Below are 57671 nucleotides of genomic sequence, written 5' to 3'. Positions count from 1 at the left end.
CTGAGCAATATTAGAGCCAATCCCACTGCTATACTGCTAGTGACTCCCCTAGCAATTGATTGCGGGACTGCCTTCTCTGATACCCAGATGCGGCAGGCTTTACACGATCGCTATTGTGGAACTTTCATCGTTTCGTCGCGTCGTGGCTACTCACTCGATATAAAAATTAAAAGATTAGTTGAAAATCTGCGGCGGAATGTGAGAAGATAGTCATTTGTGTTAATTCTCTTCAGGCTTCACTGTTTGTAAGATTATGGCTAAGAGTAAAGGTGCCCGCATTATTATCACACTAGAGTGTACTGAGTGCCGGACAAATTCAGATAAGCGTTCTGCTGGTGTTTCACGTTATACCAGTACCAAGAATCGCCGCAACACCACTAACAGGCTAGAACTGAAAAAGTTCTGCACCCACTGCAACAAACATACCGTTCACAAGGAAATTAAGTAAAAAAGATGAGTTATTTCCGTCGTCGCCTTTCTCCGATCAAGCCAGGAGAACCAATCGATTATAAAGATGTTGATTTATTGCGTAAGTTTGTCACCGAGCGGGGAAAGATACTGCCACGTCGGATTACCGGGCTGACATCTCAGCAGCAACGAGAGTTAACATTAGCAATTAAGCGATCGCGGATTGTGGCATTGTTGCCATTTATCAATGCGGAAGGCTAAAAAGAGTGATGAGTTAGAAGTTATGAGTTATGAGTTATCAATTAACTCTTCACTCCTCACTCCTCACTCCTAACTATTTAAACTGTTCACCAAATTAGAGTGCGAGAGTTGTGGAGAAGGGGACGCTAGTTGAATTTAGGGTTCAAGGCGATCGCCGTCTGGGCATCGTAGAACGTCCAGACGGAAAAACCCGCTGGTTTGTGGTAGACGAACGTGGTCAATCCCACAGCCTCGCGCCTAGACAAATAACCTATACAGTTACTGGACAAACTTACAAGCCTTCTGAGATTGCCAGTTTTTTGGAGCAGATCAAGCCTTATTTAGACCCATCTAGTTTAGAAGTGGCTTGGGAATTACTGGTTGAAGATGGGGAAACAGTTACTCCAGACCAAATGGCGAATCTGCTATTTTCGGAATCAACCGCACCTCCTTGTTATGCCGCCTATTGCTTGTTATCAGACGACAAACTTTATTTCAAGCAAAAAGGTGACGCTTACGAGCCGAGAACTGCTGCTCAAGTGGCAGAACGCAAGCACCAACTGGAAGTAGAGGCACTAAAAGCTAAAGGACAGCAGGAATTTTTAACTCGTGTAGAGCAGGCGCTCAAAGGTGAAGCAGTAGAGTGGCAACGCCACGATCGCCAGCGCTTAGAAGGACTAGAAAAATATGCAGCGCTAATCGCTGACACCGTGCGGACGGGGGTTAATTATGACTCCTTGGCTCGTGCTTATCCGCCCAGCGCTTCAGTATTAGAAACTATGACCATGCTGGGACGACCGACAACACCCCAAGGAGCCTTTCAACTACTAGTAGATTTGGGTTGCTGGAGTCCTTATGAAAACTTGTTCCTGCGTCGTTCTTCAATTCCAATTCAATTTCCTCATAAGGTATTAGAAGTGGCGCAACAGCGTTTGGATTTCCCGCCGATTGACTCAGATACAAACCGCCTTGATCTGACTCACCTGAAGGTTTACACCATTGATGATGAAACTACCACAGAGATCGACGATGGTCTAAGTTGGGAAGTACTGCCTGATGGACGGGAACGCTTGTGGGTGCATATCGCCGATCCTACTAGATGGTTAGTACCGGAAGATGAATTAGATTTGGAAGCCAGAAAGCGCGGTAGTACAGTCTATTTACCGACGGGAATGATTCCCATGTTTCCAGAAGTGTTGGCAACTGGGCCAATGAGTCTGATCCAGGGAAAGGTTTGTTGCGCCCTCAGTTTCGGGATTATTTTAGGTACAAGTGGGGTAGTAGAAGATTACAGCATTCATACCAGCTTGATTAAGCCGACTTATCGCCTCACCTACGAAGATGTAGATGAAATGCTGCAATTACGGGTACAGGCAGAACCGGAAATTGCGGCGATCGCAATTTGGGCACAGCGGCGCAAAGCTTGGCGTTACGCCCAAGGGGCAATTAGCATTACTATGCCCGAAGCGGCGATCAAAGTCAAAGGTGAGGAGATCCACATTGATATTTTGGACGATTCCCCATCGCGGCAACTGGTAGCAGAAATGATGATTGTTGCCGGTGAAGTTGCGGCTCGTTATGGTAAAACTCATAACATACCTTTGCCCTTTCGCGGTCAACCGCAACCAGAATTACCTCCAGATGAAGAATTGCTTTTACTTCCAGCCGGATTCGTTCGCGCTTGCGCCATGCGTCGCTGTATGCCCAAGAGTGAAATGAGCATTACGCCTTTGCGTCATGCTGGATTGGGCTTGGATACTTACACCCAAGCAACCTCTCCCATCCGCCGCTACAGTGACTTACTCACCCATTTCCAACTGAAAGCCCATTTGCGGGGTGAAGTTCTGCCATTTTCCGCAGATCAACTTAAAGAAGTGATGATGACTGTCACCAGCATCACCCAAGAGGTGACGATGGTAGAACGACAAACTAATAGATATTATGCACTAGAGTATTTACGCCGTCATCCAGAGGAAACTTGGGATGTGACAGTGTTGATGTGGCTGCGAGAAGACAGCAACTTAGCCCTAATTTTGTTAGAAGATTTGGGCTTGCAGTTGCCAATGGTTTTCAAACGTTCTGTGAACTTAGGCGAACAGATAGTGGTGAAAGTTAGCCACGCCGATCCACAAAAAGATATGATCCAGTTCCAAGAAATAATTTATCAAGAAGCCCAAACAGCGGCAAATTAACTAATTTGTCATTTGTCATTTGTCATTTGTCATTTGTCATTCGTCATTCGTAATACTTGGTACAGGCTAGTATTATCAATTACGAATTATTTTAACTTTGCTCCAACTCCTTTCGGTTAACATGGTTAACATATAGAGTAAATGGAATGAGGTAATAATTGTGAATGTATCTTTGACCCCAGAACTAGAGCAGTTGGTTAAGGATAAAGTTAATAGTGGTCGATATCACTCAGTGAGTGAGGTGATGGGTGAAGCATTGAGATTGCTAGATGAACGCGATCGCGTTCAAGAAAAACGTTTAGCAGAATTGAAAGCTAAAATCCAAGAAGGTCTTGAAGCTTCAGAGCGTGGTGAAGTAGTTGATGGTGAAGAGGTATTTGCAGAAATTGAAGAAGATATCCGACGTGCTGAAGCTCAAATGCAACAAGCAGAGGCTGCTAAATAATGAGTCGGTACGTTTTAACAATACCAGCCAAGCAAGACCTCAAACAGATTAATCGCTATATTATCCGCTACAATCCTGATGCGGCTCGAAGACTCAACGAAAAAATTAAACAGCAGTGTAAACTTTTGGCTGATTTTCCTAATATGGGGCAAAGTTTCGATAATTTTGCCCGCAGGTTACGGAGTTTTCCAGTAGAAGATTATTTAATATTTTATCGTCCCATTGATGGCGGTGTGGAAGTTGTACGTATTGTCAGTGGTTATCGGGATTTAGAGACAGTTTTCTTAAGTGAAGATATTCCTTAATATTGTATTTGATGTCAGCGATCGCTATCTCTAGCCAATATGTCAGGAAATAATCACAAAGTAATTATTTTTGATACCACCATGCGTGATGGAGAATTGACGCCCGGTGTAAAAATGAATTTACAACAAAAAATTACTATCTCCCAATTGCTTGAAGAAATGAGAGTAGATATTATTGAAGTTGCTTATCCAGGAAGTTCTCAAAAAGATTTTGATGAAGTCTTTAGTATTTCTAAAATAATTAAAAATTCTATTATTTGTGGGCTAGCTAGTTCCAATTCAAATGAAATAATCACTCTTGCTGAAGCAATTAAACCAGCAATCAGAGGCAGAATTCACACTTTTACTCCGGTAAATCTGAAAAATCAGTCTAAATTAAGCAAAGAAGAAGTATTAGCAACAATCAAAGAGAGTGTTTCTCTCGCACGCAATTACTGTGATGATGTAGAATGGAGCGCTTTTGATGCTCCTAGAAGTGAGCCAGATTTTTTGTGTAAATCTATTGAAACTGCAATCAAGAGTGGTGCTACTACTGTTAGTATTCCTGATAGCTTAGGTTTAGCATCACCAGAAGAGTTTTCGCAACTTCTGCAAATGGTTTTTAATCGAGTAGCAAATATTGATCAAGTTGTCGTTTCAGTACACTGTCATGATGATTTGGGTATGGCGGTAGATAATTCACTCATTGCTTTAAGTTGTGGCGTCAGGCAAATTGAATGTGCAATTAATGGTTTGGGTGCGAGGAAAGGTAACGCAGATTTCAATAAAGTTGTGATAGAAATTTTAAAACAGGGGAATTATCAACTTGAGATTAACACTTCGCTAATGAGTAAAGCAGCAGAGTTAATTTTTCAAATCACTGGGATTGGAAAGGCAAAATAGTTAATATAAGTAAATAGAGACTTGCACAAGTGTGAGAATTGATGAAAAAATTGATCCGCGAGAGTCGAATCAGGTATTCTCATTTTGCAAGAAACGCACGAGGAAATTAGTGAAAGTTTTAGTTGTCGGTAATGGGGGGCGCGAACACGCTCTAGCATGGAAACTGTTGCAATCTAAGCAAATTGAGCAAGTTATCTGTGTACCAGGGAATGGGGGCACGGCAAGTATGGAACGTTGCCAGAACTTGCCCTTAGCAGTAGATGATTTTGAGGGAATCAGCCGATATGCTCTAGAACATGGCATAACTCTGGTAATAGTTGGGCCAGAAGTTCCCCTATCTAAGGGAATCACAGATTACCTCCAAAACAAAGGATTGATGGTATTTGGTCCAGTCAGAGCCGGAGCGCAAATTGAGGCGAGTAAAGCTTGGGCAAAAGCCCTGATGCAAGAAGCAGGGATTTCGACGGCACGGGCTGCGGTATTTACGGAGGTTGCGGCAGCAAAATTTTACGTCAAATCTCAGGGAGCGCCAATTGTTGTTAAAGCTGATGGCTTGGCGGCTGGTAAGGGTGTAACGGTAGCTGAAACAGTTGCACAGGCAGAAAGTGCCATTGATGCAATTTTTCAAGGACAATTTGGCAGTGCTGGTAAATTTGTCGTCATTGAAGAATGTTTGATTGGGCAAGAGGTGTCAATTTTAGCATTGACCGATGGGTTAACAATTAGACCCTTATTGCCAGCTCAAGACCATAAGCGGATTGGTGACGGCGATACAGGGGAAAATACTGGCGGCATGGGAGCATACAGCCCAGCACCCATCGCTACACCAGAGTTAATGGCACGCATTCAAACAGAAGTATTAGAAAAAGCGATCGCCACCTTAAGAGCAAAAGGCATTGATTACCGAGGCGTGCTGTATGCTGGGTTAATGATTGCACCCAATGGCGACTTGAAGGTTTTGGAATTTAACTGTCGCTTTGGTGATCCCGAAACCCAAGTGATTTTGCCACTGTTAGAAACACCCCTAGAAGAGTTGATTTTAGCCTGTGTACAGCAGCGATTAAGTGAATTGCCGCCCATTGCTTGGAAAGAGGGAGCATCTGCTACTGTCGTTGCCGCTTCTGGTGGTTATCCAGGAGAATATGAAAAAGGTCAGGTAATTACTGGCATTGGCGAGGCAGAGACAACAGGAGCAACTGTATTTCATGCAGGTACGAAATTGAACCAGCAACAAGAAATAGTCACAGATGGTGGTCGAGTGTTAAATGTGACGGGAACCGGAGAAAATTTTGAGCAAGCGATCGCCCAAGCCTACGCAGGGATCAAATATATTCAGTTTGAAGGGATATACTACCGGAGAGATATTGGGCATAGAATGGCAAGTACGAAGCAGGGGGAGCAAACCCCATAAGCGATAGTTAAATATTTATCGGAATACACTACAGGATATGCAGAAGATGTATGAAAATCTCGAAAATTGCTGTGTTTTCTGTGTTGATATAACGTTTTTTAGCGAGTTAATTTAATATTCAAGGCATCAAATCCAAATGCAGTCTGAATGTTAGCTTGAAGGCTGGCACTGGTTTTCATGACAGATGTGAGGCTGACTTATACTTAAGCTATGCCCAAGTTAGATATTATCCATAACGCGGTAAAAAACGCACTCATCAAAGACGGCTGGGCGATTACAGACGACCCCTACGTAATTCAGTATCGAAGAACAACCTTATACGCCGATCTCGGTGCTGAACGTCCCATTGCGGCTGAACGAGATGGGCAAAAACTTGTTGTTGAAGTGAAAAGCTTTGTTGGCGCATCAAAGATACAAGATTTGAAAGAAGCTCTCGGTCAGTATGACATCTACCGTTATCTTTTAGAGGAAACAGCACCAGAGCGTAAACTTTACCTTGCTATTGGTGCGATCGCTTATAAAAGTTTTTTCAACCAGGATGTTATTCAACTTATCCTCCAAAAACATCAACTTCCACTCATTGTTGTCGATACAGAAACAGAGGAAATCACACAATGGATAAATTAACTGAGTATCCCAAGATAATTAAGCGTATCCTGACAGAGTATGTAGAACTATGTAACCGTCGTCCTAACCGAGACATCGAAACATTTTTGATTATGGATGAGCCAAAGGGTCACTATATTTGGATGAACCTTGGTTGGCAAAATGGCGAACGCATTACTGGTATGACCGTCTACGTTCGGATTCGAGATGGCAAATTCTGGATTGAGGAAGATTGGACTGAAGATGGTATCGCCAATGACCTAGTTCGTGCAGGTGTTGCCAAGGAAGATATAGTATTAGCATTCCATGAGCCGAAGATGTGGCAGTACACAGATTTTGCAGTAGCATTGTAGCGATCGCACTCTCTTACAATCTGGAATCGCGAAGCTTTTTGTGCAAGGTAATATAAAGTCAGTTTTCCAGTAGCATAAGATATGACTCCGGCATCCAATAGACAAACAGCCATTATTCGTACAGAACGTGGATTGACGATCGCAGGTACACGCCTCACGCTCTATGATGTCATGGATTTTCTCAAAGCTCAGTTATTTCTGCCAATTTCCCCATTCCTCCCTCATCCCTAACATATTTGTCAAATTAACTGTTAATTTTTTAGTTGTTGGGTTTTATAACAAAGACTACTAACAACTTTATTTAAGATGCTAACTCTGTTCAAAACAATTCGAGATGCGATCGCAAGTTGGTGGTCGGAGTTCACCCTCCAGACTAAACTGCTGGCTGTGGCCACAATGGTAGTTTCGTTAGTGATGAGTGGTTTGACCTTCTGGGCTGTGAATACAATTCAGCAGGATGCGCGGATGAATGACACCCGCTTTGGTCGTGATTTAGGGCTGTTGCTTGCTGCTAACGTTGCCCCCTTGGTCGCTGACAATAATCTGACTGAGGTTGCCCAATTTTCCCAACGTTTCTATAGCAGCACCTCTAGTGTGCGTTATATGCTCTACGCCGATGAAACCGGGGAAATCTTTTTTGGCATTCCTTTTTGGGAAGCTGAGGTAAAAAACTCCCTTACCATTAAACGGCGGATACAACTGCCAGAAGATTACCCTGGTGATGGGGAAAAGCCGATGGTGCGGCAACACACGACCCCAGATGGGACAGTCACCGATGTATTTATTCCCCTGATCGTCAATCAAAAATACTTAGGTGTATTAGCGATCGGGATCAACCCCAATCAGACCGCTGTCATTTCCACCAATTTTACCCGCGATGTCACCATTGCCGTTTTTATCACAATTTGGGTAATGGTGATTTTGGCAGGAGTGATTAACGCCTTGACCATCACCAAGCCGATTAAAGAACTACTAGTTGGGGTAAAGCAAATTGCTACCGGGAATTTTAAGCAGCGCATTAATTTACCTTTAGGTGGCGAACTAGGGGAATTAATTTTAAGCTTTAATGAGATGGCAGAGCGATTAGAGCGCTATGAAGAACAGAACATTGAAGAACTGACCGCAGAAAAAGCCAAACTAGAAACCCTAGTTTCCACGATCGCAGATGGTGCCGTGTTGATTGATAACAACATGCAGGTGATTTTAGTCAACCCCACAGCAGAGCGAATTTTTGGCTGGGAAGCCGCTAATGTAGTAGGTTGCAATGTCTTACATCACTTGCCAGCATCAGTACAAATCGAAATCACCCGTCCCTTGTACGAAATGGCAGCAGGCGAATGCGAAAGCGCCGAATTCCGAATTTTTATTAAACAACCCACCCCACGGACGATCCGCATTCTCTTGACTACAGTACTCAACCTGCAAAGGGAAAGTATTAAAGGTATTGCGATTACTATTCAAGATATAACCCGTGAGGTCGAACTAAACGATGCAAAAAGTCAATTTATCAGCAACGTTTCTCACGAACTGCGAACGCCTCTATTTAACATCAAAACCTATATTGAAACCCTGCACGACTACGGCGAAGATTTAGCTTTACAAGAACGCCAAGAGTTTCTGCAAACAGTCAACCATGAAACCGATCGCCTCACCCGCCTAGTTAACGATGTTTTGGATTTGTCAAAACTCGAATCTGGTCGCAACTACAGCTTTGATGGCGTAGATTTAGCCCAAGCGATCGAGCAAACCCTGCGTACTTACCAACTCAATGCAAAAGATAAAGGTGTTGAACTTGTTCAGGAAGTTGCTCCTAATTTGCCGTTGGTATTAGGTAATTACGATCTGTTAGTACAAGTGTTTGGCAACCTAATTGGTAATGCCCTTAAATTCACCAAAGTCGGTGGTAAAGTAGCAATCCGCGCCTACCAACTAGATTTCAAACCCAGTCATACCGAATCTGCACCAGTGCGGGTTGAAATTTCCGATACTGGAATTGGCATCGCCACAGAAGATCAACACTCAATTTTTGAACGCTTCTTCCGCGTAGAAAACCGAGTTCACACCCTAGAAGGCACGGGTTTAGGTTTATCGATTGTCAGAAATATCATCGACAGACATCGTAGTAAAGTCCATTTAGTGAGTGAAGTCGGCATTGGCACTACTTTTTGGTTCGACTTAGCCACCTTTGATGAAAAAGCGCTACCGATACAAGTTGAACCTATTGCAGAAGCATCCAAAATCACCACAGTTTGAAGGTTAGGGATTGGGCATCTCTCGTTTTGATGCCTTTTTTAATAAAGTTACGATAAAAAGTATGAGAATTGTCACAAGATAGAGGAATTATATGATAAAAAACTGTTAAAGGTAATATAGGCTAATCAGCCCTTTTCTAAAAAAGTGACTTTGTGTGACTAAAATGACCCTATCTTATAGATTGAAAAATTTCTGGGGTTTGCTGCGAGGTAAAAATAAGATATCTGCAACTCAACAAAGGTTGCAGGACAGTACCGTAAGCTCAAGAGAGGTTGATGATATTGAGGGTACTGTTCAACTTAAAAATGGTCAAGCAGTTCAAGTAAGGTTAGACGACTTGAAACAGTTTATAGAGGACAACCGCAGCCAAATAGCAGTCCAGAAGATTCCTAACATGGGAAAGCGGAGAAGTTAATTCTTTAATAGAACTTGTAAGTTACTTACACCTTGCTTGCAAGCTCAAATTAATTCTTCAGCAGAATATCCTTACTTTAATTTGTGGAATTATTTCTATATACTTTTCCCTATCAAGTTCTTCATCTGTTTCGGCAATGTAAACAGTGCAGCTTGCAAAAGTTCTAAAGTCAGTATTTTTGTCGTCCAATGGCGATGAAATATACTCTTGTTCTTTGCCAAGAGTGACATAAACAGGAAATATATCTTTGCGTACTATATAACCATAAACATACCCATAGGATTCTGCGTTGTCAAATTCGGCTTTTATAGTTCTTACTGTCAACATTATTTTATCCTGGCAATTATTCCTCTAAAATCCATTACGTTAGTCTCATAATGCTCCTCTAGCAAGCTTTAAGCGGCTGTAAAGTAGATAGATATGCAAACTTGTGGAGGGTAATCGAAACCCTCAGCACTAAGTTCAAGAGACTTGTCTAGCATCAAGCGCCGCCTATGAGTTCACCAAGCGCTAATACTAATACCTTACCGCTTTAGCTAAATTTTTTCTGATTCCAGTTCAGCTATTAGTTCTTCAGCATCTTTGCCGCCAAGATCGCGCAATTCTTTATGTATAATGCTGACTTTGCGCTCTATTCTGCTGACTTCGCGGCGAAGTACCAACAATTCCTTAATCTTCGACATGATTTCTCCAGGCATTAATAGATTATTTTCTGAAGATGCTGATGGAGCGGTAGCTTTTTGCTGAGTTGCTTCGGATTTCATAAAAATGTTTGCATTGCTATCGTCTAAGTTGTCCTTAAAATGATTTTCTGACATCAGTTTACCTGGAGATGTTAACTTGATATCGGCAGGAATAGCACCAGTATTTGAAGAGCCAAGTTGAGATACATTGTCATAATCGTAATGCCCATTTTGTGAGTGAATTAATGCGCCGTTTGAAGTTTGGTCACTGTCTTCTAATAAAAATTGAATTAATTCAGCATTAATTCCAGCAACAGGGAAATAAGCGTAACCACTTCTACCTTGGGTTTTGGTATTGGATACTTGCCTGCAAAGCCAGCCTGACTCTACAAGATATTTCAGGTGCTTATTGACTGTCGTATTATCGAAGCCAAGTATATGAGCAATCTCGGCTGACCTGATTCCAACATCTGGAATCAACTTCAAAATAGATTGAACAGTGGGTGACAACTCTAAAGCTAAATGTCTCAAATGAAAGAAAAATAAATCTCTCTCTTCTGTAACATCGTTATTTAGATTAGTATCTGACAAAACCGATTCCAGTAAATTTTCTGCAACAGAATTAGGAAGCTTAAAACTTTTTGTCCTTTTGTACTCTATGGCAGCATTAATTGTATCGGATGAAAAATCATGTGCAAAATCGTACAAACGCCTTGGTTTTACTGCTCCTAATCCTGCACTAACTTCTCTGTAATTTGCGTATTTGAGACTGGAAAGCTCTCTCAATTCCTTTGTGACAGTTGACCTAGAGCGATGTATTATTTCGGCAATTGCTCTGGCACTGCTCTCGCCTTTGATTGCCAAACACTCCAAAATCTCCAGTTTTTGGTTTGTCAGTTTTGCTAGCTCAATGATTTTAGGCGCTCTTTCAAGCTTTTGACGATGTAATTCAGTTAGGGCAGTCCATTGACTTTGCAAGACAGACTCTTCTAGACTTAATGACATAAGTCTAGACATAAGCTCACCTCCTTAAGGGTAAGTTTTTAGACTCCCCCTCTGAGTAGAGCAAGTGTGGTAGGTCGCCAAACTTTACATCACTCGCCTACTTAGAGTGGAACTTTGTTTTTTGCAGAACAGACCCTCCTATTTTTAGGTAGGGTCTGTTCTAATATCTCAAAATAACATGGACGAATCCAAAATAGATCCCCAAAGATCGCCAAAATTTCTAAAAAAGCAAGATTAAGTTTTATTTATTGCCGCACAATCTTGTTACTGATGACTAATCCCCCAGATAACAGGGAATTGTTTTAAACTCATCTAAGTTACTAGACTGAAGAACAAACATACCAATAATAAACTTAATAGCAACAGCAAAGCCTGATTGCGTTTTACCCAACTTTTCACAGTTACTGCAAAACTGTTAGTGTAACGCTGCTGTTCCAACTCTAACTTTGTCTGTTCAATATTTTGGTAGAGGGTACAGTCTTTGGCGTAGGGACGTTGAGGAAAATTGCAAGTATCATCAGCGTGATAGGTGCAGGTGTCGCACAGATACCCATCCCCAGCAGCGCGGTGCAATGGAATACCGGGATGACCGTAAGCTTTAAGTGTCGTCCGGCAATAGGGACAACTAATAGCTTGACTATCAACAAGTTGATGGCAGTGGGGACAAGATACAGTAGCCAAAACCTTTAGCGCAAATAGGTAAACACTTTGATTCTAGCCATTTACATGGATAATGGGGAAATACATACGTAGCCTGTTAATTTTAAATATGGCTAGCTTTCAAAATTGGTTACTTTATCAGCAGAAATACTAATTTTCTGATGGTATTTTATATTTTTTAAGTGATTTATATCACTCAAAATAATTAAGGCTATGCCATAATCTAGCAAATATCAGGTTTTTTCCCAAGTCCAATAATTATTTAGAGGTAGAAAAATATTGCCTTTTAATCCTGAGCTGTGCCGTAACGAAAGCGAAGTTGAAAGCAAACTCATAGTGCAATATTTGCTACCACAGCTAGGTTATACTCCTGACACCTGGCATCAAGAAGTTGCCGTTGGTAGCATCCGCTTAGATTTTTTGGCATTTGCTGCACAAGTGATTCCCTTCGTCTTAGATGCCAACTCACCGCTGAGTGTTGTCATGGAGGCAAAGCATCCCAAACAAAATTTAAATCATCATGTCCTCCGACTCAGGCATTATTTAACCAGCTTGAATGTCAGGTATGGATTGTTGACTAATGGCAAAGAGATTAGAATTTATCAAAAATTACAATATGATATTCAATTAGTATTTCAATGTACTGGTAAAGAAGTTGAGATACAGTTAGATAAAATTAAAAGTTTAATTGCTAGAGAGAGCCTTAAAGAAGGACAGTTAGTAGATAAGCCAGAAGTCCAAATAACTCAACAAAATTTAAATTTTAAAATAAAGAGGCAACATTCAATGAAAACGATTGCAATCTACCACAACAAAGGTGGCGTTGGTAAGACTACTGTTGCAGTCAATCTTGCAGCAGCATTCAGTAAAAAAGGTAAAAGGGTACTGTTAATTGATATAGATTCCCAGGCAAATACTACTTTTGCTACAGGATTAATCAAATTTCAATTTGAGGAAGATGATAATTTAAGAGAGCGAAACGTATACCATTTATTAGAATCAGGAGATTTTAACTTTATTCCAGAAGTAGTGCGTACATCTGATTATTTCAACAATCCAGAAATTGATGTTATTCCTTCACATATTACATTAATTGAACATCAGGATAAACTGAATAAAATATTAGCTAGTAGGAGCAGGTTAGTAACAAAACTAAAAAGGGTAGAAAATAACTATGATATTGTGATTATTGATACTCCTCCCTCTAGAGATTTGTATGCTGAAGTTGCACTGATTGCTAGTGATTACCTGATAATTCCATCCGATTTGAAACCATTTGCTAATCAAGGTTTACCAACGGTCAAAAATTTTCTTAATCAAATTAATGAATCTAGAGAAATGATGGGTAAACCGCCTATTAGTATAATGGGCGTTCTTGCTTCTAAAATCTCAACAAATGCTAAATTTTTACAATACAATTTTCCAAAACAGAGAGAAGTAATTTTAGAGCGCTATCAACTGCCACTTATGGAAGCTGTAATTTATGATAGAACAGCGTTATCAGAATGTATGAATCAGACTATTCCAGTTGGAGATTTAGAATATCCTGACCCTAAGTCTATTATGAAATTTGCCGAGTTAAAAACTTCGGCTCAAATTTCTGCTGAAGAATTTAATGTATTAGCAGATGAAGTTGTCAGAAAAATGGGGGTTTATTAATGATTAATTTTTCTTTGGTAGATGTCAAAAGTATTGCTTCTAATGAACCTCGTTCAAATTTTGCAGAAGCTGATTTAGAAAATCTTGCAGATATAATTATAGAAACTGGAGGAATTGTTAGACCATTAGTTGTGAAAGTGACAGGAGTAGAGAACTATACGGTAGTTGATGGACATTTTGAATATTATGCTGCTGTTAGGGCAAGAGAAAAAAATCCTCGACAAGGTGAAATGATTAATGCTTGTGTCATTACCCCAAAATTAGAGGATTTAGTAGTAAAGCAAGTTGTATCTCTTAAAGAAATTGATTCTTCTACTAGACCAGTAATACCACAGCCTGAAACAACAAAGTTAGAACCACGTCTAGCAAATTTAGAATTACGTCTTGAGAAGCAATTTAATGAGTTTAAGTCAGAATTTTTACAAGAAAGACAGAGAATAGATAGTCAGTTCAAGCAACTTGAAAATCTGATTCCCCAAAAGAGCAAACAGAGTAATCCACTTAGTTTATTGAATACTTTAGATAAAAACGAGTTATCTATAAAGTTGCAACGCTCTAGGATTCCTGGTGCGGAAAAACTTGCAAAGGGCATATTTGATGCTCGAAGTAAGAAATCAAAGCAACAATTTGAAGATTACCGCGATGTAGTAAAATCTGTGAAAAACTTGGGTGATAAAACAATTTTGACTATTATTGATGAGTGGTCAAGAAGTTAGTAGTTATTTAAATAAGTTATTCGCGGTGTAGAAACTTGCATAGCTCTTCTGTGCGTCTTTGTGTAAGCCATGAACCACCAAGATAATTGTAGATTGGGTTGAACGAAGTGAAAACCAATAATTAACGCTCAATGTTGGGTTTTGTTCCTTAGAGGTTGTTTGAAAAGTATTTTATTGTGATTTTAGGCACTTTTAGATCCCCCCTAACCCCAGGGCAAACGCATGTATGACTCGTTCCTAAGCCAATACATAACTTAGGGTGAAAACGCCAAGGAACAGAACCTTGAAAACCTCATAACTAAACCTGGGATAGAGGTGAAAGTCCTCTCCTACAAGGGTAGTAGTAAATCCCAACCTGCCCACAGTGACCGAACTCGGAATTTCGGAGACTGAAGCTCTTAACTGGGCGCAATCAGAGCCAAAGCAGATCAAGAGACTTATGTGTATACCGTAGCCGACGGGCGAGAGGGACAAGTTTGAACTTTAGTTCAAGTCAGGGGTGCGATTCGTCGAACTGACGTTGAGTAAATGGGGTATTAATAAATTATTCTGTCATAAATAATATGCATAAAATAGCAATATTTTTTACTTCCTTTAGTTATATCTAAATTTATTTAATCTATTTTTTTACAAAAAGTTATTCTCAAATTTGCAAACAAAACCATGACTTTAGTCATAGTTCAAGCGTACACAAGATAAAGAATAATTGTTAAATTTAATAAAGATTCGCAGTAATTGCACAGTTAAAAAGTTCGATTTATATCGGGCCTTGCGACTGAATTTCGTTCGTTACTCTTTCAGCAACATCGTTTTTTTATGTGTAGATTAATTGGCTACCTTGGTAACCCCATCCGATTAGATGAGTTGCTGTATAAACAAGAGCATTCGCTCTACAAACAAAGTTACAGTCCTTTGGAATTAAAATCAGGAGCAGTTTGTGCAGACGGGGTGGGTATAGGCTGGTATGACGAAGCGGGTAAACCCTTTATTTACCGAAATACGATTCCGATGTGGAACGATCCGAATCTGGAAGAGTTGAGCAACTATGTACAATCTACTTGTACTGTCGGCTATGCGCGATTAGCTGGGATAGGTGAATCACTCGACATTAGCAACTGTCAGCCATTTCGCAGTGGAAAACTTTTGTTTGTACATAATGGCGAAATCTCAAATTTTCAACAGACTCTCTATAGACCAATCCGTGAAAGCCTCTCTGATTCCACATACGGCCTGATTAAAGGCATGACTGACTCTGAACATATCTTCGCCTTGTTAGTGGAAATGTGGCAGTCGTCTCCAGACAACACTCTGTTATCAGCCTTACGTGCCACGGTTCAAAAATTGACTGAGTTGGCATCAAAATATGACACCAGCTTTAGTGCTAATATAATTGTCACCGATGGTCAAGAAATTGCAGCAATTCGCTACGCTTATCGCATACAAGCTCCTACTCTTTATTGGTCTTGTAATGCACTCAAGTACCCAGACGAAATTATTGTTGCCTCTGAGCGTTTATCTAACCAAAATTGGACTGCTTTTGGTGAGCAAAATATATTATTTTTTCAAGCTCATTCATTACAGCCAACAATTAGTCTGTTGGATAAATTTGCTTAATTGGGGTTTATATTAGGTTCGGTTAAACAGTTATAATATTTGTAGGTTGGGTTGAGGAATGTAGGAAGATCCCACAGGGGAACCCAACATTTGATCCATGTTCATGTTGGGTTTCACTGCCGTTCAACCTAACCTACATTGAAGTTATTTTTTAGGCTTAACCAAACAGTATTGGGTAGTATCTTGAGATCAGGGAAAAAAGTTAATTACTAATCGCTGATTTTCTTTGTATGGCTAAGTTGAATTAGCAGCCAAGCTGCTCCAGAGGATATCAATAACAACGGTGTCAACCAATCACCACAATGCACATATAAAGTCTGCGTTTGTCGTCGATAAATTGTTTCAGCATGAGTTTCGTAAGTATTATATCCAGATAATTGTAGGTTGGGTTGAACGAAGTAAAACCCAACAATTAACGCTCAACGTTGGGTTTCGTTCCTTAAGCCAACTACATAGCTTTTCTAGATTATGTGAAAAGTAAGTTGTACAATACAGCAGCTTGCGGGTAAATGAGGTACAAATATCAATAATAAAATTCTTGTGGTGCGGGCATCTTGCCCGCTACATGTGTACTTAACTTAGATGAAATATGCTGTATGTCAATTTCTAACCCTGCATCTGTCGAAGTATATTAAACGCCTTACCTCGCAACCCAACTGGTAACAACGATAAACCTAAACCAGTCCAAGCTTTAGCAGTCGAAAAAGACTGTCCCGCTAAAACTAACTCTCTGCCTTTTTGCGTTTCACCCTTTTCAATCAAACGCAAACCTAATAATAATTGCGTTTCAGTTAAACGATTTTTTCTGACTTTCTCTAATTTATCAGACTCAAACTTATAACTTTCTAAATACTGGATTTTATCAAATAAATAAGGAATGGCTCGATTAATACCTTGCTGCTCTGCATGGGAGCGATATTCCATCAATAATTCTGGTAAGTAATAGCCCTTTTTCCCTGCCAAAGCCAGACGTACAAATAAATCATTATCCTCACAATTTTGGAGATTTGGCTGCATATATCCTAATTCTTGCAAAGTTTTACGGCGAAATAATGTCGCCCCCACTTGAAAGCTTTGCCGAATAAATACGACTTCCAACAAATTATTTACCACACCTGCAGGTAAATTCTTCCTACCCCAGCGATGAGAATTTTCTTGAGTTTTTACCTCATCCCGGACATTGTTAATATCAATTATCCAATGGTCTGTACCAACAAAATCAATGCTAGAGTCATGAGTAAGAATAGCTGCGGTACTTGCAAGAAAATCGGGTGTTAGTCGGTCGTCATCATCAAATTTAATAAAATATTCACCGCTAGCACCATCAAAGCCAGAGCGCATATTATTACTTTTACCAATATTTTGCTGATGACGGATATATTTAATCCGGTTGTCTGTGTACTGTGACATCAACTCAGGTGTACCATCGCTAGAACCGTCATCACAAATAATTAGCTCAAAGTCTTGCTCAGACTGATTGAGTACACTGTCAATTGCGAAAGGCAGTAAATTAACTCGATTAAAAGTGGGAATGGAAATACTAACTTTAGGCATTTTGGCAAGATGAGAGTAGACATTGCTCACTAACTAAACGCATAATGAGCAAGGCTGGGCAAAAACTAAGTGTAGGAAATAGTTTGATTAATTTTATTCCAAAGTTTTTTGATAAATCGATTGCTTTTAGTCGCTATGGTGGGTGGCTTTAATTGCTTCGGTTTTTGCTCTGGTTGCTTCAGAAAGCGATAGTGTAAAAATTCATTTTTGTAACGAATATCAACATCTTCACCTTTACACAAGCGGGCAAATCCAATAGGAGAATAGCCCATATAGTGAAGGCGATGAATTGGTTTTAATCCCTGTTGGTTGTAAAGAATATTATCAATGTTCACAAATGGATTTGCATTAGCACAGTTACCAGTTCTATCTTCACCATTGGGACTGAGTGTAAAGTTAAATAGTGGTCGCGCAATTCTAAAAGTCATGTAACTAAATAAATCTGCGTCACACCACCAAGCGATTTCGTTAATCAATTCGACTTCCTTATCTTCTATCAATCGCTTTTTGAGTATTTTTAATTCTTCAACCCCTAAAATACCCTTTTTTGAACCAAAAAAACTAGAACAGTGGATTTCTCGTCTAATTTCAGATTCAGGCAAAGACATTTTTTCTTCTAACTTTGGTAAGTCGAAAGCTGCAACTGAAGTTTGTTTTGTGTGTTCCCAGTCATCAAATACAAAGTCGTATTGATCTAGTTTTTCTAAAACCTTATCCAGCTTATTCATTGCCAAACTATCAGCATCATAAAATACAAATTTTTCAAACTCACCGTCAAAAGCAGACATTTTTCTGATTAAATTATTTTTTTTGTTCCATTCGATAGAATTTTTATTTTTTCGGTTATTTCTTGGATAAGCGTTCCAAACTTGAATAGCAAAATCCTCCCATTTTTTGATCGAGCTTTTATTGTCAAACAGGGTGACATTCGGTCGAGAATGTATTTCCTGCTTAACTCGTTTTAAGCGGTCATCATAGGGAATAATACAAATAGGAATATCTGGACTAACATTCACCTCAATGCTGTTTAGCAAAGCTACTAGTTGGTCAAATACCACGTCATTAGCAAGTGTGTAAATTCCAAAATTATCCATTGTAATAAATTACTTTGATTTTTGATTTACTGAGTAAAACCAATTCTCTGTGAAGTTGCATGCACATCATTTCGACCCCTCCCAACCTTCCCGAACTCGCGGAAAGTGCCGCAGTTAGTGAGGTTATTTCTACACATCTTTATACAGAATTGGTCTAACGCGAATAATACGATCGCTATTTTTTGACCTATTATTCTCAAATTTTTGAGTAATTGTCCTTTGTCATTTCAAATTCGCAATTTGCAATTAATAACACCCCACGCATGAATGTGGGGGCTTGAAATATAGATGCTGCGCGTTTTTGTTTCTCCATGATTAAAATCAGGGGCTTGAAACCCGAATGAATTAATTTTCAATTACGTCCGCAATTGCGAATTGCGAACTGCGAATTGCGAATTGTTTCGGTCATTGCTTATACAAAAAGGTACTTATTTGCAGTTGCAGATGTGACTTTTATAATTGACATATCCCATTCCCGATTTTTCATTGTCCCTAGAGCTTGCTTCTAAGAGTTGTCTATGATACTTTGCTAACTAGTCTTAAATACAGTAACTCCATCAAGCTACCGTACTTTATTGAACACTATCGTTGATATAGCCGAAGGAGTGGAGAGTTAAGAGTACTTAAGTACTTTACCAAATATATGATAACTGGAAAAGCCAATCTTGCCGATTCAAAAGTAGATACCTGACGTAAACCTGAATTTTTCAAATCATCCAGAGCATTTCCGATCGACCAAGCACCTGCTGCGATCGCACTCCACAAAATCGCCAACTTAGTTTCCTGAACTTGGTAGCGAGGATATAGCAAAGTGCTGTTAGCGGAAGCGGGGCGTTTAGCCCGTGCTGAGTAGAAACTCAGTATTATCAAAGGTTTCAGCAACCAACATAGTCCTAACCTATGCTTCGACTGCTATAACACCCTACAATGAATATACGTATGCAAACTATTTACAACCGTAAAGTCAAAGGTGGAGGCTAAACGTTGGCACAATTCCAAGCAGAACCTCTGGCTTTATCAAGCTCTCAAAAAAATTGGGTCTTACTCGGTGTCGGACTTGGGGTGTTCATGTCTACCCTGGATGTGGGCATCATTAATGTTGCTTTGCCCACATTGGTGCAAGCCTTTAACACTAGTTTTCCGATCACCCAATGGGCTGTATTAAGTTACCAGTTGGTCAGTTCCGGTTTAGTTTTGGGAGCAACGCGCTTGGGGGATATGTGGGGTAAGAAGTCCTTATATCAGGGGGGACTTATTCTGTTCACTTTCAGTTCGCTGTTGTGTGGTTTTGCACCTACTATCGAGTGGTTGATCGCCTTTCGGGCACTTCAAGGACTAGGTGCCGTGTTCATTTCTGGGCTGAGTTTAGCAATTATCACAGAAGTTTTTCCCTCTTCCGAACGAGGTCGGGCTGTTGGCGTCATCGGTAGTGTAGTGTCACTAGGAATTGCTTTTGGCCCTTCCGCTGGCGGGTTGCTCTTAAGCTGGTCAGGCTGGCATAGTATATTTTTCATCAATGTACCCTTGGGGATTATCGCTAGTTTCTTAATAGCTCGCGTAGTGCCACCTTCTGCACGTATTGAGGGCAAACAGAAATTTGACTTTTTGGGAGCCATATTGGCTTTATTGACTCTGGGTAGTTTTGGTTTAGGTATGACGCTAGGGCAAAGCCAGGGCTTTAGCAGTACTAATGCATTAATATTATTAGCGATCGCCGCCGTGAGTTTCACTACTTTTTTGGCAGTTGAAGCGATTCTAAAGCAGCCACTACTAGAGCTAAAGCTGTTTCGCAATCTTCAGTTGAGTATGGGTTTGCTAAGTGGCTGGCTAGCATTCATTGTTATTGGCGGTTCACTACTCATCGTCCCTTTCTTTCTAGAGAGGGTCAAGCATTATCCGACAGTAAAAGTCGGGCTGTTACTAGCCGTACCAGCTGTACTTAGTGGGTTAATTGCCCCCCTAGCTGGAATACTTTCAGACCGCTTTGGCGCTCGACTAATCAGTTCAATTGGGCTGGGGTTGATGATTGGCGGCTGTCTGGGGATTAGCACCTTTGATGCTCAAATTACTGAGTTAGGCTATGTATCGCGCTATTTTATTTACGGCATTGGTCTGGGTTTATTCCAATCGCCCAACAACAGCACTGTTATGGGATCGGTACCGAGAGAGCGTCTAGGGATTGCTTCTGGGCTTTTGTCTTTGTCACGTACATCAGGAAACACCGTAGGAGTTTCTCTAATTGGGGCAGTATTTGGAGCCTTAATCGCTAGTATGTCTGCGGGTGCAGATGTCTCTGTTGCCCCTCCTGATGCGATCGTTGCAGGGTTTCAAGGAACTTTTCGTTTTGCAGCCCTAATACTATGTGGGGCAGCTATTGCATCCGTTTTGAGGATTGGTAAGAGGCTGGGGGCAGGTTAGCTGGTTTTAGAGATGTACTGATTTTTGAAAATCACGCCACCGCAAATTCTGTATATTGTCTAACATCCTCTGGATGAAAAGCTAAAACAATTTTATCTTTGGGAATTCCTGCAGCTACAAGTTCATTGGCAATGCCATATTCAGTCCCATCACGCTGAATCCAGATTTTACTATCAATATAGCAAAGTGCTGTTAGCGGAAGCGGGGCGTTTAGCCTGTGCTGTTAGCGGTAGCGGGGCGTTTAGCCCGTGCTGAGTAGAAACTCAGTATTATCAAAGGTTTCAGCAACCAACATAGTCCTAACCTATGCTTCGACTGCTATAATTTCAATATGAATAATACAACCATAAACCCGTTCTTCCCCTTGCCATCCCAAAGTCATCACTATGTAATTAGTAGCTGTGCGGTCAATGATGAGTTTTGTTTCTAATTGACCATAGGCATAGGGAATTTTGACATATTCAGTCAAAATGTCTTCGATATTTTTTTGATATTTTTCTAAGGTATCCATTGCACAATTACCTCTTGTTTTTGGTCAAATATTAATAGACGCAGACGATTTTTTTCAATAAAATCTTGCTTATGGGTTCAGAAAAAATTTCAGTGTAAGTTCGCTGAGGAATGGCAAGATACAAAATGCGATCGCTTGTGCCAGTTGCGTAAGTCCTGTTACAAATACCTACTCGCTTCAGGAAAAGATTTTTAGATCAGGCGATCGTCTGGATAACGCTTGAATTAAGCCGCGCCGATAAACGGCGTCGGCTTGAATGAATTGTTAAGCTACTACGTTAACAGAAAGATTAATCCTCAATATTTAAAATCCAATTTTGTAATTTTCGTTTTAATATAGGATTTCTACATAGCCTTCCGTTCCATTAACCCGAATTCTCTGTCCGTCATTGATCAGTTTGATAGCATTATCCACTCCGACAACTGCTGGTAAGCCATATTCACGTGCGATAACTGCTCCATGGGTCATCAGTCCACCAACTTCGGTGACTAAGCCTTTTATGGATATAAACAATGGTGTCCAACTAGGGTCAGTAAAGGAGGTGACTAATATATCTCCATCTTCTAGATCAGCATCTTCCATGTTTAAGATGACACGTGCTCGTCCCTCTATAACTCCGGAAGAAACAGGTAGACCTATAATAGCTTCGGCTGGGAGATTTTCTCGTTTGTACCGACCTGCAATGATTTCACCATCAGACGCGATCACACGTGGGGGAGTTAGTTTTTCATATAATTTGTACTCGTCTTTTCGTTTACTGATGATCTGGTAATCCAGTTTATTTGTGCGTACGACTTCGCGAAATTCTTCAAAAGTGAGATAGTATATATCTTCTTTTTCATGAATAACGTTGGCTTGTACGAGTTGTTCGGCTTCTTTCAGTAAAGCCTGCTTATAAACGAAGTAGCGATTAATCATGCCGTATTTTGGATATTCACGATAACCGATGAAATTCCGGTAATGACCGATCATTTGTTTTGTTTCTTTGGCCTTTTGTTCACCATCCGGTAATTGCTTCAATCGTTCTAATAACTCTTGTTCTTTTTTCAAAGCCGACTGTAGCCCTTGCTCAAATCTCTGTTTGCTGGTATTAGGCTCAAAGTTCTTGATGTTGCTGAGAATCATGGGGACAAGTGTAGCTGGTTTTTCGCTCCAACGAGTTCTCGTAATATCGATTTCTCCGACACATCGCATTCCGTATTTGTTGAGATAAGCATAGATAGCGTCCTGGGCTTTCTGTCCACCATCAAACTTAACCAGTTCATCCAAAAAGTTATTCTCTTTTATATGTTGTAAATACTCAATTACTTCCGGATAAGGGCGAATCACATCTGCGACATCCAACAGCGCCAGACCCATGGACGAAGTAATATTGTTTGGTACAGATTGAGAAAGCGTGTCTGCTACGTTTTTTTCACCTAACCACTCGTTCATTTTTTCATTGATCCATGATGAAGCATTCATAGCAGTCATAAACACACGCGAACTTTGTGGGTCAAATAAAATCTTCTTCAATTGCTGGATATCTTCCAGAATGAAATCAATCAGATCCGCTCCCGATTTCGTTCGGATAGTTTGTTTTAACTCTTCTATCGACGTTTGATTACTCTTAATCAAATCAGAAACGATTGTCGGATCGTTTTCGATTTGCGCTTGAGAATCCGCAGGTGGCACACTATTATTCCTGTTACTGGGACTTTGTTCTTTTTTATCATTTGGTAACGATTTTATGAAATCTCCCCGCTCTATTGTGGTCATGAGCGCGTCTTTTATGAGCGGATCGTGTTGTCCTATGACATTTAATAATATTTCTCTGCTGACAGGCGAAGCCAGTTGTTGTGTGACATCAACAAACAACCTGCCACCAGCTTTATACATGGGTCGAGCAGCTGTTAACTGGAATAAAGACAATCCCAATGGTTTCATGGGGTCGGTCATCATTTGTTGATGACCAACAGATAGATAAACGTGATTTTCCCGATCATTTGCTTCAGGGATCGGGTATAAAGTAGTGATTGGCCGACTCTGGACAATATAAAATGTGTCATCAACCAAACACCATTCGATGTCCTGGGGGTGGCCGAAATGTTCTTCGATCTTCCTACCTATGCGCTCAAGTTCCAAAATCTGCTCATCCGTCAGCGCTTGCCTATTCTGCCGCTCAGGCTCAATCTCCTGTGATTTCGTACCGCCATCTTTTAAGGCATAAATAGCCAGCTTCTTGGTGGATATCTTCTTATCGATAACCTTGCCGTTCCGCACTTTATAGATATCAGCATTCACCAGACCGGAAACCAAGGCCTCACCAAGACCGAAGCTGGCATCAATGGATAACACCTTCCGATTAGAAGTGACGGGATCGGCAGTAAACAAAATTCCTGCCACCTGCGGGAAGATCATCTTCTGAACAACCACAGACAGGTGGACTTGACGGTGGTCGAAGCCGTTTTGCAGGCGGTAAATTACTGCCCTCTCAGTAAATAGCGATGCCCAGCACTTGCTGATGTGCTGATAGATTGTCTCCTTTGCGATAATGTTCAAATATGTATCCTGCTGGCCTGCAAAGGAGGCTGTCGGTAAATCCTCCGCTGTTGCGCTCGATCGTACTGCATAGGCATTTTTTTCTCCCAACCTGGAGAGAAGGCGGGCGATCTCTTGATTAATGTCTTCAGGGATGGCTATCCCTTCAATGACCCTGCGAATTTCACCGCTAAGTTCACCGATTTTATGCCGGTCTTCCACCTTTAAAAGCGATAACTGATCGAGTAATTTGTTAATCGACGACGTTTTCCCAATGATTCTTTTAAAGGCTTCAGTAGAAATACAAAAGCCATCTGGTACGTGTATTCCTTCAATCTTGGAAAGTTCCCCCAGGTTCGCGCCTTTACCCCCAACAACCGTGAGTTTTGTTTTATCAACATCTTGAAGACAAAGCACAAATGAACTCATCAGTTTCCCTCCTTTGGCAATTCATACTACGGTTGCAATCAGCGGCGGCAAACAGCCTCTGCATCACAACCAGGATCTTCAACAGTCCGCTGCATTGCAATTGTTAGGCGGCTCCACTCACACCGCCTTTGTGTACTTCATAGCGCAACTCAGCCATGCCAGCACCCATCTGATGAACAGACACTAGGCGCAGAACTGGGCTTAACACTCTGCGAGGGAATAGCGGCTTACCCTTGCCAAGGGTGGCCGAGCCAACCTGGATAATAAGCTCATCCAGTAAACCAGCATCGTAGAACTGACCAGCCAGATCTCCGCCTCCAACTATCCAGATGTTTTTGGTACTAGCAGCAGCTCGCATTTGGGCGTGGGCGTGGTGCACATCTCCATTGACGAATCGGATGTTCGCACCTTCGATTATTGTCAGCTTGCGACTAGAGAATATCCAGGCTGGCTGAGTGTATGGCCACACAAAGCCAGTCTCAGTGGCAACCTTTTTTGCGTTGCGTACCATCCACTCGTAAGTTGCTGATCCCATTGCCAACGCACCCACATCTAAAATGAACTCTGGATAGCTGGAGTCATTCAGGTCACCAAGCGGAAACAGCCAATCTAGTGAGTCATTCTCAGTAGCAATGAAGCCATCAAGACTTGTCGCTGTGAAGTACTGAGTTTTCATTTTTGTATGCAACTCCTAAATATGACTTCAAGCGCCTAACGGTGTCCATCACCCACCGCAGATCACCTTTGCATCATAACCGATCAACTCTCGGCGGTCGGTGTGCATGGGCGTTGTTGTGCGGTGATCGCTCACTAGCTGCCGCTACTGCGGTGCGATCGCGGTTGCAGGATGCCAATCTGCTCGGTTCAAGCAATAAACAAAACAGTCATCGTCGCCAAACCTTCGTGGTTCAACAAATTGGAAGCCAAGACGTTCATAGAAGCGGTGAGCGCGAGTATTGCTGGCAAGTGGATCGATGAGGACAGTCGTCACACGCGGCTCGGCAAAACATCGAGCTAGGGCAAGCTGCATCATTCTTGTGCCGTAGCCTTTGCCCAAATCTGTTTGTTCCCCAATCCAGATATCAATGGCACGAAGATCCGGTGCAACATCGCCCCAATAGTGACTTTCCTCTCGTGCCGGATCTATGATCTGGATAAAACCAATAGGACGACCTTCGATTTCAGCAATCAATTGCTCTCTCCAGTCAGGATTGCGACTCAGTTCTACCTCCCAGTTCCAATCATCGTTAGGATCTGCGGCAATGACATGAGGTTGCTGCTCCCAGTGTTGCAGCAACTTCAAGTCAGCAGGGGTGGCAGGGCGTAGATTAATCATCACTAGACCTCTTGCAAAAGTCCGCTAAACCCCACCCCCAGCCCCTCCCCGCCTGCGGGGAGGGGAGACTATGACGTAAGTCAAAGGTGGGGTGGGGTTCTTATTTTGGATTTATGCAAGAAGTCTACTACACAAGCCTCGTCCGCTTACAATCGCGCATAAATGGTTGCCATACCTTGCGGTTCATTGATGTATTTACCACTATGTAAGGGGCTGTATGTCTCGTTGTAAAGACACAGGCTCTGAGGATTTTTGGCAATAAACTGCATCATCTGTCGATGAGGTTCACCCCGGAAGAATTCTTTCAGGCTGTTTTCAGCAAACCCAATAACTCACCATGATAACTTCATTAAGACCACAGATGCCTGCTTTGACTTGCATACAACCTTTAGCTTTAGCGGTGACGTTCTTGATCCACAAAAGCTGTTTCCACATCCAGAAAAAGCCAGGGAGATCGCGAGCCACAAAACCATTGACAAAAACGACTGCTTCTGGGCTTTCTGGAAGATTGATTCGGTAAACAGAATAACTCATACATCAATACTCTTAACCGTTACAAGTAGGCACAAGCTAGATGGACAAAACAAATTAACTATGGGGTTATACTCAGCACTCAGCACTCATAACTGGGCACTACTGAAGCTATCCTTCCACTTTTGCATGTCGTGACGTTATGATCGCATTCACTGCAACGAGCAACACCAGCCAGAACCCCGTATCAATATCCAGTAGAATGCAAAAACAGGAAACTATTAATAGTCCCCAACCTACAAATGCTGGTAATGGTAGATTCAACTGATTTTCAATCCAATGGCACAGAAAACCATAAAGAATCATCAAGAATCCTGGCACAAGCAACCAGTAGTATCCCCAGATACGAAGCTGATTCGATTTGGCAGCATCAACCACACCAAGACTAATTATTTCCTGCCAAATTCCACTAAATCCCAGTGCTCCTGGTATTCCTAATGCGATCGCACTGTGCAATAATCCAATCATAATCAGAGCAAGACCGTTGATTTTGTTCATTTTGGTTCTCCTGTGTTTTCAGTAACCCACTGGACGAGTTGAATGACGACACCATTCGGATCTGTCACCTGAAAGAATCTCTCTCCCCAAGGCTCAGTCTCGATCGCAGTTGTAATCGGTACACCTTCTGTTTGGATTCGCGTGTATTCTCGATCGATGTCATCGACCACAAAGACAATCAGCAGACCGTCCGCTCGATGTCCTTGCATGTGGATAGGTTTGAAGCTTGCCAGTCCAGTTTGAAGAAAGATTAGATTGAAACCAGCATCTGGTCTGGAGAGACAGATAAAGCCCTCGGCTGACATTTCTTCATAGAAGCCAAAATGTTGCTTGATGAACATTGCTGATGCCATCACATCATCAACGTTGAGTGAAAGCGCTGAAGCTGTAATTTGCATTTCTATTTCGGTAACTCTACTTGGGTAGTTTATGTCAGCATGACATACTCCCTAGACCCAAGAATTGTAAAAAAATGACCTCAATGGGGCAACTCCACATGGCAGGGATGGAAGCCTCGTCGTGAATATTCCGTTGGTGTGCAATCCGCGAATGCCCGAAACTCGTGAATCAAGTGTGCTTGGTCGAAATAGCCACAGGTAAAAACAATATCCATCCAGTTAACTTGGTTTTTAAGAGCCAGCAGATTCAGGACTTGCTGAAACCGCTGAATGCGACAAAACAGCTTTGGCGTTAACCCGACTTGATCCCGAAAGAGTTGGTTGAAATGGCGGGTACTAAATCCGATTTGATCGGTTACAGATCGAACGGTTGGCAGCGTGGATCGCTGAAACTGCTGCACTGCAAAATCGACAGCAGGATGGGGAGCAGGCTTAAGCAGCATCTGCATCAAAAACCGTTCTAATACAGAAAATCGGTTTTTCAAGGACGTTTTTAACAAGCGTTCGCGCAATTGGGCGGCATGACCTTGCCACAGTTCATCCAATGAAATATTTTCATTATGGAGTTCACCAGCAGGTAGTCTAAAGAATGCAGTCCCTCCGCCGGGTCTAAAATGTACACCCATCACAGATATTTTGCGATCGACTTGGGCAATAAAATTTTCAGAATGTGTGCCGCAAAGCATTGTGCCATTGGTGCTACCGTGTTGAACTCGACTCTGGCGATCGAGTAAAAAATAAGAAAATGCTCCCCGATGTTGCCCACCCCCGTTATATTCTTTGGCTGTTTCGCGATCGCGGCAAGCTGCTAGAAAAATATGTTTTGCGCGTGGGAAAGTCCAACCAGTGGTATTTTTTGCTAGACTGCGCTCAGTTGATAGTTGCTCGACATCTTTATTGAAAAATATAAAACTGTTTAATGGGCGCTTTCTTCTATCAATAGGAGCGAGACGTACTAATGTGTCCGTAATCCTAATTTTTGACGATACACTGCAAATATATGTTTACTGGCTAGACTACAACGATAGGCGATCGCTTTCCGAATGATTGTCAAAATAATTCGTAATTGATAATATTTCGGCTCCCTTGTCTTCGAGACGCTACGCGTAGCTTGCTTCCCGAAGGGTACGACTCCGCTCAGGGCAAGTCGCTCAATACAAGTTCGTAATTCGTAGTTGTTAACACCCCTACACCTGAAGAGAAGGGGCTTGGTCAAACCCTAGCTGCAATCACAGCGGTACTGTATTTTCTGCACCTATCCTTGATCTTAATGGTATTTGTGCGCCCTGAAGCAGTCGGAGCAGATTTTTACCCAGTATTAATGCTTCCTGTTGACGAGATAAGCCGAGCAAGCGAATCTTATGTAACTCTAGACCAGGATGTAACCAGGGGCCATCTGAACCAAAAAGAACTTTGTGGACGCCACCACGCTTAACAGCTTGCACTATATAATCAAACCGCCGAACACCTGATGTATCGGTGTAAACATTAGGAAATCGAGCGATTTGGTCGATGACTCGCACATGAGCGCGCCAGTCATCTGCAAAACTGCCAAGGTGAGGCAGAATAAAGTTTACATCGGGGTATTGTGGGGCTAGCAGTTCAATGATATCTGTTTTGCCAGCCACATCATAGAGGAGGGGAAGCCGAAAGCGACGGGCAACTTCACACACTTCACGGGTAGCAGGGGCTTCATGTCCGTGAACTTTGATACCACAAAATCCCCACTGGTTGACTGCCTTTTCAATCATTGCGTGAATGTACCCGCGATCGCGCCGAGGATGAATGAAAGCAAAACCAATGAAGCGATCGGGATACCTCGCCACAATTCGAGCGGTGTTGGCGTTTGCCTGCTCATAGTTACTGTGAAAGGGAGAAAAGATAACGGTTTTATCAATTCCTGCGGCGCGTGCCCGTTTTAAGTAAAGTTCAACAGGTGCGTCGGTGTCCCAAGGGCCTGTGAGTAAGTCACCTTTTCCAGCATGGCAGTGGCAGTCGATGAGCATGTTTTCTACTCCATTAGGAAGGCGATCGCTCTAGAGAAATTCATCAGTCAACCGTTCTTTAGCAAGTGTGATCGCCCGCTCTCACCGCAACTTTTCAATCACAATTAAAGCAGGCGACAGTTCCAAATGGTTCAAGTAGGGCGAATCGAGAGCGATCGCAATTTTCATAGATTGATTCATCGTGCCGAGCACCTCTTGCAGCAAGTTTTCAATTAGCGGGCAAAGTAATTATTGTCATGGACGGGATTATCTTGTAAAAATCTTTGTAAATCATGAATCTGCTGAGGCTGTGATAGTAAACTGTCGTAATTCCACCACCTCCCATCTCTGTCCTTTAAGATCGTAATAAAGTGCGGCTTATTGCTCAAAGGAAGAATGACCCTTTTGATGTTGTTGCTGTTTAAAATTTGCTCTTGATTTAGCTGTTGTATACCACGCACATTTCGTAGGAGTTGGTTAACGAGTTGTGGAGGGTTTCCTCCATCCAGAACCATATTTTTGGCATCTTCTTCATTTATTCCTAGTCCTAGTCCTTGATAAAATTTGGTTCCCTGCTTAATAAAATTCTTCCTCTTGCTGAATTCAGGGTGGAAATGGCGTAACGCATAGAAAGCGCACAGATCCCTATCCTCCGGTGTGCACTGCTGATGAAATTTCGTCCTTGGTAAGGATGGCTGACTCTGCTGGGCTACTTTGCTCGGTATGCTGCCACGTGTACGAACCTCAGACTTAGTACTGCGATCATGAAGGCGACTAAGGCTGCTACTCAAGCGCTGTTTGAGTTGTTGGGGTCGCTGCACGGATGGTGCAGGTGCAGTTGGACGAGGAGCCATTCCGATTGGGCGTGGACGAGGAGGCATTCCTATGGGACGTGCACGACCTAGTTTCAAAGCCGCTCGCCGTAATGCTGGTGCTGCCCTACGGAGTGTCGATGCGGCTCTTCTAGCGGCGGGTGCCGCCCTGCGGGCTGCCAATGCGGCTCTTCTGGCGGCGGGTGCTGCCTTGCGGAGTGTCGATGCGGCTCTTCTGGCGGCAGGAGCCGCCCTGCGGGCTGCCAATGCAGCTCTTCTGGCGGCAGGTGCTGCCCTACGGAGTGTCGATGCGGCTTTTCTGACGGCGGGTGATGCCTTGCGGACTGTCGATGCGGCTCTTCTGACGGCAGGTGCTGCCTTGCGGACTGTCGATGCGGCTCTTCTGGCGGCGGGTGCTGCTCTACGGAGTGTCGATGCAGCTTTTCTGACGGCGGGTGCTGCCTTGCGGACTGTCGATGCCGCTTTTTTAGCGGCGGGTGCTGCCCTACGGAGTGTCGATGCGGCTTTTCTGGCGGCGGGTGCTGCTCTACGGAGTGTCGATGCGGCTTTTCTGGCGGCGGGTGCTGCCTTGCGAACTGCCGATGCCGCTTTTTTAGCGGCAGGAGCAATTTTTCTAGCAGCAGATACAGCTCGACCTAAACTTCCCAAAAAGTGTTCATCTTCGTACTCGTTCTCATATTCATACTCATCCTCGTATTCGTACTCGAATTCTTGAATGGGAAGCGATCGCACAAACATAATTGCACTTTGCTGGCGATCAATGGGTTGAGTCACAATCTTATACTTTCTGGTCTTGCCGATCGCTGTGAAAACTTGAGTATTCTGATTAGCGCTTGAACGAGTCGCATTGGTGACGACTTGAGCGATCGCTCGAACAACAGCAGCTTCACGGCTTCCATTCAGATTGTTCTGAACTAGATGGTGTAATCCCGTTTGTTGCAGATTTGACGCTATCTTTGCCAGTCCAGAACGAGTCAATCGCAAGGTGTAACCATCCCGTGTCTCTCCTTGCCAAACGACAGGAGCAGACTTTGGAGTTGTTGTAGCAAACATATTAGCTATCCCTTCAATGAAACGCAGCGGTTACTCATCAAATTATTCGACCTTGGGTTTAACTGAAATCACCCGTTGCGTGTGCCCCTGGAAACCAATTCCAATGCTTTCGGCACTCGTGAGCCATTCTTCCGCAACCTCAGCAACCTCTCGCAGCAAGGCTTCAAACTCAGCCCGTGAGGTATTGAGGACGTGCTTCTGAGCTAACCAACGAATGATCTCACGTCCATTCACTGCCATCCGATGCCGCTGAGAGGCATCAATATGTTGAGTGAAGTAGCGAATCATCACTTCTTCTATAACATCCCAGGCATTATCCGCCCCAAACAGTCGTTTGATATCTTCTGAACCCAGAATTCTAAACGCTTCATCCAAAAGCTGTAAGGCTTCAACTCGCATCACATTCACATGACCGTAAGATGCCCATTTCAAGTTATAGCGCAGGTCTAGTCCGGCTCGTCTCACGGTGGCAATGCTGCCGAAACTCGGATCGAAGGCGCGCTCGCGGATCACATCTGAAATTCGTTTGTCCCGCCACAGTTCGGCAACATTGTTAACAAACTGAACAAACAACCCATGAAATTTGTTATTTGGTTGGGCACTGGGCGCTGGTGGGATTGTGGTATAGCCAAAGACGCGACGGTATGCCTGTAAACGCTCTTTCTGCGTGTAACGTAATACACTCCGGCGATCAAAGCGATATAACCCATAAGCACCGTCCCCTGTGGAAAGCCGGACTGCACCCGCCTGAAACAACTCCTGAAGTTTCCGCATGACGCGAAACACACCCATGCGCTCATGTTGATAGAGATAGTAAAGGTCAGCAACTGCTAGAATCCGCTCGGAAGCAACTTGTTCATCATAATCCTCTACTTTGTCTGGCAGGCGAGTGCTATCGACCTTCGCTGCTGCATCTTTGCCGATACCAATTAATTCTGCTAACCCCCCATCAGGAGGCAGTGGCGTTTTCAGGTCTGCGGCTTCTACCTGAGCAAGCATGTCCTCAAGCTCGTCGCTCAGAGCTTCTGCAAGCTGAGGGTTTTGAATCAGTTGCGGCCCGAGTTGATCGGCGAGCTTTTCTCGCAACGCCGCCATGCGATCTTGTAAACTTTGATTTTCTCCTGTCGTTGACATGATAAATCTCCTAATCCGACTGAGTAGGCAACAGAGTGGTTAATGATTGAGAATGCGGGTCGAACGGTCTGGATTAGATTGTTCTTCGCATTGGGATGGTGGGAGAATTGCTAGGGGGTAATCGATCCAGCGCATCAGGCTCATAGCTGGTAGAAGGTGGAATGATTTGCTTTGCGAGTTCTCTGACTTGATTAAGCTGCAACGCCAAATCTCTGAGGGCGCGCAATACCCCTTCTCGTCGGAATCCATTGTTGGCAACTGGAACAAATGACGCAGCTTGGACTAAGATCATCAAGCGTTCAGCCGTGCCTGCGATCGCCTCTGCAATGCCAAGTTTACCACCTGCTTTCGCCAGTGCTGGCCCTTCTTCTGCACCAAACCGCCATGCCCAATTCAGCAAGTCTTCTACAGATAGCGGTGGGACTAATTTTGCTAAATCTCGTTTCAGGAAGCCTGTACCATCTGGAAGCGGAAATGCAACATCTGCGGGCAATACAATTGGAGGCTTGACTTTCAAAAAGTCGATAATCACCGCTTGTCTCTCGGCAGGGCCTAAGAAGACCAATTCCATAATCCGGTAGACTTCTTGAACAGATTCAGACACAACCGACAATCCGCGGGAGAGCAAGATCAGTTGTGGGCCAACAAACGCTCCGCCTTCTGCATCTTGCACATAATCAATCCAACTACCGCGTAAGGCAACGAGATAATCGCGAATGATCAAGAAATTGCCGTAGTTTTGCTCTTCTTCTACGGTGTTAACGTGTTCAGGTCTGAGTCCGAAAACATCAGCCATTGTTTTAAGTTGTCCCGCAATGTGTTCGGAAGGTGCATCTTCTTCGGCACTACCTAGCAAAATTTGGAACAAATTATCAACCCGCTGAATTCGAGGGCCGCCCGTTGTTCCCATTTCATTCACTAGCTCAAACATTTCAGTTCGGATAATCCCTCGCATCGCTTCTGCATTTTGTTGATCGGCGGCTGGATTTAAAGGATAAATTTTATTCAATAGCGGCAGTGCATCATTGAGTGCTGCTTTGGCACGATGATAGAGACTGGCTTGGGCACCACTGACTGTTCCCCCCAAATCATTCTGCACGCCCACATAAGCACGAGGCGTCCATTCGTATTCAGTCCGCCCATCTATCTGTTTAGGCATAAAAGTTTGATTCAGACTATTTACAAATGCTTTGGGATCGTCTTTCAGGTTACGCCCTAGCACTTCAGATAAAGCACCATTAATAATCTGCTCTAGCGAACAGCCTCGACCATCTGCTGGAATCGGTGAAGGAGAAGACGAACAGGTATTAACAATTTGATTTGCCGTTGGCAGGATATCGTAAACCGTGATTGGGCTTTCTTGAAACGCCTGCCTGGGGCGCTCTTGGCTCTCTTCAGTCTCAAGCAGTTCTAGTCTGACATTTTCAATTCTGTAGCCGCTAACGCTCTCATCTTCATTGAGAATTACAAAAGGTTCAAGGAACACAGGCTGATTGACATCAGTCGGGAGTGTAACATCATTACGGGGTTCAGAAGTGCCAAGCAACTCCCGACTCTGAAACACTTTGAAGAACAAATCCGGTGTCCAATCGAGATCCAGAAAATCTGCTTCCGTGAACTGCATTTCAAAGATGCCTGCGGAGTCCGTTTTGGCAGAATTAATGCGATCGTCAAAGCGATCGTCATTATCCCAAGCTTCAATCCGAAAGCCTGCAACGATTATGTCTGCTTGAGCTTGTCGAATTTGTCCTTGCAGTACTCTTAGCTCAGTTTCTAATTTATTCCGCACATCTGGGTTCTGCTTAGATTTAATGCGGGTTTCCAGTTCCTTGATCCGACCTCTGAGAGTGAAAATTTCTGTTCTCAGTTCATTCTCTTGGATCGCTCGAAGCTGTCCACGCATCCGATAGGTGTTCATCTTATCTCCTTCCTAATGCCTTGTAGAAGTTTTTGGTAATAACAGCGGGTTCTGCAAGCCGTTGATCGAGTGCCCAACGCGATGCAGGAATTAAAAATCGTTCTGGAACAATGCCTGGATCGGTGCCAGTTGCTAAACGTTCTCCAGCTTCTTGAATCATCTGCTGATATTGCGGTTTGAAGATAATCACCTCTGAGAGTGCCTTACCGCCTAACTGTTTGTATGGCATAAAGCAAATCGTATCCACCACCAATTGATGGGCTTTGGGAAAGGTGTCTAAAATCTCTCTAGGAATAGCACCAGCACGAGGTTTAGGATAAATTCGTTCCCAGATGGAGCGGTAGTGTTGAGCTTCTTGAGGAAACCCCATTCGGCGAAGCAGTTCAGTGTTAATGAAGATCCGTAGGTAAGGGGTAGGATGCGGTGCGTTCGGGCGAAAATGCTGCGTTGTTTCGGGCGCTAGTGATGCAATATCCATCAGTGATGGCACGATCAGAGGCCCGCCTAACAATAAACCTGACATATCTGCGAGCGTTTCACTATGCCAACGTTTCCAAGTTGCTGCAACTTTAGGACTCATGCCAGCCTTGAGTAGTCGTTGTTCGATCGCATGAGGAATCACCTGGCGGAGATTTAAATCAGTCTGCAAGTTATGGGAAACTTCGTGCAAAATTGCTCCCAATGTCCACGGATTCACCAAGCGATGATAGGGAAGCTGAATCAAGGGGAATGGGTTGATTTGCTGTCCTAATTTTGCCAGCGGAATGCCGCGCCGAGTCGTTGAAGGGGAAAAGCCAGTTCTCATGAATGAAAACGGTGCAGGCGATGGAATAGATTGCGGAATATCCAAGCCCATGTAGATATCTTGATAGCAATCGAGCGCAATGCGATCGCATCCTAAAAGCCAGTCCCCAAATTGGCTTTGTCGTTGTCCAAATAGCTCAAAGTAGAAGTCCCAAATTGTCTCGATCGCTCTCACCCAAGCTAGGGCAAGGTCTTTAGTCTGCATCAGTTGTTGCAGGTGGCGTGTATCCATTTGACGTTTGGCAATATCCGCACTGATCTCGACTTGCCGGGATAGCTCTGCAAGTTGCAGTCGCAGTGAATGCATCAGTTGATTCACGGCGTCAATATGTGCGTCCGAAGGACTGGCTGGATCTTTGCCAAACTCATCATGTTGGAAGGAACGCAATGCATCAGCGTGTCGAGTCACATTCAGTGCCTGAACTCTCAACCAAGATTTGAGAGCATCCGGTTGGGGTTGACCAGGTTTGCTCTGCGTCTTGGGTCGCGTCTTCGGTTGAAAGGGTTGACCTCGTGTTGTTGATTTCGCAGTTGTGCGAGTGCTGGAGCGATCGACAGTATCAAACTCTAAGCTGTTCAGCGTTTTCGAGAATCCATTCATATCTGATCATCCTGATTGCAACGCTTATACCAATTCTCTAAAATCCGGCAATAGATGCAAATCACGAAAGTCCTGCTAGATACAAGTTTCTTAATTGCGAATTGGTATTACTCAGCCAAACTAACTGTGAACCGCTTGGCGCTGACCATTCATTTTTACTTGATGATGTTGCGCTCGATGGGATTTCTTCATCACCTGAGCAACTTGGTGCTGGTTATCTAGAACCTTGGCGGTATTTTTGGCTAGGACTCTGAGGGCTGTCGTCTGCGAGAGAGGTTTTCCCTCTTGGGCGTGATCCGTTAATGTTTTCATTGTTCCTTGCAAAATATAAGGAACAGTTCGGATCAGTGGACGTGCTTTTGGACTTTTATGGAGTACTTTAGCGAGCAACGCAACTCCCTGAATCAATGACGGAGAAATCGCATTAATCACTTGTGAAGATGATTTGGGAAATAAGCGTGCTGATACTGGCACTAATGCCCCTAAAAACGCCTCGGCTTCCGCTTCAGTCTCACTTTCAGCCGCTTGGTAGGCGAAGTTTTCCATCATGACTTCAGACTCGGACATGGGAGCCGAGATAAACTCATACTCAGCTTCCGCTTCAGATTCGCTCTCGCGTTGTAGCTCTCCACTGCCCAAGCGACCGATCAGTTTAGCGATGTAGGGATCGATCTCGTAGGCGCGTTCTGCCTCAAATTCAGCCTCAAACTCACGTTGGCGTTTTCTGTGGCGATCGCTAGAGTTCGGAGCGTGACGAACTGCCCGTTTAGCCGCTTTTTTAGCAACCTTTTTAGCAATTCCCCGCGCCGCCAAGCGACCCAACCCTTGAAGCGCAAATCTGGCAGCTAGTCCGATGAGTGGGAAAAATTGCTCAGTTTCGTACTCGCTCTCAAATTCACATTCAGATTCGCGATCATGCCCTATTTCTAGCTCATTTGCATATTCATACTCAAATTCACCTTGAGAATTCGGATAAGACATTTTCCCTCCTTGCAAGTTGATAGATTCAAGAAGGCTCTAAAGGAAGTCAGGCGAGTGATTCAACCGATCGAGCCTTAGAGTTATATGTTTCTCAAACGGTCGATCAATAAGCGGGTTGTCTTCTACGCCGTGATGCGCCTCTTGGTGAGGGATAACGTCCCTTCGATTGCGACAAAGCCCTAGCCGCTTTCATCGGATTGCCAAGCTCCTTCCTGATGGCATGAGCCATTACACGAGCCGCGATCGCTGGAGTGAGCGTTTCGCCACGCGCTACTTTGCTTTCTAACAACTTGTGAACTTGAGCCAAAATGCTGGGGAGTACTTTCACTAAATGACGGGTATTAGAAGATTTTCGCAAAGTGCGAGTGAATGCAGCAGAGCCTTTAACCAAATGTGGAGAAATACGCCGCATAGGAGCAGATGTAATCGGCACTGTGGCGGCAGTAGCTGCGCCTGCAAGCGCTCCGGCTTCGGCTTCGTTTTGCACTTGGCTTGCCATTGATGCTAAAGCTTTTGCAAGGGCTGCGATTTGCGGCACAGTTTCGTATTCGTTCTCAAACTCATTCTCAAATTCGCCTTCGTACTCGTTCTCAAACTCATTCTCAAATTCGCTCTCATATTCATATTCAAATTGACCACCTGTAATTGCAGCACCTGCTACGCGTGCCGCTACGGGTGCAACTCTCTTGACAATGGGAGCTAATTTGCGAGCCAATGCTCGGAGCTTACCTAGAAAAGCTTCTTGTTCGTATTCGTACTCTCCTTCGCCCTCAAATTCACCTTCGTATTCAAATTCGCCCTCAAATTCGCCTTCGTATTCGTTCTCAAATTCGCCTTCGTACTCGTTCTCAAATTCGCCTTCGTTCTCAAATTCGCCTTCGTACTCGTTCTCAAATTCGCCTTCATACTCAAATTCGCCTTCGTACTCGTTCTCAAATTCATTCTCAAATTTGTACTGCATTGCTTGTCTGCTCAACATGATGTAACTCCTTAGATGAGAAATTGTGTTCAAGACTTTGGCAGCACAGCGCTCAATCAAGATGATATGAAAGGCGATCAAAAACTCTGTCTAAGTTTCTGGTCACAAGCTTAAAGTTCGACTTGCGTGAGAGTGTGCCATTTGGCAATTAAGTTCAGTATCTAATTTCACCTCCCAGAAAGACCAGGCAAAATCGAGCAGAGAATCCGCAACTTAATGTCATTCTTCAAGATTCATTGTAAATTAGGGACTTAGTGGCCGATCTTGCCTGGTGCAAATCAGAACATCACACTAGGTTGAAAGAATAGTTTGTGTTTCCTAACGCTCTGACAATGAACTTGTTACAAATGCTCCAACTGCATGGACAATCGATCTGGCTCGATCGCTACGATCGCGAAATGGTAATCAGTGGGCAGCTACAACAGTATCTTGATGACGAAGTCCGAGGCATTGTCTCTAATTTTTCTAGCATTGAGCGATCGCTTCGTGCTTCACAGTACGATCGCGATTTTCAAGCGATGGCAGAGCAAATGGATGTTCCATCGCTCTACAAGTTGATCATCGTTCGAGAGATGCAGTTAGCGGCTGAACGATTCAAAGAGGTTCACGATCAAACTGATGGCAAGGATGGCTATGTCAATCTAGATTTACCGCCTCATGTTGTCAGTGATGCTGAATCAATGCTGACTGAAGCCCGACGACTTTGGCGACAGATTGGCTGGTCGAACTTGATGTTGAATATTCCAGTTGCTCCAGAGACTTTGCTAGTCATCCAGCAATTGATTGGAGAAGGCATCAATGTGAACGTTACGCAGGTTGTTTCATTCGCAGATTACAAACAGGTGACAGAGGCGTATTTGGCAGGATTGGAAGCATTTGCAGCGCAAGATGGAGCGATCCACAAAATTGCTAGTGTTGCCAGTGTTCCAGTCAGCCGCTTAGATGCAGCCATTTTGACGCATCTCAAAATACCTCGCTCTAAGCAAGAATGGCAGGTACTAGAAGGTGTTGCAACTAGCGCTTTGCACAACTTTGTCGGTATTGCTCAAGCAAAAATGTTGTATCAGCAATATCGAGACTTTTATCGGAATGGCGATACCTGTTCATTTGCAAGACGTTGGCAGACTTTAGCAGAGCGAGGCGCACACCCACAACGGTTAGCGTGGGTTGTTGCAGATCGCAAAACAGCAGCACTGACTCAACACTACGTTGAGTCCTTAATGGGTTCTGGCACAGTGATGGTACTCTCTCCAACTCAGCTTGCTATGGGTTACGAGGAGAACAGTTTACGATCAAGCCTGACTGAAGATTTGGAAACTGCTTACCAAACGCTAGTCAGCCGATCACAATCTGGAGTATCTCTCGATCAGGTCGCTCAATATTTACGGTTCGACGAGCAAGCGAGAACGCAAGCATCCTTTGAGCAGTTGTTGCGAATTATAGAACAAAAAACAAGTCTATTAAGTTAAGAAACTTGTTATATGTCTATATTTTCAGTCAAAGTTTTCAATACTAATTCGTAATTCGTAATTCGTAATTAATACACACTCCAAAAAGGTTTGATACAGGTGGTTTTTAACAAAGTTTGGGGGTTTACAGCAGTTTTCATTTGCATGAAGTACAAAGTTATGGGTTTTGAGGCAGAAGGCAGCTTTGCTGGAGGCAGGAGGGAAGAGGTAGAAACTCTTTATATCTGATAAATCAGTCCTGAATTTTGTACCTCACTTACTTGCAATCTGCTGTAAGTCCCCTACCTCTACAGGCAGAACGTTTTGTGTCCGGGTTTAAATCTTCGTCACAAAACGTAATTGCGAATTGCGAATTGCGAATTGGTTTAATACTTTACCTTGTAAATCAAACAATACTATCTATCCCAATTTGGTATTAAACGAGTCGTTCGAGTACATAGTTGCTCACAAACGGTTGCAATGAAAACAGTTCGCCATTCTTGTCAATCAACGATCGCTGCATCAGCGAATAGATAGCTTCTGGTAATTCTCGTTTGCCAGCCTGGTTGAGAATATCCTCGCCTAACTCTGCAACAGAGACAGGTTCACGATGAATTGCTAGCCAATACATCGTTTCCTGCTCGGTGTTCGACAGCCGATTGAACTGGCGCTCTAGCAAATTCCGAATGTCGTCAAAGATCGGTACGCCTTGATCTAGCAATTGCAAAACCTTCTCAATTCTGCCATTAAACAGTTCTTGAGTTGCGATCGCAACAAGCTTGAGTGCTAATGGATTTCCAGCATAATGTTCAATTAAGGCATTCCATTCTGCCTCAGTGCCTGTGAATTCACCGTGATGTCGAAATAATTTACGTCCTTGGCCGCTGTTGAGTCCAGTTAAGCGCAACTCCCGCACCTGCGATCGTTCTCCTGTCAGCAAGGCAATTTCTCTAGGCTTTTCCCGACTTGTGAGAAGGATACAACTTTGGTGTAGGACTTCAGCCAATGCCCGAAACAGATGTCCATAGTCTTCTTTGGTTTGACCTGTATCGCTCAAAACCGACTCTGCATTGTCCAGAATGAGCAGACATCGAGTCGTCCGCAAGCACTCGACGAGCCGAGACAATTTGCCATCTAGACTCGTAGGAAGTATGCGATCGCAAGACTGCGACCGTAACAAAAATTGTAGTATATCATCAACAAACTCTTCTAAGGGAGGCAGATTTTGTAGCGATCGCCAGACAACATTTTCAAACTGCTCCTGAATCTGTCGTGCCACCTTCACAGCCAAGGTGCTTTTCCCAATCCCGCCAATTCCGAGCAAGGCAATGAAACGACAACGCTCTACACAGATCCATTGATGCAATTGCACAAGTTCTGCTTCTCGTCCATAAAACACCGATACATCAATCGCTGTTCCCCAATCCTGCTGCGGGTTTTTAGGTAGTTCGACATCCTCCATCGACGTAATAGGTCGAACACAATCTTCTGGAACAAGCTGTAAGCCAAAGCCACGCATTAGGTACTCGATCGACAGCTTATCAACCGCTTTCTCACGTTTGAGAATGCGGGCAACCGTGTGGATAGATAAACCAGCGCGATCGCTCAACTGTTCCTGAGTAAAACGCCGTCCCCAATTATGCTCTGTTTCTGCTTCTTGCATCGCTTGTTGTAACTTGTACCAGCCATGAGGCGTTAAAATAACTCCGCGCTCAGATCGTTTGGTGGAAGACATTGAAGACATAGATGTACCTTAGCGAGAATTTAACAAACCGCTTACGTGCTTGACAACCTTTGCCTAAAAGAGAACTTAACTAGCATCTTTTGAAGAAGCTACAAAGAAGGATTTTTTCGTTAAAAAATTATTTGACTTTGCCTAAAAGGATACTAGCAGGTAGAATATTTCTAGTCCGTAATAAAAAGTATCATTCACCTCATTCGTCAGGGTTAAGGTCGCATTACATTTTGCAATAAGCAATAATACTTAAAACTCGTACAATGCTACTTGAACTTTCTTTAATGTTAGTTTTCTCTTAGTCTCTGAAACTCATAAAACTTATTCAAAAACTCATAGAAAAACTCATAAGAAATAACATTGCTAAATAGGGCTTGTAGAATAAACGAAAAACCTAGATAAATCAAGAGATTCGGGGGGATAAAAGACAATAAAGTGCCAGTAAAAAGAATAAGATAGGTAAAAACCCTTGTAGCAAATTGCGTTGAGATGTATCGAAAAGCGCAAAAGCAAGAAACAGCAGCAGAGAACTTTGAACTACCCTTTGGGGGAAAACTAGCCTCAGATAACCGATGGGTAATCATGGCGAACATGATACCTTGGTTAGAATTTGAAGCAGAGTACGCAGCAATATTTTCAGAAGAAATGGGCGCGCCGGCCAAGACATTTAGAATGGCACGCTTAGGCATTAATAATCAAAGAACAACTAGGAATAATTCAGGAGTGCTGAGTGCCAAGTTCTGAGTGCTGAGTAACCTTTGATGAGCGAAACGGGGGGATTGAAGCAAGGACGCATTGTCTTGAAAAATCGCTCCACTTGGGGCTTTGCCCAAGACCGCGTTTTTCGCTATTTCTTGTGGCACTTTCCGCTCGAAATAAATATTTATTTCTTCTTGCATGCTTAAAAGCTCTTTCTTCAGACCCTTCTATGCTGAGTGCGATTATTACTTTTTGACTCAGCACTCATAACTGGGTACTCAGCACTGTTTCGGTGATAGAGAGACATAAGATGTTGCTATAGGACTCATACTTGATTTTTAAGGGAGCTAGGTACACCTTTATTTCTTCTTCCCAGTCCCCAGTCCCCAGTCCCTTCTTAAAAGAGCCGCATGCAAATGGCTTTGTTGCTGCTCCTATTTCGTAAAAAATCGTCGATACAATTCACAACCTACGATCGCTTGAGATCCAGAAAGTTTAATTAGCCCCATACTGCTTAACTTGTAAGTTAGGATGGGATCTAAGGGAACAGCTTCATTGGCATTCAGAACGGTATCAAAAGCTTGCATCAACTCAGGCTGTTTTTGCAAGGTTGCCCAGTGACGCTGCAAGTGATGAGAATAAATTCCGCTAGCAGTCGGAGCACTTTCTAACAGTTGTGATAGAGTTATCTTTTTTCGACCCAGATAATAGAGTGCTAAATGTACTAGTGCTGGATGTCCCCCAACCATTGCTATTAATTGTCTGGCTCTTTCCCCATCTGTCCAATCAAGTTGATAGCGTTGGGCTAACTGTTGCACCTCTTGTTGACTGAAGCTGTCTAACTGAATCGGTAAACCTACATTGAAAGGAGACTGATTAAGGTCGAGAGGAACATAAATATCTGTTGAGTGAACCACGAGCAGACGAAGCTTTTGCCAGATGGGTATTCTTTTCGCTTCTTCGTACCAAGAACGTAACAGAGGTAGAAAATCCTTCGCTACTTGAGGATACTCGAAAATATGGTTCACCTCATCCAATGCCAAAATTAGGGGAGCAGTAATTGATTCAAGTAGATATTCTTGGAAATAGAGGGTAGAGCTAATTTTACTTCCCAAATTTTCATCCCAGTACTCGTCTAACATCGGCTGACACTGAAGCTGGCGAGTGATATTGGCACATAACCAGTGTAAAAGTTGATTCAAGTCGCTCAGAATTGTCTGCTCGACTTGTTCTAGATTCAAGCTGATAGTGCAGTAACCCTGGTGCTTCGCATAGTCAAGAATCCTCAGCAGCAGTGAAGTTTTGCCCATTTCTCTAGGAGCTTTAATCCTAATTAGCGCCCCTGGTTTCTCGATTTCTTGATAAACTTGCTCCTCAAGGAAAGAACGTTCAACGTAAAAGGGAGAGTCGAGAGGAACTGAGCCACTGGGGTAGCAAGGTGACGTATCCTGGTTAACTGTGGGGAAAAATTGCGTCGGGTCTTGTCTTTTTGGTTTTGTCTTTGGGGCTGGTTTGGTGATGGCATAAGACTCCAGCAGTACCCGACAGTTTTTCTTGGTCACGCGTTGACCAATGATCTTAGAGAGTCGCCCAAACAACTCTGGGGCAACGACATTGGTAAAGTAGCCGGGACTATAACCTGCCTCTATCGCCATTTGGTTATAAGTTCTATACTGCCAAATGCCACGCAGAATCAGGTTTTCTGTGGAATTAAGGGGGCGATTGTGGCTTTCAATTAATAGGCGATCAACAATTTCAAAGAGATAATCAAGATTCATAGAGATTACAGACAAATATTACTAAGATAAAAATTTAGGGGGATCTACAAGTCTCGAATACAATACTAAAAAGTTTTCAGACATCCTCTTAAACCAAATAGCCGAAATCAATATTTTTTTAGATAAAGTCTTATACTAAGTAAGTCGGTGTGAATATTTATTGTTGGTATAAGGCAGGAGGCAGAAGCCAGGAGGCAGGAGGGAACAGGGTTTAAGTCTATTTAATTTTTCTTAACATAGGTTGGTTTTTTCATATCGTTCTACTTACAAGGGTTATACATTCTTTTATCATGAGAGTGATAGAAGAATGTTAAGTAGTTAATCAAAATTAATTACATTTTTGGGAAAAATTTTATAAGTAAAACTAATTAATAAATAAGAGAAGCAATACGAAAGCTCGTCCTTAAATATACTTTTCGTTCGCTTTTACTGAACCGTATTGCGCTAGAATCCCACTGTGATTAGTAAATAAATAATAACAATCAATGCAACCTAAACCCCAATTTAATCCTTGTTACTCTATTGAAACTATAGAAACAGACAATATATTTTTTTTGTCCGAGAGAGAAAAAGTCTGGTTAAGCGATCGCCTTTCTTGTAGTTTAGCTACTTTAATCGATGGCGATCGCAATATTGACGAAATTATAGATACCATTCAACAATCACTACTGCAAGATCCAAAATCTTTACACTCAGCTACCACCTTCTTCCAAGAAGTTCTGGATATAAGTATTAAAGCCCAATATGCTTTATTAGCAATGCAACAAAAGGGCTATCTTGTTCCAGAAGATAACTCTCTGCCATCGCACTTAGGCATATTCTGCCATCATCTCAATATTACTCCCACAGTAGCCTATCAAAGATTGCAATCGACTAAAGTAGCAGTAAAAACATTAGGTTCGGTTGCTGCTGAAGACTTGATTGCTGTGCTTAATTCTCTGCAAATTCAAGTAGCAGACGAAGGTGATTTGACAGTAGTTTTAACCGATGATTATCTCAATCCTGAGCTAGATAAGTTCAATCAACAAGCCTTAAAATCCCAATCTTCTTGGATGCTGGTTAAGCCATTAGGGACAATAGTCTGGATCGGCCCTTTATTCAATCCTCGGAAAACAGGTTGTTGGAACTGTTTAGCCCAGCGTTTGCGAGATAATAGACCGATTGAAGGGTTTATTCAGAGACAAAAGCACATTTTTTCCCCTTTAGCTACTCCTTTGGGATTTTTACCATCTACAGTACAAACTGCTTTAGGAATGACGGCCACAGAGGTATTTAAGTGGATTGTCCAAGGAGAAAATCAACAACTAGAAACCAATTTGATCGCTTACGATGCGATCGCACTGCAAACCCAAAATCATAGCTTTGTTAAGCGTCCTCAATGTTCTAGCTGTGGAGAGATGGTAAATGGGTTAACCAACAACCCCCTACCTGTTGTTTTAGAACACCACCAGAAAACCTTTACCGCCGATGGAGGACACCGTATTTGTTCGCCACAAGAAACTCTCAGGAAATATCAACATCATATTAGCCCCATTACCGGTGTTGTGCGAGAACTAAATAAAATTCCTGGGAATGGATTAACTCATAATTACATTGCCAAACATCATTTTCTCAGTGTTTTCGACGATTGCGCTAGTTTGCGCCAAAATTTGGGGGGTAGAAGTGCGGGGAAAGGTAGGACTGACTCTCAAGCAATGGCTAGTGGTTTTTGCGAAGCGATCGAACGATATTCTGGGGTGTTTCAAGGGGATGAAATTAGAGAAAAAGGCAGTTACCAACAAATGGGGGACAAGGCGATCCATCCCAATGTTTGTATGAACTTCAGCCAACAGCAATATCAGAATAGAGAGCAATGGAATGTTGAGTGTCAAGGCTGGTTTCAAAAAGTCCCCGAACCTTTTGATGAACAAAGAGAAATTGACTGGACTCCCGTTTGGTCTTTAACCCACCAGGAATTTAAGTATCTGCCAACGGCTTACTGTTATTATGGCTATCAACCATCCTATAAACCCGACTGTTGGGCTGATTCTAATGGGTGTGCGGCGGGTAATACTCTTGAAGAAGCTATTCTGCAAGGGTTTATGGAGTTAGTAGAGCGGGATGCTGTTGCTCTATGGTGGTATAACTCTCTGCAAAAGCCGCAAGTGGATTTAGATAGTTTCGACGAGCCTTATTTTCACAGCCTGAAGCAATATTATCAAACTATTAATCGGGAAATTTGGGTTTTAGATATTACCAGCGATCTGAATATTCCAGTTTTTGCTGCTGTTACTCGAAGAAGCGATCGCTCTGTAGAAGATATTGTTTTAGGTTATGGCGCTCATTTCGATGCCAAGATTGCTATTAGTCGAGCCTTGACGGAAGTTAATCAAATTTTACCCAACGTTTTATTTGCAAAAGCTGATGGAAGTACTCAATATCCCCCGTCAGCAGATCGCTTGGCGGTCGATTGGTGGAAAACCGCAACTATAGGCGATCAACCTTATTTAGTTCCAAGCGAGAAAATTGCTACTAAAGTTAGTGGTGATTATCGCCAAATGGTAAGTGACGATTTACTCGAAGATGTCAAGCTCTGTCAACAAATCGTTGAGAGCAATGGTTTAGAAATGCTGGTTTTAGATCAGACTCGTCCCGATATTGAACTGAGAGTTGCCAAGGTAATTGTTCCTAGAATGCGCCATATGTGGAAAAGGTTAGCGCCTGGACGGCTTTATGAAGTTCCGGTGAAAATGGGTTGGTTGCAACAACCACTAACAGAAGATCGACTCAATTCTTTTCCCATGTGGATGTAACGTTCTCTCCCAGGAAGAATATTAGTTTCTTGAGCTTATACAGCGTATTTCAGGTAAATCAAGTACACGGGTAGGGGCACAGCTATGTTCCCTACAATTACCTATACCTCACGAAGTTGCAATCTAAATCATTCCTGAGATAGAGAAATCTCGTTTCTTAAAGAAACCTGGTTTGTAGCACTTTGAATTCTCATAAATCAAATCGCATTGCTATATGAGTTTTTATATGAGTTTTTATATGAGTTTTATGGATTGTTGTTTATCAGAGTATAAATAACAATACTAACCAGAGGAAAACGCCTAATCTTTAAGATTCATTGAAAAGTTATGCAATTTAAAGTAATACTGGCTTTAATTCCTATTTACTTGATTCTTGGGAGTTGCAAAAATGACGATTTAGAGGCAGCTAAGTCATTTGCTGCTTTATCCAAAGACCTAGCAATTGCCAACAAGCAAATATCGGCTGATATTTATGCTTCCTGCGCTCGAGCTGCAAGTTGGGAAGCTCTAGGAACACCCGAAAGTCGAAAAATTATGCAAGACCAATTGGATGCGTGCGATCACTATTTCCGTCCGAATTCAGAAAATACTGAAATTGCTGGTAGTGTTTTAGTCAATTATGTTACAGCAGTTGGAAACTTAGCGACCAAAAATGAAAATGGCTTTACTCCTAAGATCGAGCAGATTTCAGAAACTTTAGGCAATATTGACATCAATGGGCGGAAACTTGATGAAAATGCTCGTCAAGCAGGATTTCAGATTGTTGACTTTATTACTAATCTTCTAGTTAATGATTTTCGGCGGCGTAATTTGAAACTCGCTATTGTCTGCACAGATCAAGATATTCAGGAATATTCTGCAAATCTGTCCAATTTAATTGAATTATCCTATACAAACGATTTACTTAATACGGAAATCAAACAGATTAATGAACATTTTGGTTTCTATATAGATCAGGTGAATCGACGATTAACGGGATTACCTGGCTCAAAAGATAATCCACCAAAAGATAATCCACAAGATTTTAACACACTTCAAGAACGACAGACTTTATTAGAAGAACAAGAGCGAGCAGAAATTAACAAAGTTATTAAACGTAAAAAAGAGGCTTCAGCATATGTAGCAACTATTCGTTCTACCGCAGATTTTCACAGCCAATTGAAACGTATTTTCAATGAAAATCGGCAGGAACTCTCATCGAAACAAATTCAAAAATGTAAAAAGTATCGCTCCAATAATGAAAGCCAAAATGTTCAAAGCACTAATATACAGAATGATTCCTGGAATCAAGAAATTACTACCTCCGAGTTAAAGGAGGCTAAAAAAGCAACCAAGAAATACATTGACAAAGTTACCCCTCTAGTTGATGAAATTCAAGATTAATTATCAATGAAACTGTTTGGAAATTAAGGAAAGGTAAATTATGGCTAATGAGCAAAATTTAGAAGAGATTCATGCGGCTCTAACTCAAGCAATTGATGTTGCTGAAGCAAAGGCTAACAATGCTTTAAAATTTGGAAAAATTTCTGAATCTGAATGGCTAGAGGCAAAAGATAAGTGGGGCAGATTGGAAACAGTAAAAAGTCAAATAAATGGTCTTATAACTGATAAAAAAATTCAAATGACTCTTCTCAATAATAATCCTGACAGTTCAATTTCAAAAATTGAGCAAGCTACAAATAGTCTGAATAAGTCTGCTGGTAAACTTGATGATTTTAATAATTTCTTATCACAGATAAATAATGCTTTAACAATTGCTGGTATTACCATCAAGGCTATTTCATCGCTTATTTGATAGAAATAAGACTTACGCAACTGACACAAAAAACTGTAGGATGTGTGAAGCTACAAAAAAATTTCAGCGTATTAATCAGACTTGTAGCGTTACGCACCAACTCCCAATTCCCAGATAGATTGATTACAGATGATGCTAAATGGATATTCGATTATTGATGCTGATTCCCACGTAATTGAACCTCCCAGTATGTGGGCTGAATATCTCGAACCAGAATTTAAACAGTTTGCTCCCTCAGCAGAAATGAAAATTCAAGGGGAAGACATTGTAAAAAAAGTCTCTAGGCAACTTCGAGATCAGGCGAATAAGCAAATGATGTTAGCTCATCCTAATGCATATTTCCAAGGCTACAATGTCGAGTCTCACATTCAAGAGATGGTGCACATGGGAATCGATATGGCATTCCTTTATCCAACTTATGGATTGTGGCTTTGGGCGATTGATACTATGCAACCGGAAGTTGCTGGCGCTTTTACCCGTGCTTATAACAATTGGTTAAAGGACTTTTGCAGCTACGATCCAGATAGGTTGAAGGGGGTAGGAGCAATTAATCTGCACGCACCAGAGTCAATGGTGCATGAATTGCATAGAATTGTCGATTTTGGCTGGAAAGCCGTCTTTTTACGCCCTAACCCCGTCAAAGGAAGACTATTGAGCGACTCTGCTTACGAGCCATTTTGGAGAGAATGCGAGCGACTAGGCATAGCAGTAGGCATTCACGAAGGGGCTTACAGTCGTTTGCCAACTACTGGAACAGAAAGGTTTAACACTTGTTTTGCTATCCATGCTTGCTCTCATCCGATGGAACAAATGATGGCTTTATTAGCGTTGATTGAAGGAGGGGTATTAGAACGTCATCCTAAACTGAAAGTGGCTTTTCTGGAGTCTGGTTGTGGCTGGCTTCCCTATTGGCTGTGGCGACTAGATGAAGAGTATAAGAATTTATATTGGGAGGTGAAAGATAGGGTAAAATTAACGCCATCAGAGTATTTTCGCCGTCAATGTTACATTGCCATTGAACCTTCTGAGCCTTATCTTGCTCAAGTTGTTGAGTATATTGGCTCTGACAATCTAATTTTTGGCACAGATTTTCCTCACTGGAATCATCAGCCAGATGTTGTTAGAAAAGTCTTGGAGCTGGAGATGCAGTTATCTCGAGAGATAGTAGACAAGATTGTTTGGCATAATCCTAAACGCTTTTACAATCTAGTCTAAGTTCTGAACTACTGAAATGATTCAACCTTTTAGTTAATTAGGAGTTAAACTATGGTACAGTTTACACCCCGTTATATTAATTTTCTAAAATCTAATCTATCTATTGGGGAAGGTACTTCTCCTCAGGACGAAGGCGATTCTTTGCTCGATTCTGATTATTTGTTTCAAATACTTATATTTGAGGAGAATTCGGAGCATCCGAAATTAATATACGGAACCAAAAAAAATCTACTAGATATGCTCGATCCTCCCAAATCTTCTGATTCTACATTGTTTCCTTCAAAGGGAACAAGTATTGATAAAGATTTTATGTCTGATATACCAGGAGAATTAGGGGATGCACAACGTTCCACTGTGCGTTTTTTAAAGCAAGCTCGTGAGCTATCACAGCGTATGGCGGCTACGTGGCTTAACGAAGAGAAAATACCGACAGATGAAGATAAAATTAAGATAAAATTGGTCAGAAAAATCTTAAATAGCTATAACCTTCCCCTCGATACTTATTTCGTGAACGATGAAGGAACTCTTAATAATAATCCTGATGGATTAGAGCAATTAATAATGACAGCGCAGGCAGAAGGAAATCAAGACCTTTACTTAATTAAACGTGAGTACGTAAGTTATAACTCGATATCTTTGTCTCTCTTGTTATGTGGGCAAGCATACTACAAGAATGATAATAATGAATGGACAAGGATTTGGGAGCCAATTTTTAGCAACTATGAGATAGTTTATGAGTATGCATTGGATTTATCCTGGGATACATATTACGCTACCAGGAAAGATATTGCCCAACCAGGGATAAACCAAAATCCTCCTTATACTGAAGTCACTCTAGGTTATCCTCCGAGACCTCCTGAATTTAATCTTACACAAGAAGACATACAACGATGGGTTCGGGCAAAAGAAATGCCATTGACCGGAGAGGAAAACAGTGAGTTCCCGTTCTACCCCCCTAAAGAAAACGGCAAATTTGTGAGTGACCAAATAAGGTTTGTCGCTCCCCCCTTCCCTTATCTGCCTCTTAGTACAGTATAAGTTAATTGGACAGCTGGTTATTGTAAACAGGGAACAACACTTGTTGTCACGATGTTTCAAGCGGCTGGTGTTCGTTCCCTTGTTTAATTCGTTTTCGCTTATACATTCTCTGATGAAAACACACTGTCTGTTTTATGGCAATAAATTATTCTTTTACAGAAAAAGTTTATGAAAGTGCCAACTCTTTAGTTTATCGAGCTATCCTCAAGCCGGATAATAAACCCGTTATTCTTAAAATTCTTAAAGAAAATTATCCTACTTCTTCAGAACTGACTCGTTATAAACAGGAATATGAAATTACTCGCTCTTTGAATGTAGATGGCATTATTAAAGCTTATGACTTAGAGCGATATGAGAATAGCTTAGTCATGCTTTTAGAAGACTTTGGGGGTCAATCTTTAAAGTTATTAATATCCCAATCTCGATTGAGCTTAGAAGACTTTCTTGCTATTGCAATTAAAATAACTGAGAGTTTAGGTGCGATTCATACTACCAACATTATCCACAAAGACATTAACCCTTCAAATATTGTCTACAATTCCCAAACGGAACAACTCAAAATCATTGACTTTGGCATTTCTACCCGTTTATCCCAAGAATTTATGACGGTTTTTCCCCCTAATCAACTAGAAGGAACTTTAGCTTATATTGCCCCAGAACAGACAGGTAGAATGAATCGAGGGATAGATTATCGCAGTGATTTTTATTCCCTTGGTGTGACTTTTTACGAACTTATAACAAATCAATTACCCTTTAACACAACTGACCCAATAGAGTTAGTTCATTGTCATATCGCACAACAACCCTTGTTACCTCATGAACTAATTTCTGATATTCCTTTAGCTGTATCTAATATAATTGGGAAATTGTTAGCTAAAACCCCCGAGGAAAGATACCAAAGTGCTTGGGGAATTAAAGCTGATTTAGAGACTTGCCTTAATCAATTAAAGACTCTAAAAAAAATTTCTCAGTTTCCTCTAGGAAGTCAAGATATTACTGAGAAACTTCATATTACCCAGAAACTATATGGTCGAGAACAAGAAGTAACTCAACTTTTAACGGCTTTTGAGAAAGTTAGCCAGGGGGCAACCGAAATGCTCCTAATTTCTGGCTATTCAGGTATTGGCAAATCTGCTTTGGTCAATGAAATTCACAAACCCGTTACACGCCAACGAGGGCAGTTTATTAGTGGTAAATTTGACCAATTAAAGCGAGATATTCCTTATTCTGCTATTTCTCAAGCTTTTCAAGGTCTAATTCATAAACTGCTAAGTGAATCGGAAACAACACTACAAGCTTGGAAAAATAAAATTTTAGAAGCTTTAGGAAATAATGGTCAAATTATCATCGATGTGATTCCTGAAGTCGAAAAAATTATTGGGCAACAGCCACTAGTTGAACAGCTAGGCAGGACTGAAAGCCAAAATCGATTTAATTTACTTTTTCAAAGATTTTTTGGGATTTTTTGTCAACAAAAACATCCTTTAGTCATTTTTCTTGATGATTTACAATGGGCAGATTTACCATCTATGACCTTAATTGAACAATTAATGTCAGATCCTGACAATCAATATTTTCTCATAATCGGAGCATACCGAGATAATGAAGTTAGTCCTACTCATCCTCTAGTGCACACTTTAGAAAAAATTAATCACGCCAAAGTTCCAGTCAATGATATTACCCTTGCCCCCTTAAAAATTAATCAAATTAATCAATTAGTCGCCGATACCCTCATTTGCTCAACGGAAGTTTCACAACCTTTAGCTGAGTTAGTTGCCCAAAAAACTGGAGGCAATCCTTTTTTTCTGACTCAACTTCTTTATTCTTTATATCAAGATAATTTATTAGTATTTAATCGTTCTCAAGCTCTTGTTAATCCAAAAGACAATCAACAAGGCTATTGGCAATGGAGTATAGAGCAAATTGAAAGTGTGTCTATTACCGATAATGTAGTTGACTTGATGGTCAGTAAAATTGAAAAGTTAGATCAGAAAACGCAACAGGTTCTCAAATTAGCAGCCTGTATTGGGAACCATTTTAATTTAGAAATTCTTTCGATCGTCAACAATAAATCTACAATAGCAACTGCTAGAGAACTACAGCCTGCTCTACATGAAGGCTTGATCATTCCTCTAAACGATAACTATAAAGTTCCTCTGCTTTGTAACCCAGAAGAATTATCAAATAATAGCTCAAAAGCCTCTTCTCAGTATTCGACGTATATTCCCTACAAATTTTTACATGACCGAGTTCAACAAGCTGCTTACTTTCTCATTCCAGAAGAAGAAAAAAAACAGGCTCATCTACAAATAGGTCGTCTACTACTGAAAAGTATTAAAGAGAATGAGTTACAAAATAATATTTTCGATATCATCAATCAACTTAATGAAGGGTCTACCTTAATCACTGAGCAATTAGAAAAAGATGAGTTAGCTAAATTAAATCTTCAAGCAGGTAAAAAAGCAAAAGTATCAACAGCTTATGAACCAGCCTTAAGGTATTTAGAAACTGGTTTAGAATTGCTAGAAAAAAATAGCTGGGAGCATCAGTATCAATTGACATTGGAACTTCATATAGAAACCTTAGAAGCTCTATACTTAAATACTAAGTTTGAGCAAATCGAGGAACTAGCTGCAATTGTGCTGCAAAAGGTTGAATATATTCTCGATCAAGTTAAGGTCTATGAATTAAAGATATTGTCTTATTACGCTCAATTTCAGCCAGAGAAAGCCATTGACACTGCTATTGCAGGTTTAGGTAAACTTGGGATAAAGATGTCCCAAGAAGTTGTTAGTGAGAGTGAAATAAAAAATAGGATTAATCGAGAACATGAATCTTTAAAGTCTCTACTACAAGGAAAAAGAATTGAAGACTTAGCTGATTTACCAAAAATGACCGATCCTTATAAACAATCAGCTATATCAATATTGCAGCCAGTTATGTCTGCAACATGGACGATAAACTTTTCATTGTTTGTTGAAATAATTTTAACTCAGCTGAATATTTGTCTTAATTATAATAACCCTCCTCAATCTGCTGCTGTTTATGGCGCTTACGGAATGCTTCTTTGTGCAGTAATAGGAGATATTGATTTTGGATATCAGTTTGGAAAACTGTCTATTATATTGTTAGAGAAATACAATATTTCTAAATTAGAAACCTTTGTTCAATATTTATATTATGTATTTATAAGACATTGGAAAGAGCCGATCAACGATTCGGTAGCACAACAACTATTACTAGCTAATTTACAGCAAGGTTTAAATACTGGAAATAATGAGTATGTTTGTTATATAGCTCTATCTTGTTGCTATATTAATCTTTTCGGAGGAGGTAATCTGGAAAATCTTTTACAAGATAGTACAGAATACACCAAACTGATCAAAAAACTAAATCAAGAATATTCGATTAAATTTATAGAAATAGTTAGAAATACTATTGCAAATTTAAGAAATTCAAATCAATATAAACACTGTTTATTGCTTGGAAATTCTCATAATGAAGAGGATTTATATTTAGAGCATCTTATTAATCAAAAAAATCAATGGTTACTTTTTGCTTTCTATTTTGGAAAAATGTTCGTTGCTTATTTTCAAAAATACTTCTATAAGTCCTTTGAAAATGGTCAATGTGCAGAGGAATATGTTTTGGCAGTTAGTGGAGGAGTATCATTTAATGTACAACACAATTTCTACTCTTCTCTTTCCTTCCTAGCTTATCATCACAATTGCGCTATAGATCAGCAAAAAACAATTTTAGAAAAAGTAGAAAAAAATCAGCAGGATATGAAAATATGGGCTGGTCATTGCCCCGCAAATTTTCAAAATAAATATGATTTAGTAGAAGCAGAAAAAGCGCGAGTATTGGGAGAAAATTGGGAGGCTCAAGAACTTTATGAAAAAGCAATTCAAGGGGCTAAAAAATCTGAATTTATTCACGAAGAAGCCATAGCTTACGAACGCGCAGCAGAATTTTATCTCTCTCTCGGTAGACAAGAAATAGGACGACTATACCTGAAAAATGCCTATCATTGTTATAGTCGCTGGGGTGCAAAAGCCAAAGTTCAAGCTTTAGAATCGGAGTACCCACAGTTTCTAATGGATATAAACGACCGAAAAGAAAACCAAAGCATTAATACAACTGAATCTAGTGGTGGTACAAATCCCCAAGCACTCGATATCGTCACAGTTACCAAAGCCTCTCAAATATTAGCTAGCGAAATTAAACTAGATCAACTGTTGGCTAAGTTAATGAAAACTGTAATTGAAAATGGCGGTGCTCAAAAAGGCTTTCTGATATTGGAAAAAGATCGTAAATGGGTAATCGCAGCTGAAAGTACAGTAGATTCTGATGACGTGACTCTACTGCGATCGCTTCCCATTGACTCTGTAGATGGTGAGAGCCAGACACCTATCCTACCAGTTGCGATCATTAACTATGTTGTCCGTACTCAAGAAAATGTTGTTCTGAATAACGCAACCGTTGAAGAACAGTTTATCCGCGATCGCTACATTGTCGCAACTCAACCAAAATCGATTCTCTGTACTCCCTTGTTACATCAAGGCAAACTCAGCGGTATTTTATATTTAGAAAACAATTTAACCACAGATGCATTTACCAGCGATCGCATTGAAGTTTTAAGAATTCTTTCTGCTCAAGCTGCTATCTCAATTGAAAATGCCCGTCTCTACGGACAGTTAGAAGATTATAACCGAAATCTAGAGCTAAGAGTAGAAGAGCGCACTCAAGAACTCTCACAAACCCTAGAAGTTCTCAAAGCCACCCAAGCCGAACTGCTCTTTGAAAACGAGTTACTTAAAAGTGGTGAACAACCCTCTACCTTTGACTATCAAGTGGGAGGAAGTTTGGCGATGGGTTGTCCTACTTATGTTGTACGTTCAGCAGACCGTTATCTCTACAAGGCGTTGAAGCGCGGGGAATTTTGTTACATTCTCAATCCTCGGCAGATGGGTAAGTCAAGCCTGATGGTACGCATGATCCACCATCTCCAGCATGAGGGATTTAGCTGCGGGGCAATTGATTTAACTCGCATTGGTAGCGAAAATGTCACGCCTGAACAATGGTACAAAGGCTTGACAGTAGAGCTATGGCGAAGTTTTGGTTTGCTAAGAAAGGTTAATCTAAAAACTTGGTGGCAAGAGCAAGGAGATATTTCTCCGGTTCAGAGGTTGAGTCAATTTATTGAAGAAATTTTATTAGTTGAAGTCGCTCAAAAAGATGATACTATTTCTAAAAATTTGATAATTTTTATCGATGAAATTGATAGTTTCTTGAGTTTAAATTTCCCAGTTAATGACTTTTTTGCGCTGATTCGCTCCTGCTATAATCAGCGCAGTATTAACCCAGAGTATCGATGTTTAACCTTTGCTATTTTTGGAGTTGCTACTCCTAGCGACTTAATTACTGATCACCAAAGAACGCCTTTTAATATCGGTCAGACTATTCAATTAGAAGGCTTTAAAGAGCATGAAGCGCAACCTTTACTTCAGGGGTTAACCGAGAAAGTTAGCAATCCTCAAACAGTCTTAAAAGAAGTGTTAGCCTGGACTAATGGCCAACCTTTTTTAACTCAAAAACTCTGTAAACTCATCCGCAATTCTTCATCTCCTATTCCTACCAATAGAGAAGCCGAATGGATTGAAAATTTAGTCCGAAGGTCGATAATAGAGAATTGGGAATCACAGGATGAGCCAGAGCATTTGAGAACCATCCGCGATCGCCTGCTTAAAAGTAAACAATCAGCTCGGCTACTAGAACTCTATCGACAAATTTTGTATCAAGGAGAGATTGTTGCAGTTGATAGTTCAGATGAAAGAGAATTGCTTTTGTCAGGGCTAGTAGTCAAGCAACAGGGAAATTTGAGAATTCAGAACCGTATTTATGAATCGATCTTTGTTTGATTTACAGCTTATAGCCTTTCTCAGTCTAGTGAGGTACAGTAGCAAGAATGGGTAAACCAATTATATCTTAATCAGTGTACTTGATTAGACTGGGAAACGCTATATCTGCAATTAGGAGATTATCAGAATGCGATCGCTGATTGCAATCAAGCTCTAAAGTTTACACCCAAGAATGCGCAAGCATACATAAGGCTCTATTCTGCAACACTGCACTTTATATGCCCCCCTACCGGATTGAAATTTCTACAAAATACATGGTCTACTGAAAAACTAGACTCTTAAATAATCTGGCTGCAAAGGACACTTGTTAAATATGGACACAGTAGCGTTCAGGGGTATTTCGTCCTTCGGCTGGCTGTACTGGATAATACAGCCGCATTTAGCGATGCACATTCCGGATGGCTTTTTGAACCTACCCGTTATCCTTGTCACCTGGATAATTGCCATCGGTCTGATTGCCCTAGCTATTAGGCACGCACAGGCAGAATATCAAGAACGAGCTGTCCCTTTAATGGGAGTTTGTGCAGCATTTATCTTTGCAGCACAAATGATTAATTTCCCCATTCCCGGAGGTACTTCTGGACACCTTTTGGGTGGAACACTAGCAGGAGCTTTATTAGGGCCGTGGGCTGGTTCGCTAGTGATGGTTGCAGTGTTCATTGTCCAGGGCGTTCTGTTTCAAGATGGTGGACTGACAGTGTTAGGAGCCAACATCTTTAACATGGGATTAATTGGTACGTTTGGTGGTTACTATCTCTATCGCACAGTGAGATTTGCTATCGGGCGCGATCGCTCGTCTGGAGTCGTAATTGGGGCGGCGATCGCAGCCTGGACAAGCGTAGTGGTAGCCTCAATTATATGTGCCTTAGAACTAGCTATCTCTGGAACAGTTCCTCTAGCGGTGGCTTTCAGTGCGATGGCTTTTTGGCACGTTCTCATTGGCATTGGTGAGGCGCTGATTACTGTAATAGCACTTAGTTTCATTTGGCGGACTCGACCTGAACTACTTTACGATCCACCTCGTCAAACGAAATCACCTGTCTCTCGTCCCCTCTCTCGGTATTAAACCAATTCGCAATTCGCAATTCGCAATGACGCTCGCGGACTCGCTAACGCTGCGCTAACGCAATTCGCAATTACGTTTTGTAATGGGGATTTAGCGAAAAATGCGGTCTTGGGGTCTCCCCAAGAGGAGCAATTTTTCAAGACAGACCCCACCACAAAACTTACCGGTTATAGAACCGGGGGACTTAAACCCACCGAATTTGTTAAAGGTATTTATTGAATCAGGAGTGAACGCTTATGAGTAGCAACCTCTTGCGATCGCGCAACCGTGCCTTTGTCATTGCTGGCTTAGGTATTGCCCTGCTGATTGCAATTTTCCTTTCACCATTAGCAAGTAAAAATCCAGATGGACTAGATAGAGTTTCACAAGACTTCAAATTTGACAGCAAGGCACATGAAGATACGCCAGCTCGGAAGTTACCCTTTTACGGCATATTTGATGAGTATGCCCTCAGAGGTGTACCTGAAGCGATCGCCACTCCCTTAGCTGGTTTAGTCGGAACGTTAGCAACTTTTGGCTTGGCTTGGGGAATTGGCAAATTAGTTGTGCGTGGTTCAACTTCACCTTCCACAGAGCATGATGGCTATTCAGATTCAGATGAGTAAAAGGGACTGGGGACTGGGGACTGGGACTGGGGACTGGAAATTGGAACGCCTGATATAGCAAAGTGCTGAGTGCTGTTAGCGGAAGCGGGGCGTTTAGCCCGTGCTGAGTGCTGAGTAGAAACTCAGTATTATCAAAGGTTTCAGCAACCAACATA

Annotated in this window: 49 protein-coding genes and 4 pseudogenes (1 of these 53 running past the window's edge); 29 read left to right on the top strand and 24 right to left on the bottom strand. The window is 41.9% G+C overall.

Going from position 1 to position 57671, the window contains the following annotated elements:
* The 13 genes and pseudogenes from RMY63_RS20890 to RMY63_RS20830 form a co-directional block, all read left to right on the top strand.
* On the top strand, positions 1-210 hold the final stretch of the coding sequence (locus tag RMY63_RS20890; RefSeq protein ID WP_322730541.1) for an RDD family protein. It extends 348 nt beyond the left edge of the window; the window shows 210 of its 558 coding nt (coding positions 349-558); the start codon falls outside the window, past its left edge; it ends in the stop codon at positions 208-210.
* Positions 211-253: 43 nt separating this feature from the next.
* Positions 254-448, top strand: coding sequence for a 50S ribosomal protein L33 (gene rpmG / locus RMY63_RS20885; protein WP_012411241.1), 195 nt, complete (start codon positions 254-256; stop codon positions 446-448).
* Between the two features lie 5 nt (positions 449-453).
* Positions 454-669 (top strand): 30S ribosomal protein S18, encoded by a 216-nt coding sequence (gene rpsR / locus RMY63_RS20880; protein ID WP_012411240.1) that lies wholly within the window; start codon positions 454-456, stop codon positions 667-669.
* A 110-nt stretch (positions 670-779) separates the two neighbouring features.
* Positions 780-2840, top strand: coding sequence for a ribonuclease R family protein (locus RMY63_RS20875; RefSeq protein ID WP_322730540.1), 2061 nt, complete (start codon positions 780-782; stop codon positions 2838-2840).
* A 160-nt stretch (positions 2841-3000) separates the two neighbouring features.
* On the top strand, positions 3001-3285 hold the full coding sequence (locus RMY63_RS20870) for a type II toxin-antitoxin system ParD family antitoxin (RefSeq protein ID WP_322730539.1): 285 nt from the start codon (positions 3001-3003) through the stop codon (positions 3283-3285).
* Positions 3285-3590, top strand: a complete 306-nt coding sequence (locus RMY63_RS20865; RefSeq protein ID WP_322730538.1) for a type II toxin-antitoxin system RelE/ParE family toxin — start codon at positions 3285-3287, stop codon at positions 3588-3590. The genes RMY63_RS20870 and RMY63_RS20865 overlap by 1 nt, the downstream gene beginning before the upstream one ends.
* A gap of 39 nt (positions 3591-3629) precedes the next feature.
* Entirely contained in the window at positions 3630-4472 is an 843-nt protein-coding gene (locus tag RMY63_RS20860; RefSeq protein WP_322730537.1) for a 2-isopropylmalate synthase, read from the top strand.
* Positions 4473-4581: 109 nt separating this feature from the next.
* Positions 4582-5883, top strand: a complete 1302-nt coding sequence (purD, locus tag RMY63_RS20855; protein ID WP_322730536.1) for a phosphoribosylamine--glycine ligase — start codon at positions 4582-4584, stop codon at positions 5881-5883.
* 210 nt (positions 5884-6093) lie between these two features.
* On the top strand, positions 6094-6510 hold the full coding sequence (locus RMY63_RS20850; protein WP_322730535.1) for a XisH family protein: 417 nt from the start codon (positions 6094-6096) through the stop codon (positions 6508-6510).
* Complete coding sequence (locus RMY63_RS20845) at positions 6498-6842, top strand: XisI protein (RefSeq protein WP_322730534.1); 345 nt, start codon at positions 6498-6500, stop codon at positions 6840-6842. The genes RMY63_RS20850 and RMY63_RS20845 overlap by 13 nt, the downstream gene beginning before the upstream one ends.
* Before the next feature lie 81 nt (positions 6843-6923).
* Positions 6924-7034, top strand: a pseudogene (locus RMY63_RS20840) (DUF433 domain-containing protein); the annotation flags it as partial.
* 114 nt (positions 7035-7148) lie between these two features.
* Positions 7149-9095: a two-component system sensor histidine kinase NblS gene (nblS, locus tag RMY63_RS20835; RefSeq protein ID WP_322730533.1), complete on the top strand. Its 1947-nt coding sequence runs from the start codon at positions 7149-7151 to the stop codon at positions 9093-9095.
* A 163-nt stretch (positions 9096-9258) separates the two neighbouring features.
* Entirely contained in the window at positions 9259-9510 is a 252-nt protein-coding gene (locus tag RMY63_RS20830) for a hypothetical protein (RefSeq protein ID WP_322730532.1), read from the top strand.
* Between the two features lie 57 nt (positions 9511-9567).
* Here RMY63_RS20830 and RMY63_RS20825 read toward each other — a convergent pair whose 3' ends face one another.
* The 3 genes from RMY63_RS20825 to RMY63_RS20815 all read right to left on the bottom strand — a co-directional run bounded on the left by RMY63_RS20825 (position 9568) and on the right by RMY63_RS20815 (position 11879).
* Positions 9568-9837, bottom strand: coding sequence for a hypothetical protein (locus RMY63_RS20825; RefSeq protein WP_322730531.1), 270 nt, complete (start codon positions 9835-9837; stop codon positions 9568-9570).
* Between the two features lie 209 nt (positions 9838-10046).
* Complete coding sequence (locus RMY63_RS20820; protein WP_322730530.1) at positions 10047-11210, bottom strand: hypothetical protein; 1164 nt, start codon at positions 11208-11210, stop codon at positions 10047-10049.
* 300 nt (positions 11211-11510) lie between these two features.
* Positions 11511-11879, bottom strand: a complete 369-nt coding sequence (locus RMY63_RS20815) for a zinc ribbon domain-containing protein (RefSeq protein WP_322730529.1) — start codon at positions 11877-11879, stop codon at positions 11511-11513.
* 258 nt (positions 11880-12137) lie between these two features.
* Here RMY63_RS20815 and RMY63_RS20810 point away from each other — a divergent pair, with 258 nt between their 5' ends.
* From RMY63_RS20810 to egtC, 3 genes are all read left to right on the top strand, one after another.
* Positions 12138-13517, top strand: a complete 1380-nt coding sequence (locus tag RMY63_RS20810) for an AAA family ATPase (RefSeq protein WP_322730528.1) — start codon at positions 12138-12140, stop codon at positions 13515-13517.
* On the top strand, positions 13517-14233 hold the full coding sequence (locus RMY63_RS20805; RefSeq protein WP_322730527.1) for a chromosome partitioning protein ParB: 717 nt from the start codon (positions 13517-13519) through the stop codon (positions 14231-14233). Before RMY63_RS20810 ends, RMY63_RS20805 begins: the two co-directional genes overlap by 1 nt.
* Before the next feature lie 816 nt (positions 14234-15049).
* Complete coding sequence (gene egtC, locus RMY63_RS20800) at positions 15050-15847, top strand: ergothioneine biosynthesis protein EgtC (RefSeq protein ID WP_322730526.1); 798 nt, start codon at positions 15050-15052, stop codon at positions 15845-15847.
* A 209-nt stretch (positions 15848-16056) separates the two neighbouring features.
* Here egtC and RMY63_RS20795 read toward each other — a convergent pair.
* The 4 genes and pseudogenes from RMY63_RS20795 to RMY63_RS20780 all read right to left on the bottom strand — a co-directional run.
* Positions 16057-16245: pseudogene (locus tag RMY63_RS20795) on the bottom strand (apolipoprotein N-acyltransferase); the annotation flags it as partial.
* Positions 16246-16453: 208 nt separating this feature from the next.
* The gene (locus RMY63_RS20790; protein ID WP_322730525.1) at positions 16454-17401 is read right to left on the bottom strand and encodes a glycosyltransferase family 2 protein; all 948 of its coding nucleotides are present in this window, start codon (positions 17399-17401) and stop codon (positions 16454-16456) included.
* 65 nt (positions 17402-17466) lie between these two features.
* Positions 17467-18495: an Npun_R2821/Npun_R2822 family protein gene (locus RMY63_RS20785; RefSeq protein ID WP_322730524.1), complete on the bottom strand. Its 1029-nt coding sequence runs from the start codon at positions 18493-18495 to the stop codon at positions 17467-17469.
* 582 nt (positions 18496-19077) lie between these two features.
* Positions 19078-19377, bottom strand: coding sequence for a hypothetical protein (locus RMY63_RS20780; protein ID WP_322730523.1), 300 nt, complete (start codon positions 19375-19377; stop codon positions 19078-19080).
* A gap of 102 nt (positions 19378-19479) precedes the next feature.
* On the opposite strand from RMY63_RS20780, the gene RMY63_RS20775 reads away from it, so the two are divergent.
* A complete protein-coding gene (locus RMY63_RS20775) occupies positions 19480-20913 on the top strand; it encodes a DHA2 family efflux MFS transporter permease subunit (RefSeq protein ID WP_322730522.1) in 1434 nt (477 codons plus the stop codon).
* Positions 20914-20944: 31 nt separating this feature from the next.
* Here the strand turns inward: RMY63_RS20775 and RMY63_RS20770 are convergent.
* The 8 genes and pseudogenes from RMY63_RS20770 to RMY63_RS20735 all read right to left on the bottom strand — a co-directional run bounded on the left by RMY63_RS20770 (position 20945) and on the right by RMY63_RS20735 (position 27822).
* A pseudogene (locus RMY63_RS20770) lies at positions 20945-21424 on the bottom strand (XisI protein).
* A 330-nt stretch (positions 21425-21754) separates the two neighbouring features.
* The gene (gene ppsA, locus RMY63_RS20765) at positions 21755-24373 is read right to left on the bottom strand and encodes a phosphoenolpyruvate synthase (protein ID WP_322730521.1); all 2619 of its coding nucleotides are present in this window, start codon (positions 24371-24373) and stop codon (positions 21755-21757) included.
* 103 nt (positions 24374-24476) lie between these two features.
* The gene (locus RMY63_RS20760) at positions 24477-25049 is read right to left on the bottom strand and encodes a dihydrofolate reductase family protein (protein WP_322730520.1); all 573 of its coding nucleotides are present in this window, start codon (positions 25047-25049) and stop codon (positions 24477-24479) included.
* Between the two features lie 144 nt (positions 25050-25193).
* Positions 25194-25709, bottom strand: coding sequence for a GNAT family N-acetyltransferase (locus tag RMY63_RS20755; protein WP_322730519.1), 516 nt, complete (start codon positions 25707-25709; stop codon positions 25194-25196).
* A gap of 315 nt (positions 25710-26024) precedes the next feature.
* Positions 26025-26243 carry a hypothetical protein gene (locus RMY63_RS20750; RefSeq protein ID WP_322730518.1) on the bottom strand — a complete coding sequence of 73 codons (219 nt, stop codon included), beginning with the start codon at positions 26241-26243 and terminating at the stop codon, positions 26025-26027.
* Positions 26244-26351: 108 nt separating this feature from the next.
* The gene (locus RMY63_RS20745) at positions 26352-26738 is read right to left on the bottom strand and encodes a DUF6463 family protein (protein WP_322730517.1); all 387 of its coding nucleotides are present in this window, start codon (positions 26736-26738) and stop codon (positions 26352-26354) included.
* Positions 26735-27136, bottom strand: a complete 402-nt coding sequence (locus RMY63_RS20740; RefSeq protein WP_322730516.1) for a VOC family protein — start codon at positions 27134-27136, stop codon at positions 26735-26737. Before RMY63_RS20740 ends, RMY63_RS20745 begins: the two co-directional genes overlap by 4 nt.
* An 80-nt stretch (positions 27137-27216) precedes the next feature.
* On the bottom strand, positions 27217-27822 hold the full coding sequence (locus RMY63_RS20735; protein WP_322730515.1) for an AraC family transcriptional regulator: 606 nt from the start codon (positions 27820-27822) through the stop codon (positions 27217-27219).
* Here RMY63_RS20735 and RMY63_RS20730 point away from each other — a divergent pair.
* Entirely contained in the window at positions 27807-28037 is a 231-nt protein-coding gene (locus RMY63_RS20730) for a hypothetical protein (protein WP_322730514.1), read from the top strand. The two genes, RMY63_RS20735 and RMY63_RS20730, sit on opposite strands and share 16 nt — an antisense overlap.
* Before the next feature lie 328 nt (positions 28038-28365).
* On the opposite strand, the gene RMY63_RS20725 is transcribed toward RMY63_RS20730, so the two are convergent.
* From RMY63_RS20725 to RMY63_RS20695, 7 genes are all read right to left on the bottom strand, one after another.
* Positions 28366-29142 carry an amidohydrolase family protein gene (locus tag RMY63_RS20725; protein ID WP_322730513.1) on the bottom strand — a complete coding sequence of 259 codons (777 nt, stop codon included), beginning with the start codon at positions 29140-29142 and terminating at the stop codon, positions 28366-28368.
* A gap of 212 nt (positions 29143-29354) precedes the next feature.
* Positions 29355-31007, bottom strand: coding sequence for a hypothetical protein (locus tag RMY63_RS20720; RefSeq protein WP_322730512.1), 1653 nt, complete (start codon positions 31005-31007; stop codon positions 29355-29357).
* Positions 31008-31049: 42 nt separating this feature from the next.
* A complete protein-coding gene (locus RMY63_RS20715; RefSeq protein ID WP_322730511.1) occupies positions 31050-32141 on the bottom strand; it encodes a hypothetical protein in 1092 nt (363 codons plus the stop codon).
* Between the two features lie 73 nt (positions 32142-32214).
* Positions 32215-34059 (bottom strand): hypothetical protein, encoded by a 1845-nt coding sequence (locus tag RMY63_RS20710; RefSeq protein WP_322730510.1) that lies wholly within the window; start codon positions 34057-34059, stop codon positions 32215-32217.
* A 1-nt stretch (position 34060) separates the two neighbouring features.
* Positions 34061-35464, bottom strand: coding sequence for a hypothetical protein (locus RMY63_RS20705; protein ID WP_322730509.1), 1404 nt, complete (start codon positions 35462-35464; stop codon positions 34061-34063).
* 120 nt (positions 35465-35584) lie between these two features.
* Positions 35585-36445: a hypothetical protein gene (locus RMY63_RS20700; RefSeq protein ID WP_322730508.1), complete on the bottom strand. Its 861-nt coding sequence runs from the start codon at positions 36443-36445 to the stop codon at positions 35585-35587.
* 103 nt (positions 36446-36548) lie between these two features.
* On the bottom strand, positions 36549-37424 hold the full coding sequence (locus RMY63_RS20695) for a hypothetical protein (RefSeq protein ID WP_322730507.1): 876 nt from the start codon (positions 37422-37424) through the stop codon (positions 36549-36551).
* 311 nt (positions 37425-37735) lie between these two features.
* On the opposite strand from RMY63_RS20695, the gene RMY63_RS20690 reads away from it, so the two are divergent.
* Positions 37736-38893: a transaldolase family protein gene (locus tag RMY63_RS20690; protein WP_322730506.1), complete on the top strand. Its 1158-nt coding sequence runs from the start codon at positions 37736-37738 to the stop codon at positions 38891-38893.
* A 415-nt stretch (positions 38894-39308) separates the two neighbouring features.
* On the opposite strand, the gene RMY63_RS20685 is transcribed toward RMY63_RS20690, so the two are convergent.
* Entirely contained in the window at positions 39309-40616 is a 1308-nt protein-coding gene (locus tag RMY63_RS20685) for an NB-ARC domain-containing protein (protein ID WP_322730505.1), read from the bottom strand.
* A gap of 480 nt (positions 40617-41096) precedes the next feature.
* Here RMY63_RS20685 and RMY63_RS20680 point away from each other — a divergent pair.
* Positions 41097-41319: pseudogene (locus tag RMY63_RS20680) on the top strand (IS5/IS1182 family transposase); the annotation flags it as partial.
* A gap of 421 nt (positions 41320-41740) precedes the next feature.
* Here RMY63_RS20680 and RMY63_RS20675 read toward each other — a convergent pair.
* Positions 41741-43084, bottom strand: a complete 1344-nt coding sequence (locus RMY63_RS20675) for an AAA-like domain-containing protein (RefSeq protein ID WP_322730504.1) — start codon at positions 43082-43084, stop codon at positions 41741-41743.
* Between the two features lie 485 nt (positions 43085-43569).
* On the opposite strand from RMY63_RS20675, the gene RMY63_RS20670 reads away from it, so the two are divergent.
* The 9 genes from RMY63_RS20670 to RMY63_RS20630 all read left to right on the top strand — a co-directional run bounded on the left by RMY63_RS20670 (position 43570) and on the right by RMY63_RS20630 (position 57516).
* Positions 43570-45876, top strand: a complete 2307-nt coding sequence (locus RMY63_RS20670; protein ID WP_322730503.1) for a TOMM precursor leader peptide-binding protein — start codon at positions 43570-43572, stop codon at positions 45874-45876.
* 327 nt (positions 45877-46203) lie between these two features.
* Positions 46204-47259 carry a hypothetical protein gene (locus RMY63_RS20665; protein ID WP_322730502.1) on the top strand — a complete coding sequence of 352 codons (1056 nt, stop codon included), beginning with the start codon at positions 46204-46206 and terminating at the stop codon, positions 47257-47259.
* Between the two features lie 40 nt (positions 47260-47299).
* Positions 47300-47671: a hypothetical protein gene (locus RMY63_RS20660; protein ID WP_322730501.1), complete on the top strand. Its 372-nt coding sequence runs from the start codon at positions 47300-47302 to the stop codon at positions 47669-47671.
* A 129-nt stretch (positions 47672-47800) separates the two neighbouring features.
* Positions 47801-48886 carry an amidohydrolase family protein gene (locus RMY63_RS20655; RefSeq protein WP_322730500.1) on the top strand — a complete coding sequence of 362 codons (1086 nt, stop codon included), beginning with the start codon at positions 47801-47803 and terminating at the stop codon, positions 48884-48886.
* A 51-nt stretch (positions 48887-48937) separates the two neighbouring features.
* Positions 48938-49924 (top strand): hypothetical protein, encoded by a 987-nt coding sequence (locus RMY63_RS20650; protein ID WP_322730499.1) that lies wholly within the window; start codon positions 48938-48940, stop codon positions 49922-49924.
* A 134-nt stretch (positions 49925-50058) separates the two neighbouring features.
* Complete coding sequence (locus tag RMY63_RS20645) at positions 50059-55845, top strand: AAA family ATPase (RefSeq protein ID WP_322730498.1); 5787 nt, start codon at positions 50059-50061, stop codon at positions 55843-55845.
* A 105-nt stretch (positions 55846-55950) separates the two neighbouring features.
* Positions 55951-56127, top strand: coding sequence for a hypothetical protein (locus RMY63_RS20640; protein ID WP_322730567.1), 177 nt, complete (start codon positions 55951-55953; stop codon positions 56125-56127).
* 31 nt (positions 56128-56158) lie between these two features.
* A complete protein-coding gene (gene cbiM / locus RMY63_RS20635) occupies positions 56159-56911 on the top strand; it encodes a cobalt transporter CbiM (RefSeq protein ID WP_322730497.1) in 753 nt (250 codons plus the stop codon).
* 236 nt (positions 56912-57147) lie between these two features.
* Complete coding sequence (locus RMY63_RS20630) at positions 57148-57516, top strand: PDGLE domain-containing protein (protein WP_322730496.1); 369 nt, start codon at positions 57148-57150, stop codon at positions 57514-57516.
* Positions 57517-57671: the final 155 nt, after the last annotated feature.

This window comes from Nostoc sp. ChiQUE01b, from assembly GCF_034531255.1.
In the GTDB taxonomy this organism is placed as follows: Bacteria; Cyanobacteriota; Cyanobacteriia; order Cyanobacteriales; family Nostocaceae; genus Nostoc.
This window is presented reverse-complemented; position numbering and strand designations above follow the sequence as displayed.

What these genes read in the sequence shown, in the direction of transcription:
- rpmG (WP_012411241.1), top strand. Translation starts at nt 254, where the DNA reads ATGGCTAAGAGTAAAGGTGCCCGCATTATTATCACACTAGAGTGTACT.
- rpsR (WP_012411240.1), top strand. Translation starts at nt 454, where the DNA reads ATGAGTTATTTCCGTCGTCGCCTTTCTCCGATCAAGCCAGGAGAACCA.
- RMY63_RS20865 (WP_322730538.1), top strand. Translation starts at nt 3,285, where the DNA reads ATGAGTCGGTACGTTTTAACAATACCAGCCAAGCAAGACCTCAAACAG.
- RMY63_RS20860 (WP_322730537.1), top strand. Translation starts at nt 3,630, where the DNA reads ATGTCAGGAAATAATCACAAAGTAATTATTTTTGATACCACCATGCGT.
- RMY63_RS20850 (WP_322730535.1), top strand. Translation starts at nt 6,094, where the DNA reads ATGCCCAAGTTAGATATTATCCATAACGCGGTAAAAAACGCACTCATC.
- RMY63_RS20845 (WP_322730534.1), top strand. Translation starts at nt 6,498, where the DNA reads ATGGATAAATTAACTGAGTATCCCAAGATAATTAAGCGTATCCTGACA.
- nblS (WP_322730533.1), top strand. Translation starts at nt 7,149, where the DNA reads ATGCTAACTCTGTTCAAAACAATTCGAGATGCGATCGCAAGTTGGTGG.
- RMY63_RS20830 (WP_322730532.1), top strand. Translation starts at nt 9,259, where the DNA reads ATGACCCTATCTTATAGATTGAAAAATTTCTGGGGTTTGCTGCGAGGT.
- RMY63_RS20825 (WP_322730531.1), bottom strand. Translation starts at nt 9,837, where the DNA reads ATGTTGACAGTAAGAACTATAAAAGCCGAATTTGACAACGCAGAATCC.
- RMY63_RS20820 (WP_322730530.1), bottom strand. Translation starts at nt 11,210, where the DNA reads ATGTCTAGACTTATGTCATTAAGTCTAGAAGAGTCTGTCTTGCAAAGT.
- RMY63_RS20805 (WP_322730527.1), top strand. Translation starts at nt 13,517, where the DNA reads ATGATTAATTTTTCTTTGGTAGATGTCAAAAGTATTGCTTCTAATGAA.
- egtC (WP_322730526.1), top strand. Translation starts at nt 15,050, where the DNA reads ATGTGTAGATTAATTGGCTACCTTGGTAACCCCATCCGATTAGATGAG.
- RMY63_RS20790 (WP_322730525.1), bottom strand. Translation starts at nt 17,401, where the DNA reads ATGCCTAAAGTTAGTATTTCCATTCCCACTTTTAATCGAGTTAATTTA.
- RMY63_RS20785 (WP_322730524.1), bottom strand. Translation starts at nt 18,495, where the DNA reads ATGGATAATTTTGGAATTTACACACTTGCTAATGACGTGGTATTTGAC.
- ppsA (WP_322730521.1), bottom strand. Translation starts at nt 24,373, where the DNA reads ATGAGTTCATTTGTGCTTTGTCTTCAAGATGTTGATAAAACAAAACTC.
- RMY63_RS20760 (WP_322730520.1), bottom strand. Translation starts at nt 25,049, where the DNA reads ATGAAAACTCAGTACTTCACAGCGACAAGTCTTGATGGCTTCATTGCT.
- RMY63_RS20755 (WP_322730519.1), bottom strand. Translation starts at nt 25,709, where the DNA reads ATGATTAATCTACGCCCTGCCACCCCTGCTGACTTGAAGTTGCTGCAA.
- RMY63_RS20750 (WP_322730518.1), bottom strand. Translation starts at nt 26,243, where the DNA reads ATGAGTTATTCTGTTTACCGAATCAATCTTCCAGAAAGCCCAGAAGCA.
- RMY63_RS20745 (WP_322730517.1), bottom strand. Translation starts at nt 26,738, where the DNA reads ATGAACAAAATCAACGGTCTTGCTCTGATTATGATTGGATTATTGCAC.
- RMY63_RS20740 (WP_322730516.1), bottom strand. Translation starts at nt 27,136, where the DNA reads ATGCAAATTACAGCTTCAGCGCTTTCACTCAACGTTGATGATGTGATG.
- RMY63_RS20735 (WP_322730515.1), bottom strand. Translation starts at nt 27,822, where the DNA reads ATGCTTTGCGGCACACATTCTGAAAATTTTATTGCCCAAGTCGATCGC.
- RMY63_RS20725 (WP_322730513.1), bottom strand. Translation starts at nt 29,142, where the DNA reads ATGCTCATCGACTGCCACTGCCATGCTGGAAAAGGTGACTTACTCACA.
- RMY63_RS20720 (WP_322730512.1), bottom strand. Translation starts at nt 31,007, where the DNA reads ATGTTTGCTACAACAACTCCAAAGTCTGCTCCTGTCGTTTGGCAAGGA.
- RMY63_RS20715 (WP_322730511.1), bottom strand. Translation starts at nt 32,141, where the DNA reads ATGTCAACGACAGGAGAAAATCAAAGTTTACAAGATCGCATGGCGGCG.
- RMY63_RS20710 (WP_322730510.1), bottom strand. Translation starts at nt 34,059, where the DNA reads ATGAACACCTATCGGATGCGTGGACAGCTTCGAGCGATCCAAGAGAAT.
- RMY63_RS20705 (WP_322730509.1), bottom strand. Translation starts at nt 35,464, where the DNA reads ATGAATGGATTCTCGAAAACGCTGAACAGCTTAGAGTTTGATACTGTC.
- RMY63_RS20700 (WP_322730508.1), bottom strand. Translation starts at nt 36,445, where the DNA reads ATGTCTTATCCGAATTCTCAAGGTGAATTTGAGTATGAATATGCAAAT.
- RMY63_RS20695 (WP_322730507.1), bottom strand. Translation starts at nt 37,424, where the DNA reads ATGTTGAGCAGACAAGCAATGCAGTACAAATTTGAGAATGAATTTGAG.
- RMY63_RS20685 (WP_322730505.1), bottom strand. Translation starts at nt 40,616, where the DNA reads ATGTCTTCAATGTCTTCCACCAAACGATCTGAGCGCGGAGTTATTTTA.
- RMY63_RS20675 (WP_322730504.1), bottom strand. Translation starts at nt 43,084, where the DNA reads ATGAATCTTGATTATCTCTTTGAAATTGTTGATCGCCTATTAATTGAA.
- RMY63_RS20670 (WP_322730503.1), top strand. Translation starts at nt 43,570, where the DNA reads ATGCAACCTAAACCCCAATTTAATCCTTGTTACTCTATTGAAACTATA.
- RMY63_RS20665 (WP_322730502.1), top strand. Translation starts at nt 46,204, where the DNA reads ATGCAATTTAAAGTAATACTGGCTTTAATTCCTATTTACTTGATTCTT.
- RMY63_RS20660 (WP_322730501.1), top strand. Translation starts at nt 47,300, where the DNA reads ATGGCTAATGAGCAAAATTTAGAAGAGATTCATGCGGCTCTAACTCAA.
- RMY63_RS20655 (WP_322730500.1), top strand. Translation starts at nt 47,801, where the DNA reads ATGATGCTAAATGGATATTCGATTATTGATGCTGATTCCCACGTAATT.
- RMY63_RS20650 (WP_322730499.1), top strand. Translation starts at nt 48,938, where the DNA reads ATGGTACAGTTTACACCCCGTTATATTAATTTTCTAAAATCTAATCTA.
- RMY63_RS20645 (WP_322730498.1), top strand. Translation starts at nt 50,059, where the DNA reads ATGGCAATAAATTATTCTTTTACAGAAAAAGTTTATGAAAGTGCCAAC.
- cbiM (WP_322730497.1), top strand. Translation starts at nt 56,159, where the DNA reads ATGGACACAGTAGCGTTCAGGGGTATTTCGTCCTTCGGCTGGCTGTAC.
- RMY63_RS20630 (WP_322730496.1), top strand. Translation starts at nt 57,148, where the DNA reads ATGAGTAGCAACCTCTTGCGATCGCGCAACCGTGCCTTTGTCATTGCT.